The organism is Bradyrhizobium sp. BRP22 (assembly GCF_020194175.1).
Classification (GTDB): Bacteria; Pseudomonadota; Alphaproteobacteria; order Rhizobiales; family Xanthobacteraceae; genus Bradyrhizobium.
The window spans coordinates 1-55,598 of record NZ_JADYVX010000033.1; the positions used below are offsets into that span (position 1 = coordinate 1).

57 protein-coding genes (1 of these 57 running past the window's edge) are annotated in these 55,598 nt (G+C 64.1%); 27 read left to right on the forward strand and 30 right to left on the reverse strand.

Annotated elements, in window-relative coordinates; genetic code table 11:
- Positions 1–153: 153 nt before the first annotated feature.
- Positions 154–807, reverse strand: coding sequence for a DnaJ domain-containing protein (locus I6F35_RS30505; RefSeq protein WP_225121345.1), 654 nt, complete (start codon positions 805–807; stop codon positions 154–156).
- Between the two features lie 108 nt (positions 808–915).
- Here I6F35_RS30505 and I6F35_RS30510 point away from each other — a divergent pair, with 108 nt between their 5' ends.
- Together I6F35_RS30510 and I6F35_RS30515 are read left to right on the forward strand one after the other, a co-directional pair.
- The gene (locus I6F35_RS30510; RefSeq protein WP_225121346.1) at positions 916–1,191 is read left to right on the forward strand and encodes a BolA family protein; all 276 of its coding nucleotides are present in this window, start codon (positions 916–918) and stop codon (positions 1,189–1,191) included.
- A 265-nt stretch (positions 1,192–1,456) separates the two neighbouring features.
- Positions 1,457–1,816, forward strand: coding sequence for a hypothetical protein (locus I6F35_RS30515; RefSeq protein WP_225121347.1), 360 nt, complete (start codon positions 1,457–1,459; stop codon positions 1,814–1,816).
- A gap of 172 nt (positions 1,817–1,988) precedes the next feature.
- Here I6F35_RS30515 and I6F35_RS30520 read toward each other — a convergent pair whose 3' ends face one another.
- The 3 genes from I6F35_RS30520 to I6F35_RS30530 form a co-directional block, all read right to left on the reverse strand.
- Positions 1,989–3,341, reverse strand: coding sequence for a hemolysin family protein (locus I6F35_RS30520; protein ID WP_225121348.1), 1,353 nt, complete (start codon positions 3,339–3,341; stop codon positions 1,989–1,991).
- A gap of 67 nt (positions 3,342–3,408) precedes the next feature.
- Positions 3,409–4,557, reverse strand: a complete 1,149-nt coding sequence (gene aroB, locus I6F35_RS30525) for a 3-dehydroquinate synthase (RefSeq protein ID WP_225121349.1) — start codon at positions 4,555–4,557, stop codon at positions 3,409–3,411.
- Positions 4,554–5,183, reverse strand: a complete 630-nt coding sequence (locus I6F35_RS30530) for a shikimate kinase (RefSeq protein ID WP_225121350.1) — start codon at positions 5,181–5,183, stop codon at positions 4,554–4,556. The genes aroB and I6F35_RS30530 overlap by 4 nt, the downstream gene beginning before the upstream one ends.
- 140 nt (positions 5,184–5,323) lie before the next feature.
- Between I6F35_RS30530 and I6F35_RS30535 the strand changes: the two genes are divergently transcribed.
- The 5 genes from I6F35_RS30535 (at position 5,324) to I6F35_RS30555 (ending at position 10,161) form a co-directional block, all read left to right on the forward strand.
- The gene (locus I6F35_RS30535) at positions 5,324–5,470 is read left to right on the forward strand and encodes a histidine kinase (protein WP_225121351.1); all 147 of its coding nucleotides are present in this window, start codon (positions 5,324–5,326) and stop codon (positions 5,468–5,470) included.
- A gap of 16 nt (positions 5,471–5,486) precedes the next feature.
- Complete coding sequence (xerD, locus tag I6F35_RS30540) at positions 5,487–6,437, forward strand: site-specific tyrosine recombinase XerD (RefSeq protein ID WP_225121352.1); 951 nt, start codon at positions 5,487–5,489, stop codon at positions 6,435–6,437.
- A gap of 186 nt (positions 6,438–6,623) precedes the next feature.
- Entirely contained in the window at positions 6,624–7,586 is a 963-nt protein-coding gene (locus I6F35_RS30545) for an acetyl-CoA carboxylase carboxyltransferase subunit alpha (RefSeq protein ID WP_225121427.1), read from the forward strand.
- Between the two features lie 226 nt (positions 7,587–7,812).
- Positions 7,813–9,324: a murein L,D-transpeptidase family protein gene (locus I6F35_RS30550; RefSeq protein ID WP_249792782.1), complete on the forward strand. Its 1,512-nt coding sequence runs from the start codon at positions 7,813–7,815 to the stop codon at positions 9,322–9,324.
- A 651-nt stretch (positions 9,325–9,975) separates the two neighbouring features.
- On the forward strand, positions 9,976–10,161 hold the full coding sequence (locus tag I6F35_RS30555) for a hypothetical protein (RefSeq protein ID WP_225121353.1): 186 nt from the start codon (positions 9,976–9,978) through the stop codon (positions 10,159–10,161).
- Between the two features lie 71 nt (positions 10,162–10,232).
- On the opposite strand, the gene I6F35_RS30560 is transcribed toward I6F35_RS30555, so the two are convergent.
- The 5 genes from I6F35_RS30560 to I6F35_RS30580 form a co-directional block, all read right to left on the reverse strand.
- The gene (locus tag I6F35_RS30560) at positions 10,233–10,481 is read right to left on the reverse strand and encodes a hypothetical protein (RefSeq protein WP_225121354.1); all 249 of its coding nucleotides are present in this window, start codon (positions 10,479–10,481) and stop codon (positions 10,233–10,235) included.
- A gap of 262 nt (positions 10,482–10,743) precedes the next feature.
- On the reverse strand, positions 10,744–11,178 hold the full coding sequence (locus I6F35_RS30565; RefSeq protein ID WP_225121355.1) for a DUF1772 domain-containing protein: 435 nt from the start codon (positions 11,176–11,178) through the stop codon (positions 10,744–10,746).
- Between the two features lie 22 nt (positions 11,179–11,200).
- Positions 11,201–11,401 carry a hypothetical protein gene (locus I6F35_RS30570; protein ID WP_225121356.1) on the reverse strand — a complete coding sequence of 67 codons (201 nt, stop codon included), beginning with the start codon at positions 11,399–11,401 and terminating at the stop codon, positions 11,201–11,203.
- Between the two features lie 374 nt (positions 11,402–11,775).
- A complete protein-coding gene (locus I6F35_RS30575; RefSeq protein ID WP_225121357.1) occupies positions 11,776–12,081 on the reverse strand; it encodes a PIN domain-containing protein in 306 nt (101 codons plus the stop codon).
- Positions 12,078–12,338, reverse strand: a complete 261-nt coding sequence (locus tag I6F35_RS30580; RefSeq protein WP_225121358.1) for an AbrB/MazE/SpoVT family DNA-binding domain-containing protein — start codon at positions 12,336–12,338, stop codon at positions 12,078–12,080. The genes I6F35_RS30575 and I6F35_RS30580 overlap by 4 nt, the downstream gene beginning before the upstream one ends.
- A gap of 109 nt (positions 12,339–12,447) precedes the next feature.
- On the opposite strand from I6F35_RS30580, the gene I6F35_RS30585 reads away from it, so the two are divergent.
- Positions 12,448–13,320, forward strand: coding sequence for an HlyD family efflux transporter periplasmic adaptor subunit (locus I6F35_RS30585; protein ID WP_225121359.1), 873 nt, complete (start codon positions 12,448–12,450; stop codon positions 13,318–13,320).
- Positions 13,321–13,527: 207 nt separating this feature from the next.
- Here I6F35_RS30585 and I6F35_RS30590 read toward each other — a convergent pair whose 3' ends face one another.
- Positions 13,528–14,364 (reverse strand): caspase family protein, encoded by an 837-nt coding sequence (locus I6F35_RS30590; RefSeq protein ID WP_225121360.1) that lies wholly within the window; start codon positions 14,362–14,364, stop codon positions 13,528–13,530.
- A gap of 378 nt (positions 14,365–14,742) precedes the next feature.
- On the opposite strand from I6F35_RS30590, the gene I6F35_RS30595 reads away from it, so the two are divergent.
- From I6F35_RS30595 to I6F35_RS30620, 6 genes are all read left to right on the forward strand, one after another.
- A complete protein-coding gene (locus I6F35_RS30595) occupies positions 14,743–16,464 on the forward strand; it encodes a hypothetical protein (protein ID WP_225121361.1) in 1,722 nt (573 codons plus the stop codon).
- A 193-nt stretch (positions 16,465–16,657) separates the two neighbouring features.
- Positions 16,658–17,380 (forward strand): thermonuclease family protein, encoded by a 723-nt coding sequence (locus I6F35_RS30600; protein ID WP_225121362.1) that lies wholly within the window; start codon positions 16,658–16,660, stop codon positions 17,378–17,380.
- 125 nt (positions 17,381–17,505) lie between these two features.
- Positions 17,506–18,261 (forward strand): LssY C-terminal domain-containing protein, encoded by a 756-nt coding sequence (locus tag I6F35_RS30605; RefSeq protein ID WP_225121429.1) that lies wholly within the window; start codon positions 17,506–17,508, stop codon positions 18,259–18,261.
- Positions 18,262–18,452: 191 nt separating this feature from the next.
- Complete coding sequence (locus tag I6F35_RS30610; RefSeq protein ID WP_225121363.1) at positions 18,453–19,637, forward strand: aminotransferase class V-fold PLP-dependent enzyme; 1,185 nt, start codon at positions 18,453–18,455, stop codon at positions 19,635–19,637.
- 196 nt (positions 19,638–19,833) lie between these two features.
- A complete protein-coding gene (locus tag I6F35_RS30615) occupies positions 19,834–21,951 on the forward strand; it encodes a S9 family peptidase (protein WP_225121364.1) in 2,118 nt (705 codons plus the stop codon).
- Between the two features lie 183 nt (positions 21,952–22,134).
- Positions 22,135–22,695 (forward strand): flavin reductase family protein, encoded by a 561-nt coding sequence (locus I6F35_RS30620; protein ID WP_225121365.1) that lies wholly within the window; start codon positions 22,135–22,137, stop codon positions 22,693–22,695.
- A 162-nt stretch (positions 22,696–22,857) separates the two neighbouring features.
- Here I6F35_RS30620 and I6F35_RS30625 read toward each other — a convergent pair whose 3' ends face one another.
- The 3 genes from I6F35_RS30625 to araD form a co-directional block, all read right to left on the reverse strand.
- On the reverse strand, positions 22,858–24,300 hold the full coding sequence (locus I6F35_RS30625) for an aldehyde dehydrogenase family protein (RefSeq protein ID WP_225121366.1): 1,443 nt from the start codon (positions 24,298–24,300) through the stop codon (positions 22,858–22,860).
- A 52-nt stretch (positions 24,301–24,352) separates the two neighbouring features.
- Entirely contained in the window at positions 24,353–25,072 is a 720-nt protein-coding gene (locus I6F35_RS30630; RefSeq protein WP_225121367.1) for a ribonuclease activity regulator RraA, read from the reverse strand.
- Positions 25,073–25,164: 92 nt separating this feature from the next.
- Entirely contained in the window at positions 25,165–26,901 is a 1,737-nt protein-coding gene (gene araD / locus I6F35_RS30635) for an L-arabinonate dehydratase (RefSeq protein ID WP_225121368.1), read from the reverse strand.
- A gap of 161 nt (positions 26,902–27,062) precedes the next feature.
- On the opposite strand from araD, the gene I6F35_RS30640 reads away from it, so the two are divergent.
- Complete coding sequence (locus I6F35_RS30640) at positions 27,063–30,182, forward strand: PAS domain S-box protein (protein WP_225121369.1); 3,120 nt, start codon at positions 27,063–27,065, stop codon at positions 30,180–30,182.
- Between the two features lie 78 nt (positions 30,183–30,260).
- Here I6F35_RS30640 and I6F35_RS30645 read toward each other — a convergent pair whose 3' ends face one another.
- Positions 30,261–30,908: a response regulator gene (locus I6F35_RS30645; protein WP_225121370.1), complete on the reverse strand. Its 648-nt coding sequence runs from the start codon at positions 30,906–30,908 to the stop codon at positions 30,261–30,263.
- Between the two features lie 152 nt (positions 30,909–31,060).
- On the opposite strand from I6F35_RS30645, the gene I6F35_RS30650 reads away from it, so the two are divergent.
- Positions 31,061–31,372, forward strand: a complete 312-nt coding sequence (locus I6F35_RS30650; RefSeq protein WP_225121371.1) for a hypothetical protein — start codon at positions 31,061–31,063, stop codon at positions 31,370–31,372.
- 68 nt (positions 31,373–31,440) lie between these two features.
- Here I6F35_RS30650 and I6F35_RS30655 read toward each other — a convergent pair whose 3' ends face one another.
- From I6F35_RS30655 to I6F35_RS30675, 5 genes are all read right to left on the reverse strand, one after another.
- Entirely contained in the window at positions 31,441–31,758 is a 318-nt protein-coding gene (locus I6F35_RS30655; protein WP_225121372.1) for a PilZ domain-containing protein, read from the reverse strand.
- A 3-nt stretch (positions 31,759–31,761) separates the two neighbouring features.
- A complete protein-coding gene (locus I6F35_RS30660; protein ID WP_225121373.1) occupies positions 31,762–32,637 on the reverse strand; it encodes a protein-glutamate O-methyltransferase CheR in 876 nt (291 codons plus the stop codon).
- Positions 32,638–32,667: 30 nt separating this feature from the next.
- Positions 32,668–33,051, reverse strand: a complete 384-nt coding sequence (locus I6F35_RS30665) for a response regulator (protein WP_225121430.1) — start codon at positions 33,049–33,051, stop codon at positions 32,668–32,670.
- Positions 33,052–33,296: 245 nt separating this feature from the next.
- The gene (gene flbT / locus I6F35_RS30670) at positions 33,297–33,677 is read right to left on the reverse strand and encodes a flagellar biosynthesis repressor FlbT (RefSeq protein ID WP_225121374.1); all 381 of its coding nucleotides are present in this window, start codon (positions 33,675–33,677) and stop codon (positions 33,297–33,299) included.
- Between the two features lie 186 nt (positions 33,678–33,863).
- Positions 33,864–35,444, reverse strand: a complete 1,581-nt coding sequence (locus tag I6F35_RS30675; protein ID WP_225121375.1) for a flagellin — start codon at positions 35,442–35,444, stop codon at positions 33,864–33,866.
- A 642-nt stretch (positions 35,445–36,086) separates the two neighbouring features.
- On the opposite strand from I6F35_RS30675, the gene I6F35_RS30680 reads away from it, so the two are divergent.
- From I6F35_RS30680 to I6F35_RS30690, 3 genes are all read left to right on the forward strand, one after another.
- Positions 36,087–36,794: a Crp/Fnr family transcriptional regulator gene (locus I6F35_RS30680; protein WP_225121376.1), complete on the forward strand. Its 708-nt coding sequence runs from the start codon at positions 36,087–36,089 to the stop codon at positions 36,792–36,794.
- Positions 36,795–36,966: 172 nt separating this feature from the next.
- Complete coding sequence (locus I6F35_RS30685; RefSeq protein ID WP_225121431.1) at positions 36,967–37,707, forward strand: Crp/Fnr family transcriptional regulator; 741 nt, start codon at positions 36,967–36,969, stop codon at positions 37,705–37,707.
- A 116-nt stretch (positions 37,708–37,823) separates the two neighbouring features.
- Positions 37,824–38,072, forward strand: coding sequence for a hypothetical protein (locus I6F35_RS30690; protein WP_225121377.1), 249 nt, complete (start codon positions 37,824–37,826; stop codon positions 38,070–38,072).
- Positions 38,073–38,259: 187 nt separating this feature from the next.
- Here the strand turns inward: I6F35_RS30690 and I6F35_RS30695 are convergent, their stop codons facing one another.
- Together I6F35_RS30695 and I6F35_RS30700 are read right to left on the reverse strand one after the other, a co-directional pair.
- The gene (locus tag I6F35_RS30695; protein WP_225121378.1) at positions 38,260–38,880 is read right to left on the reverse strand and encodes a helix-turn-helix transcriptional regulator; all 621 of its coding nucleotides are present in this window, start codon (positions 38,878–38,880) and stop codon (positions 38,260–38,262) included.
- 164 nt (positions 38,881–39,044) lie between these two features.
- Entirely contained in the window at positions 39,045–39,530 is a 486-nt protein-coding gene (locus tag I6F35_RS30700) for a hypothetical protein (RefSeq protein ID WP_225121436.1), read from the reverse strand.
- On the opposite strand from I6F35_RS30700, the gene I6F35_RS30705 reads away from it, so the two are divergent.
- Positions 39,424–39,813: a hypothetical protein gene (locus I6F35_RS30705; protein WP_225121432.1), complete on the forward strand. Its 390-nt coding sequence runs from the start codon at positions 39,424–39,426 to the stop codon at positions 39,811–39,813. The genes I6F35_RS30700 and I6F35_RS30705 overlap by 107 nt on opposite strands.
- A 55-nt stretch (positions 39,814–39,868) precedes the next feature.
- On the opposite strand, the gene I6F35_RS30710 is transcribed toward I6F35_RS30705, so the two are convergent.
- The 4 genes from I6F35_RS30710 to I6F35_RS30725 all read right to left on the reverse strand — a co-directional run bounded on the left by I6F35_RS30710 (position 39,869) and on the right by I6F35_RS30725 (position 41,426).
- Positions 39,869–40,063, reverse strand: a complete 195-nt coding sequence (locus I6F35_RS30710; RefSeq protein WP_225121379.1) for a hypothetical protein — start codon at positions 40,061–40,063, stop codon at positions 39,869–39,871.
- A gap of 24 nt (positions 40,064–40,087) precedes the next feature.
- On the reverse strand, positions 40,088–40,405 hold the full coding sequence (locus tag I6F35_RS30715) for a hypothetical protein (RefSeq protein ID WP_225121380.1): 318 nt from the start codon (positions 40,403–40,405) through the stop codon (positions 40,088–40,090).
- 88 nt (positions 40,406–40,493) lie between these two features.
- Positions 40,494–40,949, reverse strand: a complete 456-nt coding sequence (locus tag I6F35_RS30720; RefSeq protein WP_225121381.1) for an Hsp20 family protein — start codon at positions 40,947–40,949, stop codon at positions 40,494–40,496.
- A 294-nt stretch (positions 40,950–41,243) separates the two neighbouring features.
- Positions 41,244–41,426 (reverse strand): hypothetical protein, encoded by a 183-nt coding sequence (locus I6F35_RS30725; protein ID WP_225121382.1) that lies wholly within the window; start codon positions 41,424–41,426, stop codon positions 41,244–41,246.
- A 200-nt stretch (positions 41,427–41,626) separates the two neighbouring features.
- On the opposite strand from I6F35_RS30725, the gene I6F35_RS30730 reads away from it, so the two are divergent.
- Both I6F35_RS30730 and I6F35_RS30735 read left to right on the forward strand, forming a co-directional pair.
- Complete coding sequence (locus I6F35_RS30730) at positions 41,627–43,522, forward strand: alpha amylase C-terminal domain-containing protein (RefSeq protein WP_225121383.1); 1,896 nt, start codon at positions 41,627–41,629, stop codon at positions 43,520–43,522.
- Between the two features lie 112 nt (positions 43,523–43,634).
- Entirely contained in the window at positions 43,635–45,692 is a 2,058-nt protein-coding gene (locus I6F35_RS30735; protein WP_225121384.1) for an acetoacetate--CoA ligase, read from the forward strand.
- Between the two features lie 17 nt (positions 45,693–45,709).
- Here I6F35_RS30735 and I6F35_RS30740 read toward each other — a convergent pair whose 3' ends face one another.
- Both I6F35_RS30740 and I6F35_RS30745 read right to left on the reverse strand, forming a co-directional pair.
- A complete protein-coding gene (locus I6F35_RS30740) occupies positions 45,710–46,351 on the reverse strand; it encodes an alpha/beta hydrolase (protein ID WP_225121385.1) in 642 nt (213 codons plus the stop codon).
- On the reverse strand, positions 46,348–47,283 hold the full coding sequence (locus tag I6F35_RS30745) for a ring-cleaving dioxygenase (protein ID WP_225121386.1): 936 nt from the start codon (positions 47,281–47,283) through the stop codon (positions 46,348–46,350). Before I6F35_RS30745 ends, I6F35_RS30740 begins: the two co-directional genes overlap by 4 nt.
- 123 nt (positions 47,284–47,406) lie before the next feature.
- Here I6F35_RS30745 and I6F35_RS30750 point away from each other — a divergent pair, with 123 nt between their 5' ends.
- On the forward strand, positions 47,407–48,300 hold the full coding sequence (locus I6F35_RS30750; RefSeq protein ID WP_225121387.1) for a LysR family transcriptional regulator: 894 nt from the start codon (positions 47,407–47,409) through the stop codon (positions 48,298–48,300).
- 11 nt (positions 48,301–48,311) lie between these two features.
- On the opposite strand, the gene I6F35_RS30755 is transcribed toward I6F35_RS30750, so the two are convergent.
- On the reverse strand, positions 48,312–48,860 hold the full coding sequence (locus tag I6F35_RS30755) for a cysteine hydrolase family protein (RefSeq protein WP_225121388.1): 549 nt from the start codon (positions 48,858–48,860) through the stop codon (positions 48,312–48,314).
- Positions 48,861–48,971: 111 nt separating this feature from the next.
- On the opposite strand from I6F35_RS30755, the gene I6F35_RS30760 reads away from it, so the two are divergent.
- On the forward strand, positions 48,972–49,955 hold the full coding sequence (locus I6F35_RS30760) for a GlxA family transcriptional regulator (protein WP_225121389.1): 984 nt from the start codon (positions 48,972–48,974) through the stop codon (positions 49,953–49,955).
- A gap of 147 nt (positions 49,956–50,102) precedes the next feature.
- Here the strand turns inward: I6F35_RS30760 and I6F35_RS30765 are convergent, their stop codons facing one another.
- Both I6F35_RS30765 and I6F35_RS30770 read right to left on the reverse strand, forming a co-directional pair.
- A complete protein-coding gene (locus I6F35_RS30765) occupies positions 50,103–51,077 on the reverse strand; it encodes a quinone oxidoreductase (RefSeq protein ID WP_225121390.1) in 975 nt (324 codons plus the stop codon).
- 197 nt (positions 51,078–51,274) lie between these two features.
- Positions 51,275–52,264 (reverse strand): NADPH:quinone oxidoreductase family protein, encoded by a 990-nt coding sequence (locus I6F35_RS30770; protein WP_225121391.1) that lies wholly within the window; start codon positions 52,262–52,264, stop codon positions 51,275–51,277.
- Positions 52,265–52,401: 137 nt separating this feature from the next.
- Here I6F35_RS30770 and I6F35_RS30775 point away from each other — a divergent pair, with 137 nt between their 5' ends.
- The 3 genes from I6F35_RS30775 to I6F35_RS30785 form a co-directional block, all read left to right on the forward strand.
- Entirely contained in the window at positions 52,402–53,460 is a 1,059-nt protein-coding gene (locus I6F35_RS30775; protein WP_225121392.1) for an AraC family transcriptional regulator, read from the forward strand.
- A 108-nt stretch (positions 53,461–53,568) separates the two neighbouring features.
- On the forward strand, positions 53,569–55,095 hold the full coding sequence (locus I6F35_RS30780) for an acyl-CoA synthetase (RefSeq protein WP_225121393.1): 1,527 nt from the start codon (positions 53,569–53,571) through the stop codon (positions 55,093–55,095).
- A 32-nt stretch (positions 55,096–55,127) separates the two neighbouring features.
- Positions 55,128–55,598, forward strand: partial view of an ABC transporter substrate-binding protein gene (locus tag I6F35_RS30785; protein WP_225121394.1) — the 5' end (the start) only. It continues 741 nt past the right edge of the window; 471 of the gene's 1,212 nt are visible here — the first part of the coding sequence; the start codon lies at positions 55,128–55,130; its stop codon lies off the right edge, out of view.

The window sequence follows — 55,598 nt, forward strand, 5'->3', positions numbered from 1 at the left end:
CATAATCTTCGACCCGTGCAGGTAGAAGGCTGACCTGATCCCGGCTGACGCCGGTCTTGAACCTACGATTCGTCATACCGAATCGTACACTCGTTCCTACAAAAAGCTCAGATTCTTACCCAGTCTCAACGCGCCATCCGGGCTACGGGTCGGCTACGCCTCGCGCACCACCGTCTTTAGATAATTGTAAGCCTTGATGATCTCGATCAGGCGGTCCTCGGTCGAGCGATCGCCGCCATTGGCGTCGGGATGGTGCTGCTTCACCAGCGCCTTGTACTTCGCCTTGACGTCTTCCAGCGTCGCTTCGGCTGTGAGGCCCATGACCTGCAGCGCCTTGCGCTCGGCATTCATCACCGTGCGCGTCTCGGGCTTGGCCTGCTGCGCCCCCGCGCCCGGCCGCCAGCCGGCACGGCCATTGAGCTCGGCGAACACATTGAAGGGATCGGCGGCGCCGCCGAGATCATCCTCGACATTGCCCTTGCCGCGCTTGGCGCTGGTGTTGGCGCCCATCTTCCAGGTCGGGCGATGGCCCGTCAGCGCATCCTTCTGGTAGCGCGCCACCGCCTCGGCATTCATGCCCTGGAAGAAATTGTAGGACTGGTTGTACTCGCGGACATGATCGAGGCAGAAATGCCAATACTCGCGCGAGTTCTCGCGGCCTTTCGGCGCGCGGTGCGAACCCTTGTTCTGACAGCCGGCCCACTCGCAGGTGATGGCTTCCTGGCCAGCCTGCGCCTGGCGCTTCGCACTCACCTTCGTCGGCTTGATGCGAATGGAGTCGAAGAATTTTGATGAATCGATCGGCATGACTGACTTTGACTACGCAATGCAAAATGCTTCAAGTCTTGACATTGCGAATACCTCTTCTTCGGACGTGCCATTGACGAAACGCAGCCTTCGAACTATGCCGCCGCCATGAGCACAAGGGACGCTATTATAAAGAAGTTGAGTGAAGCTTTCATGCCCGAAAGCCTCGAGGTCCAGGATGAATCACATCTGCATGAGGGCCACGCCGGGCATCGGCCGGGTGGCGAGACGCATTTCCGAGTTTATATTGTATCGCAGGCGTTCGAAGGGAAGAGCCGGATCGAGCGCCACCGCATGATTAATGTGGCGCTGGCCCAGGAACTCGCGGATAGCGTGCATGCGCTCGCGATCCACGCACAGGCCCCAGGGGAAAGGCCGCGCTGAAAAGCGCCGCCTGAAAATTTAGCTGAAGAACACGGCCGAACTGCGGTTTTGATCAACGTCGCGCAAGACGGCGCCGCGGTTTTCATTTATCAGAGATAGCTGCCTGGGCGATGGACCAGTTCCATTGGAATTGGGCAGGCTCATTGCACCATCGCCACCTGCCATAAGGGGCTGTCAGATGGTTCACTGGGCGCATCTGCGATTGGCCACGGCCGTAATGGCAACACTGGCGCCCTGGGCGCCCCTACCTGTCGCGGCACAGGCCATGCCGAGTCCGCTCGTTCAGGAAATCCTGATAAAAAGCATTCTGGTGACACTGAGCGATGCAGTCGCCGCCAATAATTTCGCAGTCCTGCACGCCAAGATCTCAAAGCCGTTCGCCGACCAGTTTCCGCCGGAGAAGCTGCAGGCCGTGTTCAAGGACCTCGTCGACAAGCATGCGGTGTTCGACGCCGTGGTGGCAAAGCCTGTGATCGCCGATGAGGAGGCGAAGATCGACGAGAATGGCGTGCTCCGCCTGAAGGGCCATTTCGAGACCGCGCCGAAGCAGGTGAAGTATCAACTCGCCTTTATTCCCGCCGACGGCACGTGGAAGCTTTCCGGGGTCACCATCGACATCGAATAGGCGTCCTGCCCGATCCTCATCCTGGGGAGCGCGGGACGCGCGTCTCGAAGGATGAGGCCCCGATGCCTGTGCGCTTCGCCAGTCGTCCCGGGACATCCGGGCCTCGCCCTTCGAGACGGCCGCTGCGCGGCCTCCTCAGGGTGAGGAGATAGAGCAGGCATGCGTGGACTGACTAAAACGCCGTTCCGGCGCGCTTCGGCCTGGGTTCCTCCGCCTCGGCTTCACGCGGCAGTGCGGTGATGCGCAGTGCCGTGATGCGGTTGCGTTCGCGGCGCAGGACGCGGAAGCGGAAGCCGTGGAAGGTGAAGCTCTGACCGCGTTCCGGAATCGAGCGCGCCTCATGGATCACGAGACCCGCCACGGTGGTGGCTTCCTCGTCCGGCAAATGCCAGTCCATCGCCCGATTGAGATCGCGGATCGGCACCGAGCCGTCGACCACCACGGAGCCATCGGGCTGGGCGCGCACGCCCGCGACGACCACGTCGTGCTCATCGGAAATGTCGCCGACAATCTCCTCCAGGATGTCTTCCAGCGTCACCATGCCTTCGACTTCGCCATATTCGTCGACGACGAGCGCGAAGTGAGTCTTGCGGCGGCGGAACGCCTTGAGCTGCTCGGACAATGGCCGCATCTCCGGCACGAACCAGGGCGGCAGCGCGATGGTCGAAACGTCGATGTTCGACGCATCGCCATCATTGGCACGAAGCGCGCGCAACAGGTCCTTGGCGTGCAGCACCCCGATGATGTTTTCCGGCTTTTCGCGCCACAACGGAATCCGGGTGTATTCGGTGGCCAGAACCTCCCGCACCAGTTCCTCGGGCGGCAGGTCGGCATTGATCGTCACCATTACGGTACGATGAACCATGACATCGGACACGGCCAAGTCGCCGAAGCGAAAGACGTTGTGGATGTATTCGGCCTCACCGCTTTCGATTGCGCCGTGCACGACCGATTCTTCCACGAGCCCTTCGATCTCCGAATCCGTAAGGATTTCATGCTGCGAGGATTCCTCCACTCCCACCAGGCGCAAAATCGCCCGCGACGCGCTGTTGAGCAGCCAGTTGAGCGGGTAGAGAACCAGATACGATACGTAGAGCGGATAGGCGATCCATTGCGAGACCGGCACCGGCTGCCGGATCGCAAGCGTCTTCGGCACCTGCTCGCCGATGACGATGTGCAGCGAGGAGAACACCAGGAAGCCGGCGAGGAACGATGTCACGTGCAGGGCGGATTCCGACAGTCCGAGCGGTTTGAGAACCGGCCCGAGCAGCGCCGAAACGGTCGGCTCGCCGACCCAGCCGAGGCCGAGCGAAGCCATGGTAATGCCGAGCTGGCAACAAGCGAGATAGGCTTCAACGTTGTCCATCATGCTTTGCAGCAAACGCGCGCCGAAACGCTTCTGTTCGACCATGGCTCTGACGCGAAAGCCACGGCTCTTCACAAGAGCAAATTCGGCCGCCACGTAGAACGCGTTGGCAGCGAGCAAGAAAAGAGCAAGTGGCAGATTGATCGCGATCGAATTCATGCCTGCCTCGCGACCGTCCCGACTTTGCCCGACGCCTCCCCGACGATGCGCCCAGACAACGTCGCTCTCATTCCGATTCCGACAACTTCTGCTGAAGAAAGGCGCGGATGATCGCGGGATCAACATCTCCCACAATCGCGGCCTTTCCAACCGCACACAGCAAGATGAACGTCAGCTTGCCGCGCTTGACCTTCTTGTCCTGCGCCATCAGCGCCATCAGTGCGTCGGCATCGGCCAATCCTTCCTGGGCGAAGCCGCCGATATCCTGCAGCCGGGTCGGCAATCCCACCGCGGCGAGGTGACGTTTTACGCGCGCCGCATCCGCTTGCGCGATCATGCCGAGCGCGGCGGAAAATTCCGCCGCCAGCACCATGCCGATTGCAACGCCTTCGCCGTGGAACAACCGATCCGAAAAACCCGTCGCCGCTTCCAGCGCATGGCCGAAGGTATGGCCGAGATTGAGCAGCGCGCGCTCGCCGGTCTCGCGTTCGTCGCGCGACACGATCGCAGCCTTGGCGCGGCACGAGGTTGCGATCGCATGCTCGCGCGCCGCGCTCCCTGAGAAGATATCGGCGTGATTGGCTTCCAGCCAGGCGAAGAAAGCCTCATCGCCGAGTACGCCATATTTGGCGACCTCCGCGTAACCGGCGCGGAACTGACGCGGTGACAGCGTGTCGAGCACGGCCGTATCGGCGACAACCAGCACCGGCTGGTGAAAGGCGCCGATCAGGTTCTTACCCTGCGGCGAGTTGATGCCGGTCTTGCCGCCGACCGACGAATCGACTTGTGCAAGCAGGGAGGTCGGCACCTGAACGAAATCGACGCCGCGGCGCAGGATGGCGGCGGCAAAGCCCGCGAGATCGCCGACCACGCCGCCGCCAAGCGCGATGACGAGATCGTTGCGCTCGATCTTGGCCGCGATCAGCGCTTCGCTCACTTGCGTCAGGCCGGCATAGCTCTTCGAGCCCTCGCCTTCCTCGACGATGATGCGCGAACTCGGGATGCCCGCGGCCGCAAGCGACGCCTCGGCCGGCTCCAGCCAATACTTGGCCACCGTGCGGTCGGTGACGATGGCGGTGCGCGCACCCGGGCGAAGTGCGGCGATGCGCGCGCCAAGCGATGGCAGCACGTCGCGCCCGATCACGATGTCATAGGCGCGATCGCCGAGCGCGACATCGACGGTGATGGGATCCGAATGCTTCAAGGGCGCGGTCATGATGGGACGCTGATTCCGTTGGTTGCCGATTGTGTCGTGCCGTCGCCACGGAGGTGGCCATGCAGCGCTTCCAGACACTCCTCGACGATCCGGTCATGCGGCACGTCGCGCGACGAAATCATCAGGTCGGCGCTCTGGTAGATCGGCTCACGCTCGCCGAGCAGGCGGTTGACCGTCCCCTCGGGATCCGCGGTCTGCAATAGCGGGCGGTCGGCCCGACGCCGCACCCGGCGCATGATGACATCGACATCGGCGCGCAACCAGATCGAGATCGCCTTGGCACGGATGCAGCTGCGGGTCTCCTCGCGCATGAAGGCGCCGCCGCCGGTGGCGAGCACGCCGGGGCCATGCGCCAGCAGGCGGGCGATCACCCGCGCCTCGCCATCCCTGAAATAGGCCTCGCCATGGGTTTCGAAAATCTCCGGGATCGACATGCCCGCCGCCGCCTCGATCTCGGTATCGGCATCGGTGAACGGCAGCCTGAGCCGCGCCGCCAGTCGCCGGCCAATGGTCGATTTGCCGACGCCCATCATGCCCACCAGCACGATCGATCGCGACCCCAGGCCGGCCAGGATCTCGGCCTCCAGGGACGGGAGCGCAGGTAGCGGTGCGGCGCTGTCTGGCATCTAAAGCTCGGTCTCTCGGCGAATTTTGTCGTTCCGGGTCACCTATACTACCCCCGCCGATACCGTTGCCAGAGCCTTGCAACGGCGGAGGGAACATGGTGGATGATCGCGATGGTTAATTCGCCTCCCGAGTCTTCGATATGCCGAGCCTGTTCCGCTTCCTGACGGTCCTCGCCGTGATCGGCGGTATCGGCTACGGGATCATCTTCGCGCTGGCCAATTTCGTGACGCCGAAACCGCGGGAAATGACGGTGACGATCCCGCCGGAGAAGTTCCTCAAGAAATAGCCGCTATGATTCGGGGATGCGTTCCAGGACCTCAGATGCCGGGCTGATCAGCCTGTTCCTCGACATGCTTGCGGCCGAACAGGGCGCAGGCGAGAACACGCTCGACGCCTACCGCCGCGACCTCTCGGATCTCGCCGAATTCCTCACCCATGCCGGCAAGAACTTTGCCGGCGCGGACACCCAGACGCTGCGCGACTACCTCAGCGATCTCGACACCCGCGGGTTCAAATCGTCCAGCGTCGCGCGCCGGCTTTCCTCAATGCGGCACCTGTTCCGCTTCCTGCTCAACGAGCGGATTCGCGGTGACGATCCCGCCGCGATCCTCTCCGGCCCAAAGCGCGGCCGCGGCCTGCCGAAGGTGCTGTCGATCGCCGATGTCGACCGCATGCTGACGCGGGCGAAGGAACTCACGCAAACCGACACCACGCCGGCGCAGCGGCTGCGCGCGCTGCGGCTGCATTGCCTGCTGGAGGTACTGTACGCCACCGGCCTGCGCGTCTCCGAGCTGGTCTCGCTGCCGCTGTCGGCGGCGCGGCGCGATGCCCGCATGATCGTGGTGCGCGGCAAGGGCAACAAGGAGCGGCTGGTGCCGCTGAACGAGGCCTCGCGCCAGGCGATGGCCAATTACCTCGCGGCGATGCAGGTCATGAAGCCGGAGAAGAAGGCCACGCCATCGAAATGGCTGTTTCCCTCCTTCGGCGAGAGCGGCCATCTGACGCGGCAGCACTTTGCCCGGGATCTCAAGGAATTGGCGGCCGCTTCGGGCCTCTCGCCACGACTGGTCTCCCCACACGTGCTGCGGCACGCCTTTGCCAGCCACCTCCTGCACAACGGCGCGGACCTGCGGATCGTCCAGACCCTGCTCGGCCACACCGACATCTCGACCACCCAGATCTATACCCATGTGGTCGAGGAGCGGCTGAAGAGCCTGGTGCGCGACCTGCATCCCCTGGCGGAGAAGGCCTAGCCAGAGGCCGGATGACGCGATCCGCCTTGACTTCGGCGGCTTCTCACAGGAAAGAGCGTCACCGCTTGCGGTCAGCCCACGCGCCTCGGCTGGAGGTTGCGTGTTAACTTGTTGAAGATACATAAGTTCTCTTCCAGACCCAAGACCCGCTTCGCCGCCCGCCAGGTTCCTTCCTATATTGCCGTAATGCCGGATCAGATGCGCAGTTATCTCGACTTCGAAAAACCCGTCGCCGAGCTTGAATCCAAGATCGACGAATTGCGCACGCTGGCTGCCTCCGGCAGCGACATCGGCGACGAGATCGCGCGGATCGAGGAGAAGGCCGGCCAGGCGTTGGCCGACCTCTATGCCAACCTGACGCCCTGGCAGAAGACCCTGGTGGCGCGGCACCCGCAGCGGCCGCATTTCACCGATTTCGTGAGCGCGCTGATCACCGAATTCACCCCATTGGCCGGCGACCGCAAATTCGCCGACGACGAAGCCCTGCTCGGCGGCTTCGGCCGCTTCCGCGGCGAGAGCATCTGCGTGATCGGCCAGGAAAAGGGCGCCTCCACCGAGGGCCGGATCAAGCACAATTTCGGCATGGCCCGCCCCGAGGGCTACCGCAAGGCGGTCCGGCTGATGGAGATGGCCGATCGTTTCGGTATCCCCGTGCTCTCGCTGGTCGATTCCGCCGGCGCCTATCCCGGCATTGGCGCCGAGGAGCGCGGACAGGCGGAGGCGATCGCGCGCTCGACCGACGCCTGCCTGTCGCTGGGCGTGCCCAATGTCGCGATCATCACCGGCGAAGGCATGTCCGGCGGCGCCATCGCGATCACCACCGCCAACCGCGTCCTGATGATGGAGCACGCGATCTACAGCGTGATCTCGCCGGAGGCGGCGTCCTCGATCCTGTGGCGGGACGGCACCAAGGCGCAGGAAGCCGCCAACAGCATGAAGATCACCGCGCAGGACATGCTGCGCTTCGGCGTGATCGACCAGATCCTGAAGGAGCCGCCGGGCGGCGCCCACCGCGATCCCGCCGCCATGATCGCGTCCACCGGCGATGCCATCGCCCAGGCCTTCGACGACCTACGAAATCTTGATGCGGACGCGATCCGCAAGCAGCGGCGCCAGAAGTTTCTCGATATCGGCCGGAAGCTTGGTTAGACGCCCCGAAATCGCGGCATTTTGCTCCAGATCGCCATTTCAGCCGCAATTCGGCCCCGAGCGGGGTCTTTAACCTTCGCTTGACCATGCCCGTCATGGTTCCGGCCCGCCTGCCGCGTTCAGGTTGCGGGTCGGGAGTCCAAAGGTTAGTATTTTAACAATCGCTTCAAGGCATACGGGTCGAATTGGGGTTGCCCGAAATGTCTGGTGGGTGTGGAGCTTGGACTTGAATCACCGCACGCTGGTTCGCGCGCTTCTGGCCTCGGCTGCCCTTGCGGCCAGTGTAATGCTCGCCGGTTGCAATAGCGACGACATCTCTCTCGCATCGAATGCCAAGGCCAACCAGCCGGTGCCGCCGAAGCTGGTCGCGGCCATGACCGAGAAGGACATGGATCTGCAATCGCCGATCCTGATCCGCCTGTTCAAGCAGGAAGCCGAGCTCGAAGTCTGGAAGCAGGACCGCTCCGGCAAGTTCGCGCTCCTGAAGACCTATCCGATCTGCCGCTGGTCAGGCGATCTGGGCCCGAAGATCCGCGAGGGCGACCGCCAGGCGCCGGAAGGCTTCTATACGATCAGCCCGGGCCAGATGAACCCGCAATCGGCCTACTATCTCTCCTTCAACACCGGCTATCCCAACGCGTTCGACAAGGCGCTCGGCCGCACCGGCTCGCAGCTCATGGTGCATGGCGACTGCTCTTCGCGCGGCTGCTACGCGATGACCGACGAGCAGATCGCGGAGATCTATTCGCTGGGCCGCGAATCCTTCTTCGGCGGCCAGAAGGCGTTCCAGCTCCAGGCCTATCCGTTCCGGATGACGCCGGTGAACATGGCCAAGCACCGCAACAACCCGAACATGCCCTTCTGGAAGATGATCAAGGAAGGCTATGACCATTTCGAGGTGACGAAGCAGGAGCCCAAGGTCGACTTCTGCGAGAGGAAATATGTCTTCGACGCCACCAAGCCGCCGGGCGCCACCCGCGATCCGGTGTTTGATGCGTCCGCAAAATGCCCGGCCTATGTGATCCCGGACGAGATCGCCAGCGCCGTCCGCGAAAAGCAGCAGCAGGAGGCGGCCGAAGTCGCCAAGCTGATCTCCAAGGGCACGCCGGTGGCGCGGATGAACACCGGCATCGACGGCGGCATGAACAAGATCTTCGCGTCCAAGCTGCCGGAGGGCAGTACCGGCCTCTCCGAGGGCGGCGACAGCCAGAGCCTGCAATCACTGTCGCTGGCGCGCGCCCCCGGCACGATCCCGTCCACCGTCAATCCGCCGAAGCCGAATCTCGCGCAGCCCGAGGAGCCGGTGGTGGCGGTGTCGACGACCTCATCGACGTCATCGACCGGGGTCGCTTCCGCCACGGCCGCGTCGAAGTCGGACCAGCAGCAGGAAGGCTTCTTCTCCAACCTCGCCCGCAAGGTCGGAATCGGCGCCACGGCCGACGCCAACGCCGCCGCCACCAGCCTGCCGCCCTCCGCACCCGCGGCGGCCGCCAAGCCCAAAGCCGCTGAAACCAGGAGTGCCGAGGCCAAGCCGGCGTCGGTCGTTCGCGTGGCGCCGAAGCCGGCCGAGACCAAGCTCGCCGCCGCCAAGCCGGCGCTCAAGCCGACCGTCACCGACACGCCGGCAAGCTCGACCACCGCCGCAGCCGCGCCGGCCGCCAGGGACACCCAGCTCTCCGGCTCGCAGCCGATCGTGCAGCCGCACTCCTTCGACAGCCGCTTCTCGGCGATGAAGTAAGGCGCTGCGCGGCTCTCTGACGCCGGTCTCTTGTTGGCGAAGGCCAGCACGACGCGGAGACGTTCGGATTCAAATTTCAAACAGCGAGGGGTGTGAAGCCGCGTTCTCGCGGCGCGTTGCGCCCGAGCTTTGCGTCTCGTTTCGCCCTCTCATCGGAGTGAGGGCGCAGGGAAGGCCGGGTGCCGATTGCACCCGTGGGCCCCGTGCAACAAAAAGCACGGGGGTAGGACCACAGGTCAACCGGAGCAACGCCGGCCTTCCCTGCGCAGTGGTTTTACGGCTTACTTCGTGCTCTTCTCGGTGACCGGGCTTTCTTGCCACCGTCGCCTCTTGCGCAAACTTGTTTGCGCAAAAAACTTAGCGCCAGCGTCGGGGCGCCAGAACCACACGACTTCGCCGTCCACGGATAGCTGCGTTCGTCGTTCACAGCACCCGCGTCCACCGCATCCCGCCGCGCGTTCGTGACGATCGCGATCCGCCCCTCTTGCCGGGCGGGACGGTGGATTTATAGAGGTGATTTGGGGTGAAAACGAAGCGGCATATTTTTCACGTGCCGACTGGACGGGGCAAATCGTATTGATTGGATTAAGAAAATTCGCCTCTTCGCGCAACATGAAGGGAACCTTTGATCGCTTCGGGCGTTGAAGCGGCATGTCGGATTCATACACGCCCCGTGAGAAGCCAACGCCGGAGCAACGCAAGGCCAGGGATGCCGAGCGACGGCGCGACGCAGAACAGGCCATGCGAGAACATCAGCTCGCGCAGGAGGCCTTTCACAGGAATCGCGAACGGCTGAAAGCCGAGCGATTGGCGCGCGAAGCAGCGGCCGGAAAGTAGCGCTGCGCGCCACATCGATCCTGCCCCAGGCGAGATGCGTTCAATCCACTCGAGGAGTGGCGGTCTGCGTGTCAGCAGACCGCCTTGTCGCAGCCGCGACGCGAAACCGAGAACGGCCGCTTGTCCGCACGTTCCACGCCGGCGACGTTGGCCTTCGCTGTGGACGAGAAAGCCGCGACTTCCACATCCGGCTTTGCGGTGAACGCGACGTAGAGGATGAAACCCGCCAGCAGCGAGCAGTAAACGCCGACCGATGCCAGCGTCCACCGCCGTGCACTCCGCCAATCTTCCGGCGAGAGATGAATGCGAAATCTCTGCATCAGAAACTCCGTCATTTGATCCGATGACGTAGGTTAGTGCGATGCGGGAGATGAGCGTATGAACCGTTTCACAACTGGAGCGGGAGGCCTTGATGCTCACGGATTCGTGTGCGCAGCGCAGCGTGAGCGGCACCAGAGCTTGATGACTTTCCTTCGAAAAGTTCACCCTGCTCCTGTGTTCCTTGTTTGAGCATGATCTCCGCGCAAACGCTTCGCGTTTGTCGCGAGGGAAAACCGGTCTCCAACTTTTCCGGATCGTGCTCTAGCTGGCGACAGTGAGCGCGAGATACATCGCCGTCGCGACGAGACCAAGTGCGGTGCGCACCGCATGCATCCCGCCCCAGGAGACGATGAGCGCCCGCGACTCGCTATTGGCCTGTTCGGCCGGCCACGCCGCGATGCGTTTGTTGGTCGGCATCATCACGATCAGCGTATAGGGCCAGTTCGCCAGCATCAGAACCGCCGGCAGCGACCACCGCCAATCCTGCAATTGCCAGCTCGCGAGAAAGCCTGATAGCGCCGAGATGACGGCAAGGCTTGCCTGCATTGCAAAGCCGCGCGCATAGCTCGGCTTCCACTGCCGCAGCAGGCTCGCATCGTCGAGCCCGAGCCGCGCCGGCTGCTCGGCGACGTTGATATAGAACGCGGCGCCGGCAAACGCCGCCGCGGCGATGAGGGCGAACAGTCCGGCTGTCATCTTTCCCTCCACCGGGGGGCTGCTATTTGCCCGCGTCGATCAACTCGATCTGTTGCTTGAGCAGCGTGTTAACCAGCGAGCTCAGCGACACCCCTCGCGCCGAGGCCCGCTCGCATAGATACTCGAGCACCTCCGGTTCCAGATAGACCGGGGGCATCAGACGCGCCCCTTTGCGAAAGAACTTGCCGCGCTCGGCGGTCGAGAAGTCGTACTCGTCCTTCATCGGATCACCCTTCCTCATATTGGCGGACCTCGCAGCGCGTCGGCCGGCGAGCCGAAATGATCCATACCGCTTGTTGGCGATAGTCATTTCGATAGTTTGGTACGTCGTGATCGAAACAGGCTTCTGAAGCTTTCTAGTCAAGGCATGGCCCAAAATCGGAGAGGCGATCAGGTCGAACAAGTTCTGGTGACCCTGCCGGTTTTGATGGGATCGACACTTATTGACGGAATCACCGGATATGCTCGTCCATCCACCGACGCCGCCCCCCCACCGTCACGCCGCCCAATCCACCACGATCAGCCCCGGCACGCGCGAGAACTCGCGTGTCTTGAGCGTCACCAGTGCGGCGCCATGCCGGCGTGCCTGGGCCGCGATCAGATAGTCGTAATGGCCGATTGCGTGCCCGCGCTTTCCAGTTCGGCGCGGATTTCGCCGGCGTGCATAGCGTCGTCGGTTTCGAACGGGAGGACATCGATGCCGAGACCAAGAAAGCGTTGGAGCAGGCGTTCATTGTGCTCGCGCCGGCCGCTCTTGGCGAAGCCGTAGCGCATTTCAAACAGGGCAACGACCGGCAACGCGATCGAGGTGCCGGCGCGTACCTGCTCGCCGAGCCGGTGGCGAAGTGACGGACTGCGTCCGTTCACGATCCCGATGACAATGTTGGTGTCGAGGCAGATCATTCGTCGAAGAAGATGCGCGGGTCCGGCTCGGCCGGCGGCTCGTCCGGGATGCCGTCCGGCAGAAAGTCCCTTGCGCCGAGCGCGTCGAGTTCGGCCCAGAACTTGTCGAGGTCTATGGGCTGCTTCTTGATCGGCTCAAGGATGACCTTGTCGCCAACCTTGCTGACGCGCACCTCGCTGCCCTCGAAGCGAAACTCCTTGGGCAGGCGTACGGCCTGGCTGCGGCCATGCATGAACAGCTTGGCAGTTGCAGTCATGGTCCGCCTCTCCGGTTTTCGATAGATACCAGTGATATATATCGCGCGGCGCTTGGCGCGTTCAAGAGCCGTCTGGTATCGATGGAGCTGAACGCGGGAACGAAATCCAATGCGCAGCCTCTCTGCCCGTCTTGTTACATCACTTCTCCTCGCCGCCGCGATCTCCCCCACCCTCGCCGCCGAGGAGCCCGAGTCCCCGAAAGGCGCGACCGTCACCGTGCTCAAGGCCTCCAAAACCTGCTTCGGCAATATCGTCGAAGTATCCGGGATCATCATGGCGCGGGAGGAGACGCAGGTTCGGCCTGAAAGGTTCGGGTTGAAGGTGGCGGAGGTGATGGCGGATGCGGGGGATAATGTTACCGCGGGGCAGATCCTGGCGCGGCTGAACCTGCCCGAGGGCGGGCAGCTCAACATCACCGCGCCGGTGGCGGGGACGATCTCGGCTTCGAGCGCGATCGTCGGCACGATCGCCGGCGGCAAGGGCGAGGCGCTGTTCTCGATCATCGCGCGCAACGAGTTCGACCTGATCGGCATGGTGCCGACGCGGGACCTCGGCAAGCTGCAGGCGAACCAGACGGCGCAGATCAAGGTCATCGGCGCCGGCGAGATGGACGGCAAGGTGCGGCGGGTGGCGCCGACGGTGGAGCCGAACAGCCAACTCGGCCAGGTGGTGGTCGGCATCAACGCGCCGCGGCGGCTCCTGGTGAACTCCGGCGGCCGGGCGGAGATCAAGACCGGGCAGAGCTGCGGCGTCGCGCTGCCGCTGACCGCGATCCTCTATGGCTCGGCCGGCACCGTGGTGCAGGTGGTCAAGCGCGACCGCGTCGAGACGCGGCGGGTGGAGACCGGACTGATGCAGGCCGGACAGGTCGAGATCCGCGAGGGCGTGCAGGAAGGCGACATCGTGGTGGCGCGCGCGGGCGCGCTGCTGCGCGAGGGCGACCCGGTGCGGCCGGTGATGGCGAGCGCGGAGGGGAAGTAGGAAGCGGTGCGCTCCCTCTCCCGCGTAGCGGGGGAGGGTCGGGGTGGGGGTGCCGCCGCATTGGGACTGCCCCCGCCTGGAGAGAGCCCCTACCCGGCGCTTCGCCATAGCCGAAGCTTCGCTTCGGCGTTTCTCTAAGAACGGCCGCCAAAGGCGGCCTACGCCTCCCCCGCAGGCGGGAGAGGTAAACCGAGCAAGCGGAAAAGGCTAGCCGCCGAGGCGGATGTCTTCCAGCAGCGACGACGAGACCGACGGCACCTGCTCGCCTTCGCTGGAGCGGGAGATCGAGACGCGGGTCTTGTTGAAGGCGGACTCGATGCCGGGCTGGGTTTTCAGATTGCTCAGGAGTTCGGAGACCAAGAGGCTGCTGGCGGCCTTGGGCTCGTCGATGACCTTGCCCGGGGTCGCCGATGATATCACCAGCGTGTTCTCGGGCGGGCTGATCGGGGCGAGGCCGTGGCTGTAGGAGCGGAAGCGGCGCTCGTAAGGGTTACGGCGGGAGGCATCGAGCACCACGAGCTTTGCCTTCGCGCCCTTCTCGTCCATCGCGCCCAGAACCTGCTCGACGCTGAGCCCATCGCGGCGGACGTCGCCTTCCTTCCAGATCGCGGCGTCGACCGGCAGCATGAAGCTCTCGCGGCCGGCCTGCACGCCGAAGCCGCCGAAGAACAGCATCACCACCGTCTCCGGCCCGACCTTCGCCTTCAGCCGCTCGATCGCGCGGTTCATGTCGTCCTTGGTCGCATCCTCGACCACGTCGACGTCGAAACCGCTGCCGCGCAGCGCCGCGCCCAGTTCACGGGCGTCGTTGATCGGCTGCTGCAGCGGGTGGTTCGCATCCGGATAATGGCCGTTGCCGATGATCAGCGCGACGCGGGAGGCCTGCGCGGGCACGCCGCCCTGCTCGGTCGCGACCATCTTGGCCGCATCGAGCGACCGCTTGTTCAGCGCAGCATGCGCACCAATCGCCAGCGACACCATCGCAACGCAAGCGGCGGCGACGGCGAACGTGCGGTGGGAAAGGGAGGGCTGCCTGAACTTCATGCGTTTCGGATCCCAATCGTTGACCAAGGCGCGACTGGGTAGTCGCGTCAAAGCCGTCTGTGGTTTTAGGGGTTGCTTCATCGAGTGCCGGCGAATTGTCCTCAATTTGCGGCACCGCAACACAGAAACCCTTAACCCGCTCAGCCTTCCGGGGCAACCTGATTCGACCCTTCGGCCTTATCCGTAATGCGCCGGGGTAAATGTTTGTGCCAAAACGCAGCAATTGTGATCGGCGTCACATTTGTGTTTCCCGCGATTTTGTGCTGCGATTCAAAGGTTTGCGGGGGCTTCTGGGCGGGCCTCCTTGGATTGCGCAGGATTTTTCGGAAAGGCCGGTTCCCCGGCCTGTCCGGATCATGCGTGCCAGAAAGGGGTGGCATGGGTTTTCGTGACATTGCGGGGGCGGTGTGCCGGGCGCTCACGGTCCGCAAGGATGGGCCGTCGCTGTACGACGTCTGCGATCCCCTGCTGCTGAAATATCGCGGCGGCGATGCGCATCTGGGGAAATTCTATCGGACCGCGCTCGGCAATCCGGCGCTGCGCGGCCTGTTGCGGCGGACCGGGCTGCCGGCCTTGCGCGACAGCGCGCGGCTCGGCGCGCTGCAGGCGGCTTTGCGGGAGGCACGCGACGCCGAGACGCCGGACTGGGCGGCGATCGGCGCGCCCGTTGCGGCGCTGATGGACGACATCGATGTGCGGCATCCGCTGCCCGCGGTGGCGACCCCGGCGCGGGCGCCGACGGCGGGCGAGATCGAGCGCGTGATCCGGGCCTGCGGCGCGCATCTGCTGCGGGCGTATGCGAAGAACGGCTTCATCCCGACCTATGCGGCGTTCAACCTGATCGGCGACCCTGATATGGGCGGGCGCGAACTGTTGATGGCGCTGACCGGGCTGAACTCGCGCGGCTACAAGAACTCGACGCTGCTGTTCAACCTCGCGCGCATCTTCATCGCGCATTCGCCGGCGCGCGCGCTGATCAACCCGCCCTGGCGCGGCATTGCCGAGCCGATGTGGGAGCCGATGCAGATCCGCCACCGCTCGGCCTATTACGATGCGTTCTTCACCGAGGCGCTGCTCAGCTTCGTCGAGACCGGGCTGGCGTCGGGTGCGGAAACCACCGCCGCGCGCGGGGCAATCGCCGACATGGTTGATTTTTGCTTAAGGATCAGCGCCGAGGAGGTGCCCTCGCATGACGGCTCGACCGTGAACGTGATCACGGCGCTCGCGCCCCTGCCGCATCCGCGCTTCTCGCGCTTCTTCGCCCAGATCAAGCAGGATCTCGGCTTCGGCATCTATGTGCCTGATTGCGACACCACCGCCTGCTCGTTCTCGGCGGCGACGCAGGCCGGCAGCCAGCACCCGATCCTGGGGCAGCCGCTGCTGGATTTCTACCGCGGCTACCAGGTGAGGAGCGGGGCGAACGAGCCGCGCGTCACCGTGCCGCTCAACGACAATATCGACTACGAAGGCGGCATCGTCACCTGGATCGACAATCTCGCCGGCGACCGGCCCTACGGCAACGACCTCGATCCGACACTGAACCTCGACATCCTCGAGGTCAGCTTCCGCAACCTGGTGCGCTGGCGCATCCTGGAGACGCCGCAACGATTGGAGACGGTGCACCGCATCATCGATTTCCAGCGGCGACTGGTGGAAAGCGGCGCGTTCAGGAATCCGCGCTCGCATATCTATTATCTGCCGGAGCTGTATTGCGCCTATTTCGGGCGCTGCTACGCCGCCTTCATCGCGCTGCCGCTCACCGCGCAACGCCTGATCGATCCGGCCGGCGTGTTCGCGATGATCCGCGCGCAGGTGCTGCTTTACGTCGAGCAGGAATTGATCGCGCATGAGATGAACGCCTTCGACGCCGCGCTGGCGCTGATGGCGCTGGCGCATCTTGGCGCCGAAGTCGCGACCTTCACACCGGCGCTGCACTGCATCGTCGCGAGCTTCGGCGAAGGCGGCAGGCGCGGACCATTCAAGGCCTATGAGTGGAACAAGATGAAGACGCCGACGCGGATCCTGGTGGGCGGGCCCGAGGTGACCTCCGCCTTCGTGCTGATGGCGCTGGCGCTGGCGCGGCGCGCAATGACGCGATGACCGTAGCCCGGATGGAGCGCAGCGTAACCCGGGGACACCGCATCCGCGGATCGTCCGTCCCGGGTTGCGCTGCGCTCCACCCGGGCCACGATTCACGCAATGACGGGAAGTTGAAGATATGGCGTGATTTTGCGCACTGGCTCGGCCAACCGAATCTCCGCACAATCGCCCGCCAATTTCAGTGAACTTGCCGATGCGATCGCTGCTCCTCATCGCCGCCCTTCTGTTATCGCCCGCGCTGGCGCAGGCCGCCGACATCACCGGCGTGCCGAAGATCCGCGAGGGCGATCACATCCAGATCGGCACCGCCCGCATCCGGCTCGGCGGCATCGACGCGCCGTCCACCGACCAGCTCTGCCTCAACATCCATGGCGAGCGCTGGACCTGCGGCGTCGCCGCGCGCGACGAGCTGATCAAGCACGCCGGCAACAAGAGCTGGACCTGCCATCCCCGCGCGACCGACCGCCGCGGCCGCACCGTGGCACGCTGCGAGGCCGAGGGCGAGGACATCCAGAAATGGCTGGTGGCAAACGGCTGGGCGCTCGCCTATACGCGGCTGTCGCACGACTACGAGGCCGACGAGAAAGCCGCGCGCGAAGCCAAGCACGGCATGTGGCAGGGCGCCTTCATCGCGCCGTGGGACTGGCGCATCCGCAACAAGAAGACGTCGATCCTGGGCGCCGTGAAGCCGCCGGAGAACGCCCGCACCATCCTGCTCGCCTCCGCCTCGGGGCCGGTCGCGCCCTCGCCGGACTGCACCATCAAGGGCAATGTGAATACCGCGGGCGAATGCATCTATCACACGCCGCAAAGCCGCTGGTACGCCAAGATCCAGATGAAGATCGCCAAGGGCACGCGCTGGTTCTGCTCGGTCGAGGAGGCGGAAGCCGCCGGCTGCCGCGAGACAAGACGGTGAGCAGGCTCTAAACTGGCTGCGCAACCTCGGTTCGAGAGCGCATCACGGTGACAGAGCTCGACGACAAGGCGCAACCTTCGGCGCGGCGGAAACGGGTCCGGCGCATCCAATTGCTGCTGGTCTTGATGCTCGCGCTCTACGGCCTCGCCGCCTATCTGGTGCTGCCGGCGCTCTGGACTCATCACGAGCACCAGAAGGGCCTCGCCAATCTGCCGATGGTGACGCGCACCGCGCAAGGGATTCCCGGCGACCCCATGAATATCGGATTGATCGGCGACAAGTATGACGTGGTCTGCGCCATGCACGCCGCGGGCTGGTACCCCGCCGATCCGATCACGCTGAAATCATCGATCGAGATCGTCGGCAGCGTGCTGCTCGACCGCCCCTATCGCGACGCGCCGGTCAGCAATCTCTTCTATCTCGGCCGGCGCGAAGACCTCGCCTTCGAGAAGCCGATCGGAAACAGCGCCGATCGGCGCAATCACGTGCGGTTCTGGAAGGTGCTCGACAAGGGCGAGGAAGGCCGCCCGGTGTGGCTCGGCGCCGCCACGGAAGATCGCAGCGTCGGCGTCAGCCACTATACCGGCGCGATCACCCACCACATCAGTCCCGACCTCGATGCCGAGCGGGCGCTGCTCATGGCCGACCTGGAAAAAGCCCGCATGGTGAGCGCCAAATATCAGGTCACAGGCATCGGCCCGACGATCGCGGGCCGCAACGGCGGCGGCGACCTCTATTACACCGACGGCGAGATCTGGATCCTGCGGCTGGTGGAAGCATGCAAGCCGCGCGACGGGCCGGCGACCACGATCGCGAGCCCGCCGGCGATCGAGATCAAGGATCAGATCTGGCATGCAGTCGCCAACGCGATTGGAAAATAATGCTTCTCCTGCCGTCATTGCGAGGAGCGAAGCGACGAAGCAATCCATGCCTCCGCAAGTGTTGAGATGGATTGCTTCGCTTGCGCTCGCAATGACGGTTCCGATCCAATATCATCAGTGGACTTGAATCTCCTGTCGCCATCCTGCATGCAAAGCCTGTCTCCGTGACGCAGCCGTAAGGAACAACAACAATGACCGTTCGCGCGGGCCGGGAATTTCTGGCCATCCCCGGACCCACCACGATGCCCGACGAGGTGCTGCAGGCGATGCATCGCCCGGCGCTCGATATCTACTCGGCAGAGATGGTCGAACTGACCGAGAGCCTGCTGCGCGATCTCTCGAAACTGTTCGCCACCAGGGGCAAATCCTACATCTACATCGCCAACGGCCATGGCGCCTGGGAGGCCGCGCTCTCGAACGTGCTGTCGCGCCGCGACAAGGTGCTGGTGCTGGAGAGCGGGCGCTTTGCGATCGGCTGGGGTCTTGCCGCATCCGCGATGGGCGCCGAGGTCGAAGTGCTGAAGGGCGACTGGCGCCGCGCGATCCGACCCGCGGAAGTGGAAGAGCGGCTGCGGCGCGACAAGGAGCACGCGATCAAGGCGATCCTCGCGGTGCAGGTCGACACCGCCTCCGGCGCCTATAACGACATCGAGGCGATCGGCAAGGCGGTCAAGGCGAGCGGCCATCCTGCCCTGTTCATGGTCGATACCGTGGCCTCACTCGGCTGCATGCCGTTCGAGATGGACGCCTGGGGTATCGACGTTGCGATGTCGGGCTCGCAAAAGGGCCTGATGACGCCGCCGGGGCTGGGCTTCGTCGCCGCGAATGCACGCGCGCAGGACGTGCACAAGCGTGCCAATCTGCGCACGCCCTATTGGGACTGGACCGAACGCGAAGGCACCGAGCACTATCGCAAATATGCCGGCACCGCGCCGGTGCATCTGTTGTTCGCCTTGCGCAAGGCGATCGACATGCTGCATGCCGAGGGACTGCAGAACGCGCATCTGCGCCATCGCCTGCTTGCGGAAGCGGTGCGGCGCGCCGTTACGGTGTGGGCAGAGGGCCAGGTGCTCGGCTTCAACATCACCGAGCCTGCCGAGCGCTCGAACACGGTGACGACAGTCACCATGAACGGCCATGACCCGGCGGCGCTGCAGCGCTATTGCAAGGAAAAATGCGGCGTCGTGCTCGGCACCGGCATCGGCGACCTGCAGGGCCAGGCCTTCCGCATCGCCCATATGGGCCACGTCAACGCGCCGATGATCCTGGGTACGCTCGGCGTGGTCGAGGTCGCGCTCAACGCACTCGGCATCCCCCACGGCAAGGGCGGAACCGAAGCCGCGATCGAATGGCTGGGCGAAAACGTGCGCGCCTGACCGCATCTGGCAATCCACCCATTCGAACCGATATATGTCTCGATGACATCTCGTTCCGACGGTGGCCGTCATTGCCGGGCTTGACCCGGCAATCCATCATCTTGCGAAAAACGCCTTTCTTGGGTGGATGCGCGGGTCAAGCCCGCGCATGACGAGCGAAGGGACCGGCGGAACGCAAAAACCAAACGAGGGTCGAGTGGATCAATCCGCTACCAAGAAACCTGCCCACCCCGCGCCCGTCGCGCCGCGGCGGCCGCATTCCTTCACGCGGCACGGCATCACCGTAACCGACGATTATGCCTGGCTGAAGGATCCGAAATGGCAGGAGGTGCTGCGCGATCCTTCGATCCTCGATCCCGACATTCGCAACTATCTCGAAGCCGAGAACGCCTATACCGAGAGCCTGCTCGGCCACACCGCACCTCTGCAGAAGAAGCTGGTCGCGGAGATGCGCGGGCGGATCAAGGAAGACGATTCCAGCGTGCCCTCGCCTGACGGGCCGTTTGCCTATTTCCGCAAATTCCGCGACGGCGGGCAGCATGAGCTGTTCGGCCGCATGCCGCGCGACGGCGGCGAGGCGCATTTCGTGCTCGACGGTGATGAGCTGGCGAAATCCTCCGACTATTTCAGGTTCGGCGGCAGCCGGCATTCGCCCGACCACAGGCTGCACGCGTGGAGCGCCGACACCAAGGGCTCTGAATATTTCTCGATCCGCGTGCGCGACTGGGCAACGGGCAATGATCTCGACGACATCGTCGAGGAGACCGACGGCGGCGTGGTGTGGAGCGCGGACGCGAAGAGCTTCTTCTACGTCAAGCTCGACGACAATCATCGCCCGATGCAGGTGTGGCGGCATCGGCTCGGCACCAGGCAAGCGGATGACGCGCTCGTCTACGAAGAGCAGGACTCCGGCTGGTTCACCCATCTGCATGAGAGCGCGAGTGGGCGCTTCTGCGTGATCGCGGGCGGCGATCACGAGACGTCGGAGCAGCGGCTGATCGATCTTGCCAATCCCGAGGCGCCGCCACGGCTGATCGCCGAGCGCGAAGAGGGCGTGCAATATTCGATTGCCGACCGCGGCGACGAGCTGTTCATCCTCACCAATGCCGATGACGCGATCGACTTCAAGGTGGTGACGGCGCCGCTCGGCTCGCCCGAGCGCAAGAACTGGCGCGACCTGATCCCGCATCGTGAAGGCATCTACATCATCGATCTCGAACTGTTCAGCGGCCACATGGTGCGGCTGGAGCGCGCCAATGCGCTACCGGCGATCGTGATCCGCGATCTCGCCAGCAGCGAGGAGCATGCGATCGCCTTCGACGAGGCCGCCTACTCGCTCGACACCATGGGCTCGTACGAATTCGAGACCACGAATTTGCGCTTCTCCTATTCGTCGATGACGACGCCTTCGGAAGTCTACGACTACGATATGACGAAGCGGACGCGGGTGTTGCGCAAGCGCCAGGAGATTCCGTCCGGCCACGACCCGGCCGATTACGTCACCACCCGCATCATGGCGATCTCGCATGATGGCGCAGAAGTCCCGGTCTCGATCCTGCACCGCAAGGATTTCGTCCGCAACGGCAAGGCGCCGCTCCTGCTCTATGGCTACGGCTCCTACGGCATGGCGATGCCGGCCTCCTTCAGCACCAACCGCCTGTCCTTGGTCGATCGCGGCTTCGTCTATGCGATCGCCCATATCCGCGGCGGCGCCGACAAGGGCTGGGGCTGGTATCTCGACGGCAAGCGCGAGAAGAAGACCAACAGCTTCGATGATTTCGCGGCGTCCGCCCGCGCGCTGTGTGAGGCAAAGTACACCAGCGCAAAACGCATCGTCGGCCACGGCGGCTCGGCCGGCGGCATGCTGATGGGAGCGGTTGCGAACCGCGCCGGCGAATTGTTCGGCGGCATCGTCGCCGAAGTGCCGTTCGTCGACGTGCTCAACACCATGCTTGACGATACGCTGCCGCTGACGCCGCCGGAATGGCCGGAATGGGGCAACCCGATCGAGAGCGAAAAGGATTTCCGCACCATCCTGTCGTACTCGCCCTACGACAACGTCGCAGCGAAGGACTATCCCGCGATCCTCGCGATGGGCGGATTGACCGATCCGCGCGTCACCTATTGGGAGCCGGCAAAATGGATCGCGCGACTGCGCGCGACCATGACCGGCGGCGGGCCGGTGCTGCTGCGCACCAACATGGGCGCCGGACACGGCGGCGCATCCGGCCGCTTCAACCGTCTCGATGAAGTCGCGATCGTCTACGCGTTCGCGCTGTGGGCGGTGGGATTGGCGGAAGCGAAGATATCGTAAGTGAGCCCTCGCTCTCTCCCCACGTCATCCCGGGCTTGACCCGGGACCCATCGCCACCGAACTTCGTTGTTGACCTGAACCGTAACTCCGAGTCTTCGTCGCCATGACTGCCTGTGGTTATGGGTCCCGGATCGGCGTTCGCTTGCGCTCACTTGTCCGGGACGACAGTTCAGAGGAAGCCCAATGCCGCGCTATACCAAGACGGATTTCCCTGTCGACAACGTCAGGCGCTTTCTCGAGCCGGGGCCGATCGTGCTGGTCTCCTCCGCGCACAGAAGTGAGACCAACATCATGACCATGGGCTGGCACATGATCATGGAGTTTCAGCCCTCGCTGATCGGCTGCTACATCTGGGACGCCAACCACTCCTTCGAACTGATCCGCCGCAGCAGGCAATGCGTGATCAACGTGCCGACCGTCGAGCTGGCGCCGACGGTCGTGAAGATCGGCAACAGCTCGGGACGCAACATCGACAAGTTCGCCGAGTTCGGTTTGACGCCCACGCCCGGCGAGCAGGTGCGCGCGCCGTTGATCGAGGAGTGCTACGCCAATTTCGAATGCCACCTGGTCGATTCAAGCCTGATCCGGAAATACAGCCTGTTCGTGCTTGAAGTGGTGAAGGCGCATGTTGCGGCCTCGCCGAAATATCCGAAGACCATTCACTATCGCGGCGACGGCGAGTTCATGATCTCGGGCGAGAACACGCGGAAGTATCGCAAGCTGTTCAAGCCGGAGATGTTGTAGCGGCGATTGAATCGGCTGCGGATTGGTTTCACCTCTCCCGCTTGCTTGCGGGAGAGCGTAGCCCTCCTTCGGGGGAGTCCCAATGCGGAGACACCCTCACCCCAGCCCTCTCCCGCAAGCGGGAGAGGGAGTGCAGCATCCCTGAATGCCATGACGCAATTCTCACGGGTTCGTATAGGCGGTCTTCACGGTCGTGTAGAACTCGGCCGCGTATTTGCCCTGCTCGCGCGGACCATAGCTGGAGCCCTTCCGGCCGCCGAACGGGACGTGGTAGTCGACGCCGGCGATCGGCAGGTTGACCATCACCATGCCGGCCTCGGCGTTTCGCTTGAAGTCACTGGCGTATTTCAAACTGGTGGTGCAGATGCCCGCGGACAGGCCGAACTCGGTATCGTTTGCGGTCGCCAGCGCCTCGGCATAGTCATTGACGCGAATGACGCCCGCGACGGGTCCGAAGATCTCCTCGCGTGCGATCCGCATCTTGTTGGTCACTTCGGTGAACAGCGCCGGCTGCAGATAGAAGCCGGGCGCATCGCGCTTCAGCCGCTCGCCGCCGAACGCCAGCTTGGCGCCCTCGTCCTTGCCGATCGAGAGATATTTCAGGTCCTGATCGAGCTGGTTCTGGTCAACGACCGGGCCGATATCGGTGCCGGCCTTCAGGGCGTCGTCGACCTTGAGGCCGCTCAGACGTTCGGTGAGCGCGGCGACGAACTTGTCATGAATGCCCTTGGTGACGATCAGGCGCGAGGCCGCCGTGCAGCGCTGGCCGGTGGAGAAGAACGCGCTGTTGGCGGCGCATTCGACGGCGACCTTCAGGTCCGCATCGTCGAGAATGACCAGCGGATTCTTGCCGCCCATCTCGAGCTGGAATTTCTTCATCGGCCGCGATGCCACACAGGCCGCGGCGACCTTTTGGCCCGTCGCCACCGATCCGGTGAAGCTGATCGCGCTGACATCGGGATGTTCGAGCAGCGCGGCGCCGACCTCGGAGCCACGGCCGATCACAAGGTTAAGCACGCCCTTGGGCAGGCCGGCACGCTGCAGGATATCGACCAGCGCCCAGGTCGAGCCCGGCACCAGGTCAGCCGGCTTGATCACGACCGTGTTGCCATAGGCGAGCGCGGGCGCGATCTTCCAGGCCGGAATCGCGATCGGGAAATTCCAGGGCGTGATCAGGCCGACCACGCCCAGCGCCTCGCGGGTGATCTCGACGTCGATGCCGGGCCGCACGGACGAAAGCTTTTCGCCGGCCATGCGCAGGCACTCGCCAGCAAAGAATGCAAAGATCTGCCCCGCACGCGCCGCCTCGCCGATGCCTTCGGGCAAGGTCTTGCCTTCCTCGCGCGACAGCAGGCGGCCCAATTCATCCTTGCGCGCGAGGATTTCATCGGATGCTTTCTTGAGGATGTCGTAGCGGACCTGCGGCGTCGCCCGCGACCACGCGGGGAATGCCGCCTTGGCGGCTGCGACCGCGGCATCAAGCTGGGCGCGGGTGCCGCGCACGGCCTCGCCGACGATGTCGTTGGTATCGGATGGATTGACGTTGGGCGAGCGTGCGCCGTCAGACATCCATTCGCCGTCGATCAGATTGTTGAACATCAGCATGGCTTCCTCCGTCCTGGCCGGTCTTGGTGCCGGCCATATGCTTGAAAGTGGATCAGCGCCCGTTCTTTTTCCGCCACGCCGCGAAATCGGTCAATGTCTGCGGATCCGTGGCGGGATAGAGGCCGAAAATGCCGCGGCCGTTGTGGACCTCCTCGGCGACAAAATCCTCGAATGCGGTCATCTCGAAGGTTTCATCGGCGATCTCGTCGGCGAGATGCGCGGGGATGACGATGACGCCGTCGCTATCGCCGAGGATCACATCGCCGGGGAACACCGGCGCGTCGCCGCAGCCGATCGGAACGTTGATCTCGATCGCCTGGTGCAGTGTCAGGTTGGTCGGCGCGCTCGGCCGGTGATGATAGGCGGGAAAGCCGAGCCTGGCGATCTCGGCGGAATCGCGAAAGCCGCCATCGGTGACGACGCCGGCAACGCCGCGCTTCATCAGGCGCGTCACCAGGATGGCGCCGGCCGAGGCGGCGCGCGCATCCTTGCGGCTGTCCATCACCAGCACCGCGCCGGGCGGGCAATCCTCGATCGCCTTGCGTTGCGGATGCGAGCGATCGCGAAACACGTCGAGCTTGTTGAGGTCTTCGCGCGCCGGCATGTAGCGCAGCGTGAAGGCCTCGCCGACCATGGTCGGCTGGTCCGGGCTCAAGGGGTGGACGTCCTGGATGCACTGGATGCGGAAGCCGCGCTTGTAGAGCGCGGTGGCGACGGTGGCGGTGGAGATGGATTTCAGCTTGTTGCGGGTGGCGCCGCTGAGTTTGGACATGGTTTGATCCTCTTGTCATTCCGGGGCGCGAAGCGAACCCGGAATCTCGAGGTTCCGGGTTCGATGCTTCGCATCGCCCCGGAACGACGGAGTTAATAAATCGACGGCTCCTCCACCGGTTTGCCGAAACCGCTTTCCAGGAAATCGAAATCGCAGCCTTCATTGGCCTGTTTGATGTGGCGTGAGAACATCCAGCCATAGCCGCGCTCGTAGCGGCGTTCCGGCGGCTTCCAGGCGGCGCGGCGACGTTCGAGCTCTTGCGCTGGAACATCCAGCGTGATGCTGCGGGCGGCGACGTCGAGGGTGATGCGGTCGCCGTTCTGCACCAGCGCGAGCGGGCCGCCGACGTAAGCTTCGGGCGCCACATGCAGGATGCAGGCGCCGTAGCTGGTGCCGCTCATGCGCGCATCCGAAATCCGCACCATGTCGCGCACGCCTTGCCGCACGAGTTTTGTGGGAATCGGCAGCATGCCCCATTCCGGCATGCCCGGCCCGCCTTGCGGCCCTGCGTTGCGCAGGATCAGGACATGATCAGCCGTCACATCCAGATCGGGATCGTCGACAGCTTTTTTCATCGAAGGGTAATCGTCGAACACCAGCGCCGGGCCTGAATGCTTCAAAAAGCGCGGATCGCAGGCACTCGGCTTGATCACGCAGCCATCGGGGGCGAGGTTGCCCTTGAGCACCGCGAGCGCGCCCTCCTTGTAGATCGGGTTCGCGACCGTGCGGATGACATCGTCGTTATAGACTTCGGCGCGGGCGATGTTTTCCCCCAGCGTCCCGCCGGTCACGGTCAGGCAGTCGAGGTGCAGATGATCCCTGATCCGGTTCATCAGCGCCGGCAGACCGCCAGCATAGAAGAAATCCTCCATCAGATAGAGATCGCCGCTCGGGCGGACATTGGCGATCACAGGCACCTTGCGGCTCGCCTTCTCGAAATCGTCAAGCCCGATCTCCTGCCCGGCACGGCGCGCCTGCGCGATCAGATGGATGATCGCATTGGTCGAGCAGCCCATCGCCATCGCGACCGTGATGGCATTTTCGAAGGCCTCTCGCGTCTGGATCTGTTGCGGGGTCAGATCCTCCCATACCATTTGGACGATGCGGCGGCCGCATTCGGACGCCATCCGGATGTGCCCGGCATCCGCCGCTGGAATCGACGAAGCGCCCGGCAGCGTCATGCCGATGGCTTCGGCGATCGCCGTCATGGTGGACGCGGTGCCCATGGTCATGCAGGTGCCGTAGCTGCGGGCGATGCCGGCTTCCATGTCGACCCAGTCGCGGTCCGAAATCTTCCCGGCGCGCCGCTCGTCCCAGTATTTCCAGGCGTCCGACCCCGAGCCGAGCGTGCGGCCCTTCCAATTGCCGCGCAGCATCGGGCCGGCCGGCAGATAGATCGTCGGCAGGTTCATGGAGGTGGCGCCGAGCAGCAGCGCCGGCGTGGTCTTGTCGCAGCCGCCCATCAGCACGACGCCGTCGACCGGATGGCCGCGCAACAGTTCTTCCGCATCCATCGCCAGCATGTTGCGATAGAGCATAGTGGTCGGCTTCAAAAACGATTCCGACAGCGACAGCGCCGGCAGTTCCAGCGGGAAGCCGCCTGCCTGGAACACGCCGCGCTTGACGTCGTCGACGCGGCTCTTGAAATGCATGTGGCAGGGCTGGGCGTCCGACCAGGTGTTGATGATCGCGATCACCGGCCGGTCCTTCCACTCCTCCGGCGCGTAGCCCATCTGCATGGCGCGCGAACGGTGGCCGAAGGCCCTGAGATCATCGGGCGCGAACCAGCGCGCGCTGCGGAGCGTCTCCGGGCTTTTCTTTCTTGTCATTTTGCACCTGTCCAGGAACCCTTTCGAAGTCATGTCACAGAGATCGTGGGGCCGGCAAGTGCGTATTGCTTCCACGTGATGATACGCTCTAGCATTGGGTTGCCCCGGGCGGCGACCACACCCACCGCCTGGTTCGGACAGAGAAGGCCGCAGCCGCACAGATGACGCTCACAACCAGACTCGCCATCGCCATGATTGCGCTGGTTGCGATCGCAGTGGGCGCGGTCGCGTGGCTGAGCTATCGCAACCTGGAACAAGCGTTCGTGCCGCGCGTGCTCGACCGGATCGAGACGCATTCGCGCTTCGTCGCCGGCGACCTCGTCTCCTATACCGACAGCGCGCGCACCGACATCGTGATCTTTCGCGATCTTGCCTCAGTCGTCGGCATGATGCGGGCCCGTCTCAATGACGGTACGGATCCGGTCGATCATGTCGGCGAGGCGCTGTGGCGCGAGCGGCTGGAAAGCCGCCTTGCCGCGCAGCTTGCGATCAAGCCGGCCTATGCGCGGGTGCGCTACATCGGCGTTGCCGATGGCGGCCGTGAAATCGTCCGCGTCGACCGTTCGGGAGCGGACGGCGCCGTTCGCGCCGTGCCGGAAGCGGAGTTGCCGCGCGCCGGCGATGCGCCCTATGTCCGCGATGCGCTCGCGCTTGGTATCGGCGGGATCTATGTCTCGCCGGTGGAACTGGACAAGGATGCAGGCGCAGCGCAGCCCGCGGCGATCCTGCGGGTGGCGACACCGGTGCCGGCGGCCGACGGCAAGCCGTTCGGGATCATCCTGATCGAGATCGACATGCGCGGCGAGCTGGACCGCGTGCGCGGCTCGGTGCGGCCGGGCGAAACGGCCTATGTGGTCGACAGCAGAGGCAACTACCTGATCCATCCCGACCGCGCGCGTGAATTCGGCGGAACGGGAGCCGACTGGCGGCGCGACTTTCCCTATCTGGCGTCGTCGGCGGATACGACGCAGGGCTTCTCGCGCATGGTCGAAGGTGCGGGCGGACGGCCGAACGGCGTGGCGCTGGCGCCCGCGCTGCTCGCCGGCAATGAATGGATCGCGGTGATCGAGATGGCGCCGAACGCGGTGTTCATGGCGCCGGCGGCGACGATCCGCAACAGCTCGATCGTGGTTGGCCTGCTCGCCGTGCTGGCCGCGGCGGGCCTTGCGATCCTGATCGCAAGATCGCTGATGCGGCCGATCAGGCAATTGACGGCGGCGATCGAGAGCGTCGCCGAAAAGGGCACGGACGCGATCCCCGTCGATGCGCCGGGCGAGACCGGCGTGCTGGCGCGCGCCTTCGTGCGCGTGATCAACGAGGCGAATGCCAAGACGGTTGCGCTCGAGCGCGAAGTGGTCGAGCATCTGCGCACCGAAGCCGCGCGCGACCGCCTTGCGGGGCGCGAGCGCCTGTTCAGCGCCGCGGTCGAATCCGCCAACGACGCCGTCATCACGACGTCGCTGGATGGCACCGTCACCGGCTGGAATCCGGCCGCCGAGCGCCTGTTCGGCTATGCCGCAACCGAGGCGGTGGGCCGGCACATCTCGCTGATCGTGCCGCCCGACCATGCCTTCGAGACAGATGACGTGTTGCGCCGGATCGGCTGGGGCGAAACCATCGCCAACAACGAGACCGTGCGGCTGCGCAAGGATGGCACGCCGGTCGAGGTCTCGCTCTCGATCTCGCCGATCAAGTCGGCATCCGGCGCCATCATCGGCATCTGCAAGACCGCGCGCGACATGACTGAAAGCCGCAAGGCGCAGCAGAATCTGCTGGAGAGCGAACAACTGGCGCGCGGCATCATCAACAGCGCGCTCGACGCCTTCGTGCAGATCGATCAGAACGGCATCATCCGCTACTGGAATCCACAAGCGGCAAGCATCTTCGGATGGACCAGCGAGGAGGCGCTCGGCAAGAACGTGTTCGAACTGCTGGGGCGGCCGGACGGCCCGCTCAGGGCGGCGCTGGCGGCCTTCCTGAAAACGGGCGGCGTCCAGGTGCAACAGCCGCGCCGCGAGGTGCTGATACGGCGGCGCGACGGTACGGAGTTCACCGCGGAACTCAGCATCGCCGCGCTGAAGACCCGCGACGGTTTCGTATTCAATGGCTTCGTCCGCGACCTCACTGACAAGATCGCCGCCGAGGAGCGGATGCGGCAGGCCGAGAAGATGGAGGCCGTCGGCCAGCTCACCGGCGGCATCGCGCATGATTTCAACAATATCCTCACCGTCATCACCGGCACGATCGAGATCCTGGCCGATGCGGTGAAGCACGAACCGCAACTGGCCGCGATCACCAAGATGATCGACGAGGCGGCGGCGCGCGGCGCCGAGCTCACGCAGCATCTGCTGGCATTCGCCCGCAAGCAGCCGCTGGATCCGCGCGAGGTCGATGTCAACCTGCTGATCGTCGAGACCACCAAGCTGCTGCAGCGGACGCTCGGCGAGCATGTCGAGATCGAATCGATCTTCGAGGACGAGACCTGCCTTGCGATCGTCGACCCCAACCAGCTCGTCACCGCGATCCTCAACCTCGCGCTCAATGCTCGCGATGCGATGCCTGATGGCGGCAAGCTCGTGCTCGAGACAGGCACCGTCTTCCTCGACGAAACCTACGCCAAACTGCAGGGCGACGTCCGTCCGGGGCGCTATGCGATGATCGCGGTGAGCGACACCGGCACCGGAATCCCGGCCGACATCATCGACAAGGTGTTCAATCCGTTCTTCACGTCGAAGGGACCCGGCAAGGGCACCGGGCTTGGCCTGAGCATGGTCTACGGCTTCATCAAGCAGTCGGCCGGACACATCAAGATCTACAGCGAGGAAGGCCACGGCACCACGGTCAGGATGTACCTGCCGCCCGCGACCAGCGCGACGGCGACGATCGAGACGGCGCCCGCAGCAAAACTCGAGGGCGGCAACGAGACCATCCTCGTCGTCGAGGACGACAAGCTGGTGCGCGACTATGTGCTGACGCAACTGCACTCGCTCGGCTATGTCACGCTGGATGCGGCGAACGCCGCGGCGGCGCTGGCGATCGCCCGCGCGGACCGGCCCTTCGACCTCCTGTTCACCGACGTGATCATGCCCGGCATGAACGGGCGCCAGCTTGCCGAGGAGATCCGCAGACTGAAGCCCGACGTGAAGGTGCTGTTCACCTCGGGCTATACCGAGAACGCCATCATCCATCACGGCCGGCTCGACGAAGGCGTGCTGCTGCTGGCAAAGCCCTATCGCAAATCGGACATGGCGATCATGATCCGCAAGGCGCTGGGCGCGTAGGTGCGACGGATTGCAACAACTCGCGCAACAATCACGCTGTCGTCCCGGCCTCGAGCCGGGACGACATGCTACAACACATTAAGCAGAGCGCTGCTGTTGCTGCTGCGCGGTCATCACGATGCGCACGAGGTCAGCGGCATTCCTGGCACCGAGCTTCTTCATGATGTTGGCGCGATGGTCCTCGATCGTGCGCGGGCTGATGCCGAGGGAACGCCCCGCTTCCTTGTTGGAAGCGCCCGCCGTGAATTGTTCCAGCACCTCGCGCTCGCGCCGCGTGAGCGGCTCGCGCCCCGGAAAATGCAGCGTCGCAATTCGCGACGCGGAACTGTCGGCCTGCCGCCGCGTATAGGCGCCGATTGCCTCATCGAGGCGAGCGACGATTTCGCTGCCGCGGAACGGCTTTTCGATGAAGTCGAGCGCGCCGTTCTTGATGGCACTGACGGCCATCGCGATGTCGCCCTGCCCCGAGATCATGAAGATCGGCGCCGGATAATCCTCGCCGTGCAGTTCCCTTAGGATATCGAGGCCGGATTTGCCGGGGATGTGGACGTCGAGCAGGATGCAGGCTGGCGTCCTGGTTCGCGCCACCGACAACAGCGCGGCGCCGTCGGCAAAGCAGATCACCTGATAGCCGGCTGCGGACAGAACCATCGAAAGCGTGTCGCGGACGGCGGGATCGTCATCGACTACGAAGATCTCCCCACGGGAGGAAACACTCTCAGCCATAGGTCATTCGTCCCTGAGTGGTGAAACCTGGCAAACCGAAACCATGACTCCGCTCGACATCGCATCGAATTGGCCCGTATTTGTACGGGACGATGGCTTAACGCACAAGTAGCACCGCGGTCCCTAAAGGTAGGGTACAGTGGAGAATGCGCATGCAGAAAGCCGCAGAAAACAACATTGCCACCGAGACCGTCGAGGGAAACGACGCCTATCGATCGATCGTCTCGGACCTGAAGTGCCTGATCGGGCAGGTGCAGGCGAGCCTGTCGCGGGTCGAGAGCGCGATCGCCTGCGAAGCCTCGCTGGCGTCCGCGGAGGCCATCGACGATGACATTATCGTGCTGGACGACATCACACCGCGCTATGCCAGAGCGGGCGAGGTGTTGAAGGCGTGCGACGCCGATCTCGGCGCCGCCCTTGAGTTCCTGCTCGAAGTGAAGGCAATGGAGCACCGCCTGAACTAGCTTGCGGTTTTCGGTTCCCTCGCATGGCAGTGGTGGTGGCGTCGCAGCTCCGCCGGCGATGCGGCGCCTCAGGAATCGATAAGTTCGGCCGTCGTGGTGGGGCGCTTTTTCATGGGCTTGCCGCGGATGAACTGGATGTCCATCTCGGTGCCGTTGACGCGGACCAGTTCGCAGCGGCGATAGGCGAGCCCGGTCGAAGACAGCAGCAGGAAGAACTCCTTAAGGTTAAGGCCCTGGATGGAGCCTTCGACGGTCAGGACCGCGTCATTCTCGGAGATGGCGTTGAGCACGCAATTGCGCCGCCAGGTTCCATCGATGGCCATGATGCATACGTCATAACCGCGGCTGAATGTCACCCGATCCGTTCCGCTGCCTGCTTCCTTCATCTGTCAGCGTCCTCCGATCACGGCCATCCTGGGCGTGGCGGCGGGCGCCATCGGAGCGGCCGCTGGCCGCGCGCCGGTCGGCCGATAGAGGCCGCGCTTCTCAGGACAGGGTTTGAAGACGTCGGTCAGGCCGACGACGGTTTCTGCGGCGCCGAGCACCAGGAAGCCATCGGTCTCGAGCGACCTGGCGAGGCGGCTGAAGATGTTAATCTTGGTGTCCTGGTCGAAATAGATCAGCACGTTGCGGCAGAAGATGACGTCGAAAGTGCCGAGCTGCGCGAAGTCATGCAGCAGGTTGAGCTGTCGATGCTGCACCATGGCGCGGATGTCGGCATTGATCTGCCAGAGCTCGCCGTTCTGCTTGAAGTACTTGACCAGCAACTGGATCGGCAGGCCGCGCTGCACTTCGAACTGGCTGTAGATGCCGGCCTTGGATTTCTCCAGCACCTCCTGCGACAGATCGGTCGCGAGAATCTCGGTGCGCCAGCCCGCAAGCTGCGCACCCATCTCCTTCAGGCACATCGCCAGCGAATACGGCTCCTGCCCGGTCGAACCGGCAGCGCACCAGATCCGGATCGTCCTGCGGCTCGACCGCGCCTTCAACAGTTCCGGGATGATCGCATTGCGGAAATGATCGAACGGCGCCTTGTCGCGGAAGAAGAAGGTCTCGTTGGTGGTCATGGCTTCGACCGCCTGCGCGATATGGCTGGCCGAGCCGGCCTTCATCTTCTGCACGAGATCGTCGATGCCGGAGAGGCCGCATTTGCGCGACAGCGGCAGCAGCCGGCTTTCGATCAGATATTGCTTGTCCGCGGACAGGTCGAGACCGGAATGGTCCTTGAACAGTTTACGCAGATACTCGTAGTCGGGAGAATTCACGACAGCCTCTTCAGGAAAGGGATGACACGATCAGGCGGGTATCGAGGCTGCGATGAGACCGACCTCGTGGAATTTGGCGGTGATGATGTCCTTGTCGAACGGCTTCATGATGTATTCGTCGGCGCCGGCCTCGAGCGCACGGGAGATGTGATCGATGTTGTTCTCGGTCGTGCAGAACACGACCTTGGGCAGGTCGCCGCCCGGCAGCCGGCGCAACTGGAGCAGGAATCCGTGGCCGTCCATCACCGGCATGTTCCAGTCGAGCAGCACCGCCGTCGGCATGGCGCGCTTGCAGGCATCCAGCGCCCGCTCGCCGTTCTCGGCCTCGATGATCTGGAAATCGAGCTCTTCCAGGATGCGCCGCGCGATTTTCCGCACCACCCTGGAATCATCGACGACCAGGCAGGTCCGCAATTGCTCGCTGGTCCGGGGATCGTCCATCTGAATTCGCCTCTCGACTGTTCTTGTAGATCCTGGTCAATCGATAGACGCCAGCGGGCTCACAACCGCTTAATTTTACCGTCCGTGCGAATACGGATGGCATATTGATACCGCGCGAGGGCGCGGTGCCCGATGACGCGATCGATGGCTGCCGCCCGTCCGGGCTCGAAGGCAATGGATTCGTTGGAGTTTTGGTATGCGAGGGCGTGCCGGCCCGCTCAGGCCGCGGCGCGCTGCTGCTCGCGCTGCATCAGCTTGCGGATTTCCTTGAGCGCCTTGTAAAGCGCGCCGCTCGCCACGTGCTGGTTAACCAGGTCGAGCGCCTCGCGCGCACCGGCATCGGCCTCCCGCAACTCCTTGGCGAAGCCGAGATAGGCGGTCCGATAACGCTGGACGTCGTTCTTCAGATACATGGTCTGGACGCAGTGGTAGAGCCGCCGCGCCGGGGTATTGGCGGTCTCCGCGGTCACGGTGTCCCGTTCGCGCAGGATCGGCGCTTCGCCGTCGATCAGGAAGGAAGTGCGGGTGCCGGAGTTGATCAGCACGGTCTCGCCGATGACGATCCGTTCAAACGGCTTCAGCTCGACGCGTAACGGCATGATCGTCTCCTTTTCTAGGCAACGGCTTTTCTAGGCAACGGCGGGGGGCGTCTAGCCGCCCTCGATCTTTGAAGTCCTGGTCGCGCGAACCGGCGATGGACGGGCCGCCGTCCCGTGTCGCGATCGTTCAGTCCGAAAGCGGCGGAGTTGCCTCCGCCGCTTCCGTGTTCGGTTTCGTCGCAGAGCTCAACGGAGCAGCTGGAGCACGCTCTGCTGGCTCTGGTTGGCGAGCGCCAGCGCGGACACCGCGATCGACTGGCGGGTCGACAGCGCCTGGCTGTTGGCCGCTTCCTCGTTGGTGTCGGCCAGCGTCAGGTTCGACGAGCCGGTCTGCAGCACGTTGATCAGGTTCTTGGAGAAGTCCTGACGGATCTGCACGACCGACAGGTTCGAACCGAAGGCCGACGCCTGCGAACGCAGCGTGCTCGACGCGTTGTTCAGCGCGGTGAGAACCTTCTGGGTGGTGTCGTTGTCGATGAAGTCGGTCCCGGCAGTCAGCGCCGCCAGGCCGAGGCCGGCCGGATCGTCGGTCACCCCGTTGATCGTCAGCTGCGACTTGCCGGTTTCGTTGAACACCAGCTTGAGCTGATCGCCGTTCAGCAGGTTGATGCCGTTGAAGGAGGCATCCTGCGCCGTCGTCTTGATCTGGTCGATCACGATATTGTACTGGCGGACCAGATCGGCGCGGGTGTTCTGCGCGTTGACATCCTTGACCGGAGCGGCCGTGGTGAGCGTCCCGAGCAGACCGGAGGCACCCGTGGCGCTGCCGGTGATCTTGCCGGTCAGATCAACCGACGCATCGTCGTTCGCGGTCGTGATGCTCAGCTTGCCATCGCTGGAGAGCGAGGCCACCAGGTTGCTGTCGGCGAGCTTCTTGTTCAGATCGTCCAGGGTGTTTACCGCACCGGTGCCGGTTCCGATGGTGATGTTCTGAGCCGCCTTGCTGCCGATCGCAGCGATGCTGAGGACCTGGTTATCCTTGGTGTTGGTCGGCTTGGTCTCACCTGCGGTAAGACCCAGCTTGGCGAGGACCGTGCTGGACCCACCAAGGGTGATGCTGTTCGTCTTGTCAGCGGCGGCGTTGCTGATGGTCAGGACGTTTCCGGCGCTGACCGACGATGTACCACCGGTGATGCCATTGATCGCGGAGAGAACATCCGCCACCGTCGAGTCCGTGGCGCCCGCGGTGTACGTCAGGTTGATCGTGACGTTGCCTGCAGCGTCCGTGGTCGAGGCCGCGGTCGCGGCCGCGCCGCCCGTCGCGAAGGTGATCGTCTTGCCATTGACCGTGAACGAGTCACCGTTGGCAAATCCAGCCGCAGTGGTGGTCTCGGTGCCGAGAAGGTTGGTCACCGCGGTGCCGCTCACGGTCGCAGCCGTATCGGCAGTGCCGATCAGGTTGGTGGCGGTCGCGCCAGTGATAACCGCCGACGTGGCGGTCGACTTCGACGAATAGCCCGAGGTCGCCTGCAGCGCCTGGTTGGCGATCGACTTGGCGCTGTCGACCAGCTTCTGCAGCGAGGTGATGCCGGTGTTGGCTGCCTGCAGCACCTGCACGCCATTGCCGATGCCATCGAGCAGGTTGTTGATGTCGCTGGCGCGGTTGTCGAGCGAAGCGGCGGTGAAATAGTTGGTGGGATTGTCGAGGGCCGAGTTGACCTTCTTGCCGGTGGAGAGGTGGCTCTGCGTGGTGGCGAGCAGATCAGCGGTCGACTGCAGCGAGAGCAGGTTCTGGCGAACCGAAGCCGAAAGAATAATGCCGGACATAGTTTGATACCCTTCTGGATGAACACACGATTGACGCAGTCGTCCGGAAATTTCACTCCGGCGACCGTGCCACACTGTTCCGGCGGCGCTACCCGTTCGTTAAATCGCTCCTCAGTACAAATACCCAGAAAATGCGTATGCAGACCTGTTTCTCAGTAGTTCTACTGAGATGATCGCGTGTGTGATGCGCAGATCGGAACAGCAGCACGCGCGATGGATTGCGTTCGCCGATCGCGGATCGCGGACAATTTGTCGTCGTCGATAGATAGCGAGTGATAGCGATGAGTTTTATTCAAATCGCGGCCGCGCGTCTCTCTGTTCGAGCATCGTCTGTGCGCGAACGCTTCGCGTTTGTCTCTTCGGATTAAAGGCAGCCGCGCGGCGCCGATAAGTTCCCCTCAATCATGCCGAGCAGTATTGCAGCTACGCACGCGCGCAAATCCTTCACCGCTTGCGCGCGAGAATCAACATGCTGTTCCGGTTCGGTCGCAAACAACGCGGTTTGTCTGCCCGGTAAGGTGTGTATAGCCACAAACGCGTAACCCTTGTGCAATCGTCTGAGCAAGCTATTCTTCCTTCAATCGACACGCCAAGAGTAGGTGACGCGAGACGGTGAGCTCCCGCCTTTCGGCAGGAGAGGGAATGTCAGGATCATCGCGTCCTTCCAATCATCTGTTGCAGACTCTCCCGGCCGCGGAATTCGAGTTGCTGCGTCCACATCTCGCAACCGTCGACCTGGCCAAGCACGCCGTGCTGTTTGAGGCGGGCGCGCCGATCGGCGATGTCTATCTGCCGCACGGCGGCATGGTCTCGATGATCGTCAGCTTCGCCGAGGGAGAGACGGTGGAAGTCGCCAAGATCGGCCGCGACAGCATCGTCGGCGGCGCTGCCGCGCTCCATGACGGGCCATCGCTTGCCGACGCCGTTGTGATTGTACCCGGGGTCGCCTCCGTTATCGCCGCCGATCGCCTGCGTGCCTTGATCGAGGGAAGCGGCGTCCTGCGGGATCTCCTGGTCAGGCATCAGCAGGCGCTGTCCGTGCAGGCCCAGCAAGCCGCCACATGCCACGCATCGCACACGGTCGAATCCCGCCTCTCGCGCTGGTTGCTGCACGCCCGAGAGTTGTGTGACGGCGAACCGTTGCCGCTGACGCAGGAATCCTTGGCGCAATTGCTCGGCGTCCGGCGCAATGCCGTTTCGATCGTGGCACACGCATTCCAGGAGGCGGGCCTGATCCGCTACAGTCGCGGGAATATCGAAATCATCGATCTCGAGGGCCTGCAGAAAGTCGCCTGCGAATGCTATACCGCCGTGAGGACGCAATGCGGTCGACTGCTCAAGACGGGATGAGAACACGTGCAGGTGGCGGAACCCGCGTCGCAGGGGCCACAGTCGCCCGCAAGCATCAAATGGCACTCGTCAAATCGACAGGTTTTCCTTGCCCGCGCTGCGCGGCAAGGTCATCCTGCAACTCGGGCAGCGTGTGCGGGCTGCCAGGCCGGGACGCTCGGTTTATGAATTTATGAGGCAGGAGACTGCTTTGGATTCGGTTCCTCGTCCGCCGAACGGATTCTTATCCGCATTGTCGGCATCCGATTTCGAATTGATCCGCCCGCATCTTCGCACTGTCGAACTCACCCCGGACATGGTCCTGGTCGAGGTCGACGAAGTGCTGAGGCGCGCCTGGCTTCCGCACAAGGGCGCGATTTCCCTGATCGTGAAGCTAGCGCGCGGCGAGCAGGTGCAGGTCGCCATGGTCGGTCGCGACAGCATCTTCGGCGCGCTCGCCGCGCTTGGCGATCCGACCGCATTGAACAGCGCGGTGGTCGTGGTGCCCGGCATCGCTTCAACGATCGAGCTCGACCAGCTCCGTCTCGCCGCCGATCAGAGCGCGACGCTGTGTCGCGCGCTGGCGCGGCATGGGCTCGCCGTCCATGCGCAGATCCAGCAGACCGCCGGCTGCAATGCTTCCCATACCGTGGAGTCGCGACTCGCGCGCTGCCTCCTGCATACCCGCGACCTGTCCGGCAGCGACAAGATCGTGCTTACGCAGGAAGCGATGGCCCAGATGATCGGCGCACGCCGCAACAGCGTCTCGCTGGTCGCGCACACGCTTCAGCAGGCGGACTTCATCCACTACAGCCGGGGCCATATCGAGATCACCAATTTCGACGGCCTGATGAAAACCTCGTGCGAATGCTATGCGACGGTCAAGGCGCAATACACCCGCCTCGTCAGGCACGGCGAGTCCTGCACGGCTTAAGCGCAACGGCGCGCTTGTCTCCCGCGTGAAAATCCGGCCGTACTTCTACGGCTCGAAATTTTCACGGACAGCTAAGCTTAACCGACGATAATCGCCGTGAACACGGGAGAGCTGACATGTTCACGTTCGAAACGACGGACCAGAAGGAAGCCAGGCGTTTTCGTATCGCACAGTTCAACGGCAGGACCGTAACCACGCGGTCGGCCGGCTCGACGGTGACGGGTCACGTTCGATCCATCGTGGAAAACAAGTCGAGCGTTCCGGCCGCCTGGACCATCACCATCATCCCGGAAGTCTCGAAGCCCGCGACCGTAAACCTGCGGCCCGCCCCGCGCATCCGCGCCTTCGCCGAAGATTATCTCTGAACGACCTCCAGCTCGGGCGAAGCGAACGCGTCATCCGGGAGATCTGCGTCGGGCGGTCCGGATTACGCCGGCGCTTCATCCGGGCTACGGCATGCGCTCCAAGATCGTGAGCGATCAATTTGAATCGAATAGTGGCGCGTATTCTTCACGCGCACCATACCCACTTCGCTTCAAAACGCTCCAGTGATCAGGCGGACTGCATCAGCGCCTTGCGGACGAGGTCGGCGGTGTTGCGCGCGCCAAGCTTGCGCATCGCTTCAGCGCGATGGCTTTCGAAGGTCCGCGGGCTGATGTTCATGCGCAACGCGCCCTGCTTGTTGGAATAGCCTTCGCTGATGAGCCTGAGCACCTCGCGCTCGCGCCGGGTGAGCGGCTTCTGGCCGGCCTTGGATGCAACCGTCGTCTTTGGCGGCCGGCTTTCGTCCTTGATGCGCGCGGGCGGATTGTCCCATCCCGTCTTCTGATCGATGACGGGAGCGGATCCAGGCTGAATGTCGGAAATCTGCTTCAGCATCGCGCAGACACGCTCGGTCTGATGCAGCGCGTTCTCGACCACCTGCTGCAGGTAGACCCGGGCCGCCGGCGAATGCGCGAACTGATGGCTGTGCTGCTTGATCTCGTTCATGTAGAGCAGCAGCGCCGTCATCGGACCATTGAACTGGCGCGCGATCGCAGCGCCGGCCTCTTCCGTGGCACGCGCGCGCTCTGCGGCGAGTTCCACAATCTCACGATTGCTTTCGAATGGGGCGCCCTCTTCCATCCACTTTGACAGATGCGACCCGTCGGTTCGATGCTCGTGCTGTGTCATGCGACCGATCTAGCGACCCTAAGGCTGTTCCCGCGTTAATCCGGCACTCAGTAGGAATACTGAGAACGCGACCATGTGTTGCCAGCTCACAAGGAAATAGAGGCAGACAGGCCTAGACTTTGCAACAATTCTCGCAAGATTGTGGCAGTTCTCAGTATTTCTACTCATCGGGAAAATACTGAAATTGCGGCAGAACAACGTAGTTCCACGAACAAAGCTGTGAGTTCCACATCACGAATTTTGGCGATTCTCGGGCAAGTAGCGAATCGCCAAAGACTCGCGTGAGGAACCGCCGCATTGCTGCGCAAGCTCGGGAACCTTTTGGGGAACATCTCGCGAAACATTCTGAAACACGACGTCGCGATGAAGACACGGCGCGTTTGCTGATGCTGCCAGGGCTGCACGATTGTGTGATCGAAGCAGGGCGCCTCGCGCTGGTCTTTGCGATTTACAGCCTTCACCGGCGTCGCGATGATCGCGATCTCAATCTTCACAGCGATGATGGAGACCGCGATGGCGCGAGTAAGCGGATCATGGCTTGCGATGGCGACACTTGCTTGCGCCTTGGCGTTCGCATCGGGTGCCAAAGCACAGACCACATCCGCGGAAAGCGCGGCGCCGCCGACCGCCGACAATGCGGTGATGATCACGGTGTTCCTGAAGCACGATCAATCGCGCCCGCTCAGCGAGCTCAACGCGCAGCTCGACAAGCAGGGCTACTACAAGGCCTTCCCGCCGGCGGGTGTCGAGGTCGTGAGCTGGTATGTGATGATGGGCGTCGGCCAGGTGGTGACGCTGCGGCTGCCGGCATCACGGCTCCGCGAAGTCAATCGCATACTCGAGGACAAGGCCTGGGGCGCCTATCGCACCGAATTCTATCCGACCTATGATTACAAGGCGGTCGGCATGGCGGCGCACGAGAAGGCGCAGTAGCACCGTGAACCTTTGCTTCCGCGCGGCGCGGATGAAAGCCCACCGCGCCTCATGGTCACGCGCCTTTGCTCTCGGCTTGCGCAATGACGATCAGCTCGGTTTCGTTGATCGTGGCCCCGGATGCGTCGAGCACCGAGACCGTGCGAAACCCGTCGTCGCGAAACTCCTCTGCCTTTCGTAGCGCCGCGGCCGCGGTCGCGAGGATGACGGAGACGCCGCCGGCGCCGTTCCTCGCAAATACCCGGAACATGATCTCCCCAGCCCCTGATGTGCGCTATGCCGCCAGCGCGACACGCGAGGTCGATTTCCGCCGGTACGGCTTGCCGCCCGGCGATCCCGACGGATCGGGGTCGAGGGCCGACAGCGCTTCAAGCACCTCATCAATGCTGACCGCGGTCTTGGTACCCGGAAGTTCACGCAGCGCCGGATTCGACGACACCGCGGCCGCGTCGGACGCCCACGAGGCGAGCACGGCGCGCTTTTCCGCCGTCGACAGCTGCGCATCCGCCAGCACATCGCGCGGATGGTCGTAAGCCGAGGCGGGGTGCAGGATGACATTCAAATCGACGACATTGTCAGTGTGATCGATCATCGGTTGCTCCCAATGCTTGTCAGACAACTTTCGACCGTCCCGCCCGGCACGTGATCCGGGCGGGGCATGCATCGCCGTGCCGAGGACGTTACGCCGCTTTTGCTTCGAGTTGCTGCACGCTGCTCGCGGGAGCGCCATTGATGGCGATCCGCCGCGGCTTCATCGCCTCGGGCACCTCGCGGACCAGCTCGATCTTCAGAAGTCCGTTATCGAACGCGGCGCTCTTCACCTGCACGTAGTCGGCGAGATTGAAGTGGCGCTTGAAAGGCCGCGCCGAGATACCGCGATAGAGGTATTCGCGTTCGGCCTTGTCGGACTTGCTGCCTTCGATCGTGACCACGTTGCTCTCGGCCGTCACCGAGATCTCGTCAGGCGAGAAGCCCGCCAGCGCAAGCGAGATCTGGTAGCGATCTTCGCCGAGCCGTTCGATGTTGTAGGGTGGATAGTTGTCCTCGCCGGTGCGAGCCGCGGCATCGACGAGATCGAACAGGCGGTCGAAGCCGATGGTCGAACGCCACAGGGGAGCAAAGTCGTAGCTGCGCATAGCCAAATCCTCCAATGAGCAAGTTGGATACGAGCGGCACCGGACACGACCGGTGCCCGTTCTGGTCCGGGCCCGTCAGGCGCCCGGACGCCATCTACCGGATGGCGAAAAAAATCTTGGAGAAGCCCGATCCAGTTTCAAGGGGAGGCTGCGAAAAAATTTTGGCCTTCAACGCGAGGGGATTGGGCCGAAATACGTCGCTCTCACCGCGTCATTGCAATGACGGCAAGCAACAGGCCCGCCGCACCCCCTTTGGCGGGACGCGCAAGCCAGGCGAGACGACGGACCAAAGCCTCAGGCGTGCGCCTTCGGCTGCTGGCTCAACTTCTTCGCCAGCGTCTTCAAATCTTCGACCCGCCGGCTGCACAGCAGCCGGGCGAATTCGTCGGCATCGATGGAGGGTTGAGGAAAGCCGGGCGTTTGGCGCAACTCCCGGCTCCGCCAGAACAGCCGGGAGAGACGCTGCAGCAATTTCATTTGCTTGAGCCTCGATGAAAGCCTGCGCGAATAAGTCGCTGGGCCGGTCCTTGGTTCCGCGAGTTATCGCTTCTCCCGTTTTTTTCTCCCCAGACGCGCTCTCCGTTTTCGCATTCGCGTAATAGTGGTGGGCAACAATCTTGCCCGGTTTCACCGCCGGGCCCATTCTTTCCGGCGGAAGGCGTTCAGGGGGAAGACAGATGCTTGAGCCGGACCTTACCCGTGCCCCGATGGGCGGCACGCTCGTGCCCGGCGGGGCGACGTTCCGGGTCTGGGCGCCGCGGGCCAGCGCCGTCCATGTCTCCGGCGATTTCAACGGCTGGAGGCAGGATGCCAGTTCGCTGATGTCAGAGATCGGAGGCGGCCACTGGGCGTGCTTCGTGCCTGACCTGAAGGACGGCGATGCCTACCTGTTCTATGTCGAGGGCGTCGGCTCGTCCGGCTTCAAGCGCGATCCCCGGGCGCGGCTGTTGAGCTTCCAGCCGTCCTTTCCGGCCTGCAATTCGCTGCTGCGCGATGCGGCGCGCTTTCCGTGGCACGTCGAGCGCTTCGTGCCGCCGGCCTTCAACGATCTCATCGTCTACCAGCTTCACGTCGGGACGTTCGCGCCTCATCCGGAAAACGCCGATGGCAAGTTCTTCGACGTGATCGAGCGCGTGCCGCACCTCGCCGCGCTCGGCGTCAATGCCATCGAGCTGTTGCCGATCCAGGAATTCCCGACCACCTTCAGCATGGGCTATAACGGCGTCGATCTCTATAGCCCCGAGAACCAATATGCCGAAGCCAATGAGGCAAAGCTCAGCCGCTATCTGGATCGTACCAACGCGATCCTGCAGGCGGCCGGCCATGCGCCCTATGCCGGCATCGACATCGTCAGGCACAGCGATGACCAGCTCCGTGCGCTGATCGACATCTGCCATGTCCATGGCATCGCTGTGATCTTCGATGTCGTCTACAACCACGCCGGCGGCGGGTTTGACGACAAGAGCCTGTGGTTTCTCGATCGCCACTTCCCCGGCGACAACAACAACAGCCTCTATTTCACCGACCAGGGCTGGGCGGGCGGCCTGGTGTTCGCGTTCTGGAACGACGACGTCAAACAGTTCCTGATCGACAACGCCGCCTTCTTCTATGAGGAGTACCGGATCGACGGCTTCCGCTTCGACGAAGTCAGCGTGATCGACCGGTTCGGCGGCTGGGCCACCTGCCAGGACCTCACCTCGACATTGCGCGCGCAAAAACCCGAGGCGATCCAGATCGCCGAATATTGGCCGGTCAATACGTGGATCGTGAAGGATCGCAGCGAAGGCGGCGCAGGCTTCGACGCCACCTGGAGCGACGGCATCCGCAACAGCGTGCGGGCGGCGATTGCGAGTGCTTCGCTCGGCGCCACCGCGCATGTGCCGATGTCTCCGATCGCAGACGCGATCGCTGCGATGAGCCTGCGCGACCGCTGGCGTGCGGTGCATGCGATCGAGAACCACGACATCGTCTATGCTGGCCGCGACGAACGGATCGCGGCGCTCGCCGACGGCAGCAATCCGCGATCCTGGTATGCGCGCAGCCGCAGCCGTGTCGCGCTTGGGCTGCTGCTGACCGCGCCGGGCATTCCGATGCTGTTCATGGGCCAGGAGTTGCTGACTTCGAAGCCATGGAGCGACACGCCCAGCACGGCTACCGAAATCGACTGGACGGCGTTCGACCGTGGCGATGAGGTGATGGCCGGCTTCCTGCGCTTTGCCTCGGACTTGATCGGCCTGCGCCTGGCGATGCCGGGGCTGCGCGGCGAAGGCTGCGCTGTCATCCATGTCCATGACGACAACCGCGTGCTGGCATTCCAGCGCTGGGTCGAGGGCGACGGCGGCGATGTCGTGGTGGTCTGCAGTCTCAACGAAAGCCCGCACCGCGACTACGCGATCGGCTTCCCCAGCGAAGGCCGCTGGCGCGAGGTGTTCAACAGCGACATCTACGACCGCGAGGTGACCGTCACCGCCGATGGCGGCGTGCATGCCGATGGCCCGCCGCTGCACGGCCTGCCTGCCTCTGCCACATTGACGATTCCGGCGAACGGGCTTCTGGTCTTCGCAAGAGCCTGACATCGCCAGCGGCCTCCTCGCGGCGCTGAGTGATGACATTCCCGCGCGGACTCCATTATGCTAGGGCTTTCGTTCGAGTGGCATTCCCCGCCGCGATATAAGCCTGAGAGCAATGACCGCCCCTTACGTTCCGCAAATCGCCCTCTATCGCCGCTGGCTCGAGCAGCAGCGCGGCCTGAGCTTTTCCAGCTTCGAGGAGATGCGCCAGTGGTCGGTGCGCGACCTCGACGGCTACTGGCAGAGCATCTGGGACTATTTTGACCTGCGCTCGCCGACGCCGCACCGTGCGGTGCTGGCGGAGCGGAAGATGCCGGGCGCGGTATGGTTTCCCGGCGCCTCCGTCAACTACGCCCAGCAGGTGTTCCGGCATGTCGAAGCCGCCGATGCCGCAGGCCTGCCGGCGATCGTGAGCAGCGGCGAGGATGGCGTGCTGAAGGAGACGAGCTGGCCCGAATTGCGGCGGCAGGCGGTCGCACTGGCCCTTCACCTGCGCGAGAAAGGCGTCAAGCCCGGCGACCGTGTCGCGGCCTATCTGCCCAACATCCCCGAGACCATCATCGCCTTTCTCGCCACCGCGAGCCTCGGCGCAATCTGGAGCGTGTGCGCGCCCGATATGGCGGCACCGGCGGTGATCGATCGCTTCAAGCAGATCGAACCGAAAGTGCTGATCGCCTGCGATGCCGTCACCTATGCCGGCCGGCGGCATGACCGCCGCGCCGTGGTCGACGAACTCCGGCGTTCGCTGCCGAGCGTCGAGCATGTCATCCTGCACAGCGATGCGGCCGCAAGTGCGGCGTCGCCGGACCAACGGCTTTCGGAGATCCTCGCTGCCAAGCGGCCTGCGATCGATGCGTTCGAGCCGGTGTGGCTGCCGTTCGACCATCCGCTTTGGATCGTCTATTCCAGCGGCACCACCGGCTTGCCGAAGCCGATCGTGCACAGCCATGGCGGCATCATCATTGTGGTGCTGGCGCTGAACACCCTGCACAACGACATCGGCTGCAGCTATCAGCCGAATTCGTTCGGCGAACGCTTCCATTGGTACAGCTCGACCGGCTGGATCATGTGGAACTGCCAGGTCAACGGACTGCTGGGCGGCACCACCTGCTGCATCTTCGACGGCAGCCCCGGCGGATCAAAGGACAAGCCGGACTGGACCACGCTGTGGCGTTTCGTGGCCGACGCCAAGGTGACGATCTTCGGCGCGGGCGCGGCGTTCTTTGCCAGTTGCACGAAAGCCGAAATCGATCTCGCCGCCGTCGGAGACCTCTCGCACCTGCGTGCGCTCGGCTCGACCGGATCGCCGCTGAGCGCCGACACGCAAGCCTGGTTCAACGAGCGCTTCGCCGCGCTTTCGAAGATCAACGGCAACGCCGCGCAGGCGGAGATGTGGTGGGCGAACATTTCCGGCGGCACCGACTTTGCCGGCGCCTTCATCGGCGGCAACAGGGAATTGCCGCAGACGCCGGGCACCATGCAATGCCGGATATTGGGCTGCGCCGTGGAGGCCTTCAACGAGCAGGGCCGCGCCGTGATCGACGAGGTCGGCGAGCTCGTCTGCACCGAGCCGCTGCCGTCGATGCCGCTGCGCTTCTGGAACGATCCTGATGATGCGCGCTACCGCGCCAGCTACTTCGAGACCTATCCGGATAATTTCGACGGCAGCGGACGCGGCCCGGTGTGGCGGCATGGCGACTGGCTCAAGGTCGCCGCCGACGGTTCCTGCGTGATCTATGGCCGGAGCGACGCCACCATCAACCGGCACGGCCTGCGCATGGGGACGAGCGAACTTTATTCGGCTATCGAGGCGCTGCCTGAAATTCTGGATTCGATGGTCGTCGACCTCGAATATCTCGGGCGCGAAAGCTACATGCCGCTGTTCGTGGTGCTGCGCGACGGCATTGCGCTCGACGAGGCGATGAAGGCGAGGATCAACAAGGCGATCGAAGCCGGCCTGTCCCGCCGCTTCCTGCCCAATGAGATCTTCGCGGTGCCCGAAATCCCGCGCACGCTATCGGGCAAGAAGCAGGAGCTGCCGATCAAGAAGCTCCTGCTCGGCCACCCGATCGAGAAGGTCATCAACAAGGACGCGATGGCCAATCCGGGATGTCTAGAATGGTATCTCGCGTTTGCGGACGATTATCTGCAAAAGCACGCGGGCGCTGCATAAGGCAGCGCCCGCATTTCTTACGCAGACTGGAGCGTCTGTTTCCCGACTCGCTCCAGCCAATCTTTCCCGAGAACGAGGTCCGCTCGCGAGAGCTGATGGCCTACCGGCAGAGTCCGGCGCGTGACATCGGCGCCCGCGTCGCGCAGCATCTCGGCCAGTCTCGCCGAGTTGGAAGTCGGCACGATCGGGTCCATCTGCCCCGAGGCGATCAGCACCGGCGCGCCCGCAAGATTGGCGCGCGGCGGATCGGACAACGGCACCATCGCGCGCAGCAGCGCCGCGCCGGCGAGCGTGCCGGGGCGAAGCAGCATCATGGCCGCGGCGATATTGGCGCCGTTGGAATAACCCACCGCAACAGGCGCAGCGATGCCGAGGCGCTGGCGCGTGCTGTCGACGAAATCGGCCAGTTCTGCTGCACGCCGCCGAACGTCGTCCTCATCGAAGACGCCTTGGGCGAGACGGCGGAAGAACCTGGGCATGCCGTTCTCGAGCACGCGGCCGCGCGGCGACAACAACGCTGAATCCGGCGACAGCATCCGTCCGAGTTCCAACAGATCGTTTTCGTCGCCGCCAGTGCCGTGGAGCAGCAGAAGGGGCGGAGCGCCCGCCCCTTCTGCCGGCACGAACCGATAGACGAATGGCGTTTCGTTGCTCGTCATGCGACTTCTCCCAAATCAGGCAGCACGCTTTCGATCTCCTGGCGATGCCGCTCGAGGAACAGCGGCAGCTTCAATGCGTGGCCGAGGCTCTCGACAGGTTCGTCGACGGCAAAGCCGGGAATGTCGGTGGCGATCTCGAACAGCACGCCGCCGGGCTCGCGGAAGTAGATCGAGCGGAAGTAGTTGCGATCCTTCTGCTCGGTCGGATGCAGGCCGTGGGCGGAGACCAGCTTCTGCGCCATCTGGCCCTGCTCCACATCGTCGGCCGCCCGGAACGCGATGTGGTGCACCGAGCCGCGACCCTGGCGGCCGCGCAGGAAGCCCCTGGCCTCGTAGATATCGACGATGCTGCCCTTGACGTCACCGGGAGCGGCGAAGCGGGTCACCAAGCCCTCACGCGCGACCTCGCGGAAGCCGAACACATCGGTGAGGATGGCCGCCGTCTTCGCTGCACTCTCGAGCAGCAAGGTCACACCCTGGAAGCCGCGGATCGCGTGCTCGGCCGGGACATCGCCATTGCTCCAGGCCGGCTCGTCCTCGGCGCCGGGAATGCCGACCAGCGCCAGCGCCATGCCGTCGGGATCAGTGAACGGCAGGACGGTCTCGCCAAAGCGCTTTTCCAGCGGCTGGTGCGGAATGCCCTTCTCGACGAAGCGCTGCACCCAGTAGCCGAGCGAGCGCGCCGGCACACGGAACGCGGTCTGATGGGTCTCGCCGACCCCGCGGCGGCCGGCCGGCGCGCCCTCCCAGGGGAAGAACGTCAGGATCGTGCCGGGATGGCCGACCTCGTCGCCGTAATAGAAGTGATAGGTCGTAGGATCGTCGAAATTGACGGTCTTCTTCACGAACCGCAGGCCGAGGTCGCGGATGTAAAAGTCGAAGTTCTTCAGTGGGTTGCCGGCTATGGCGGTGACATGATGGATACCTGACATGGTCTTGCCTCCTGAAAGTCCTGAGCCCGACCGGGCTCGTTGGGGCAAATATCGGCTCGCTATGTTCTGAGAACAATCCATGCTTTTGTGACGCCTCTCTCTACGATTTGAGGACAATCACCCATGGACAAGATCGCGAGCTTGCGGGCCTTCGTGAAGGTCGTGGAGACCAGCAGTTTCGCCGAGGCTGGCCGGCAGCTTCGGCTCTCCCGCTCCGCCGTCAGCAAGTACGTGGCGGAGCTCGAAGAGAGCCTGGGCGTCCAGCTTCTCAACCGCACCACGCGCCATGTCTCCACCAATGAGAGCGGCCAGATGTATTTCGAGCGCGCGCTCTCGATCCTGTCCGAACTCGACGCGGCGGATCAGGCGGTGTCGCAAGCGCAATCGGCGCCGCACGGACTGCTTCGCGTCAATGCGCCGATGTCGTTCGGCACGCTGCGGCTCGGCCCGGCGGTCGCGGACTTCATGGGCAAATATCCGAAGATCCAACTCCAGCTCGTCCTCAGCGACGATTTGCTCGACCCCGTGCAGGACGGCTTCGACGTCACCTTGCGGATCGCGGAGCTGGAGTCCTCGAGCCTGATCGCGCGCAGGATCGTGCCGATCGACCGCGTCGTGTGCGCCTCGCCGGACTATCTGGCGAAGCACGGCACGCCCATCCATCCGCGCGATCTCCGCGAGCACGCGGCGCTGACTTACGGCTTCCTGCTCACCGGCAACCAATGGAAGCTGACGGGCGCGGATGGCGATCACTGGATCCAGCCGTCGTGGTCGCTGTGTGCGAACAACGCAGAGGTGCTGCGCGACGTGGCCGTGAGGGGACACGGCATCGCGCTGATCCCGACCTTCATCGCCGGCAACGCGCTCCGCACCGGCGCGCTGAAGACCATCCTCGCCGACTATCAAGCACCACCGCTGACGCTCTATGCGATCTACCCGCCGACCCGACACCTCTCGGTGAAGGTGCGGCTGTTCATCGACTTCCTGGTCGAGCATTTCGGCGCGGTTGCGGATTAGTGCGTAACCCGTCAGCGCGGCAGATAATCCGCCGTGCTCAGCAGCGTGCCGTAGGATGATCCCAGCGCAGCCATGTAGGCGGCGTGGACCTGCGCGGCGGGAACGCTGACGCCGCCGAACGCGAGGTCGCGCGTCGCGCAGGCATCGTGCACGACGGTGGCCTTGTAGCCGAAGTCGGCGGCCGCCCGCGCTGTCGCATCGATGCACATGTGACTCATCGCGCCGACGATCACGACGTCCTCGATTGCTCTTGCATCAAGGGCTTGCTTCAACGCCGTGTCGCGGAACGAGTTGGGAAAATTCTTCACGATCACGGTCTCGCCTTCGGCCGGCTGGACGGAGGCATGGATCTGCGCGCCCGGCGATCCCGCGACGAAGAACGGCGCATCGGGGCGGGGAAATTCATGCCTGATGTGAATGACCGGCTCGCCGCTGGCACGCGCGGCAGCGATGACACGCGCTGCATTGGCTGCGGCCGCATCGATCCCTACCAGCGGCAATTTGCCGGACGCGAAATAGTCGTTCTGAAGATCGACAACGATGATCGCGCGCTTGCTCATGGCCTGACCGTCCTTTCCGCGGATTGGTTTGCATCTTGCTGGACGAGCCTAGGCCCGCTATCGCATGGTGCAAATTGGCGATACCGACATAAAACGGGTTGATACCGACACATGACCGCCTCCCGCAGCTCAACCGAGATCGGACTGGTGCTCTATCCCGGCGCGCAGCTCGCCGCGATCCATGGCCTCACCGATCTGTTCGGCGTCGCCGACCGGATTGCGTCCGGGCATCGCAAGCGCAAGTCTGCGCTGTTGCGGGTCAGCCATTGGCAGCAGGCGGCGTCCGACAAGCCGCCGGTGCGGGTGTTCGACACCGCTCCGGATGGCAATGCGAAGGCAGCACCTGCGGCGCTGATCCTGCCGCCGAGCCTGGGCGAGCCGCCGACGGCGGAGAAGGCGGCGCCTTTCGTGCGCTGGCTGCATCGCCATCACGAGGCCGGCGTCACGCTCGGCTCGGTCTGCGCCGGCGCCTTCCTGCTCGGCGAGACCGGGCTGCTGGCGGGACGGTCGGTGACGACGCACTGGGCCTATGCCGAGCAATTCCAGAACCGTTTCCCGAACGCGCGCGTCGACATCGACCGGCTCATCATCGACGACGGCGACATCATCACCGCCGGCGGCGTGATGGCCTGGACCGATCTCGGCCTGAAGCTGGTCGACCGCCTTCTCGGGCCGACGGTGATGATCGAAACGGCGCGCCTGCTGCTGGTCGATCCGCCCGGACGCGAGCAGCGCTATTACAGCGCGTTTGCGCCGAGACTGACCCATGGCGACAAGGCCGTGCTCAAGGTGCAGCACTGGCTGCAGGCGACCGGCGCCAGGGACATCGCGCTCGCAACGCTGGTCGCACGATCCGGGTTGGAAGAGCGCACCTTCCTGCGCCGCTTCCAGAAGGCGACGGGCCTGACGACGACTGAATATTGCCAGCGGCTGCGCGTTGGCAAGGCGCGCGAACTGCTGCAATTCGGCAAGCTGCCCGTCGACCGCGTCGCGTGGGACGTCGGCTATGGCGACGCGGGCGCGTTCAGGAAGGTATTCACCCGCATCACCGGCCTGACCCCGGGCGACTACCGCCGCCGCTTCAACGCGGAGTGATGTTTGGCCCCCTCTCCCGCTTGCGGGAGAGGGCCGGGGTGAGGGTGCTTCCGCGATTCACGCTGTTCGAACAGGTGGAGAGAGCCCTCGCCCGGCGCTGCGCGCCGACCTCTCCCGCAAGCGGGAGAGGTGAAGAATGGTGTCGCATCACACCAGAAACACCGTCGATCCCGTGGTCTTGCGGGCGGCGAGATCGGCATGCGCCTTGGCGGCGTCCTTGAGCGGATAGGTCTGGTTGATCTCGATCTTGACCGCGCCTGATTTCACCACGTCGAACAGTTCGTTCGCCATCGCCACCAGGTTCTCGCGCTTGGCGCCATAGGTGTTCAGCGTCGGCCGGGTCACGTACAGCGAGCCCTTCTGTGCCAGGAGGCCGAGATTGAGCGGCTCGACGCTGCCGGAGGACTGGCCGAACAGCACCGCGACCCCGAGCGGCGCGAGGCAATCCAGCGACTTAAGAAAGGTGTCCTTGCCGACGGAATCGTAGACGACAGGCACCAGATTGCCGCCAGTTAACTCCTTGACGCGGGCGACGAAGTCTTCGCGCGTGTAGACGATCGCGTGCGCGGTGCCGTGTTCTTTGGCGAGCTTCGCCTTCTCGTCGGTGGAGACCGTGCCGATCACGGTGGCGCCGAGATGCTTCGCCCATTGGCCGAGGATCAAGCCGACGCCGCCGGCCGCGGCATGCAGCAGGATGGTGTCGCCGCTCTTCACGCGATAGGTCTGGCGGATGAGGTACTGCACCGTCAGGCCCTTGAGCATCATCGCCGCGGCGGTCCTGTCGTCGATGCCATCGGGCAATTTGAGCAGACGGTCGGCGGGGATCAGCCGCTCCTCGGCATAGGCGCCGAGCGGCGAGCTGCCATAGGCGACGCGATCACCCGGCTTGACGTCGGTGACATCGGGCCCGACCTCCTCGATGATTCCCGCGCCCTCGCTGCCGAGGCCGCTCGGCAGCGGAACGTTGTAGACGCCCGCGCGGTTATAGATATCGACAAAGTTCAGGCCCACTGCCGTGTGACGAATCCGCGCTTCGCCAGGACCAGGCTTTCCGAGCTTGACCTCCTCCCATTTCAGAACCTCGGGACCACCGGCCTGATGAAAACGAAAGGCGTATGTCATGAGAAACTCCTGCAGCGCGGGACGGTTGTGAAAGTTGGGACGGGCGCGTTTTCGTGGCCGCAGACCATATCAGCGCGCCATACGGCGGCAAGCGGCGCCCGCGGTCATCTTGCCGTGAGCCCGCTGATGCAGCGCAAAATTTTTCCAATCAGATCAGACTCGACAGAGATAATCCAATCCTGCAGCGAATCACCGAGTCAGATCACCACGACGACCTTGCCGAGGGCACGCCGGTCGGCGAGGTGCTGGATCGCCTTGCCGCCGTCCTGCAACGGAAATTCGGCGCTGATGCCGGGCGAGAGCATGCCTTGCGCGTACCAGGCCTGGAGCGCGCGACGATTCTCGGCGACGCGTGAATCGTGCGACAGCGTGAACGTGCGCCAGTTGATCCCGAGCACATCGCAATTCTTCAAGAGCGGCAAGTTGAGCGGCAAGGATGGAATGCCGGCGGTGAAGCCGAGCACCAGATAGCGCCCGCCCTCAGCGATGCAGCGAATAGCGGCCTCCGAGAGCCATCCGCCGACGGGATCGATGATCACATCGGCGCCGCGCGAACCGACCGCCTGCTTCAGCCGCGCAGCGAGCTCGCGACCATCTCCTGTAGTGTCGGCCGAATAGATCACCCCCTCGGCGGCGCCGTGCTGGCGAGCGAAGCCAAGCTTCTCCTCCGATGAAGCGGCGGCGACGACACGGGCACCGAGATTGCGCGCGACCTGCACGGCGGCAATGCCGACGCCTCCCGCAGCGCCCAGCACCAGCACGGTTTCGCCGGTTCGCACGCCGGCGCGGGTATGCAGCGCATAATAGGCCGTCTCGAATGTGAACTGCATGACCGCGGCATCGACGAACGACATGCCGTCGGGAATCGGGCTGCAGCGCGTGGCGTCGACGGCGACGAACTCCGCCATGCCACCGGTTCCGGTCCGCGCGGCGACCCGGTCGCCGATACGCAGCGCAGTGACCTCCTGCCCCACAGCAGACACGACGCCGGCCACCTCGGCTCCGGGCGCGAAGGGCCGCGGCGTCTTGACCTGATAACGGTCCTGGATGGTGAGAAGGTCCGGATAGTTCACCCCGCACGCCTGCACCGCCACAAGCACCTGTCCGGGTGCGGGGACGGGCTCCGGCACATCGAGCAGCCGCAGGGTTTCGGGCCCGCCCGGCTCGCAACTCATCAATGCCCGCATCAAATGTCCTCCGGCCTTTTCGGCGAGAATGAAAAGAAGTCCCGCACCCGCAATGACGAAAACGATCAGTTGCGTTGACCTTGCCTGCCACAGGAATGGTGGCGACGGAACCATCCCGGCGCTAACATGGCAATGCCATGCCGGGAGCCTCTGCCGCAGTTCGATCACCGCACGCCGCGCCGTCGCGTTCGGCGATCGATTCCGGCTATGTCGGACTCGTGCTGAGCGGTGTCCGCGAGGCCGGCTTCGATATCGACCGGCTGCTGGCACGCGCCGGCATCGCGCCCGAGCAGTTCGAGAAGCCGGGCGCCCGGCTGCCGCAGGACCGGTTCGCCCGTCTGATCGCGATCCTGACCCGGGAGACGCGCGACGAGCTCTGGCTGTTGTGCAGCCGCCCGATCAAACCCGGCACCTTCCGCATGATGTGCCGGCTGTTGATCCGCTGCACCAATCTGCGCGAAGCGATCCGGATCGGCTGCCAGTTCTACCATCTGGTCGCCGACGATTTCGTGGTGCGGCTGGCGGAGGGCCCGGACGACGCTTCGCTCTATGTCACCGATACCATCGCCCAGCCGAACCGGCGGCGCATGGTCAATGGCGCGATCCTGCTGTTCGCCTACGGATTGATGTGCTGGCTGGTGGGCCGCAGGCTGCCGCTGATCACAGTTCATTACGTCTTCCCGGAAGAGCCGTTCAGCTCGGAGCTCGAGCCGTTCTACCGGGCGCCGATGCTGTTCGATCAGCCGCGCACGGAAATCCGCTTCGACGCCGAGTTGCTGGACCTGCCGATCATGCCCGACGAGGAGCGCCTGCGACGCTTTCTCGCCTCCATGCCCAATGCGCTGCTGGTGCGCTACCGCGACGACAGCAGCATGGCGGAACGCGTGCGCGGCATTCTCCGCCGCAACCTCAAGCGTCCGCTGTCGTTCGAGGACATTGCCGGGATGCTGGCGGTCTCGCCGCAGACGCTGCGCCGCCGCCTGCTCGAAGAGGAGGATTGCGGCTTTCAGGAAATCAAGGACCGGCTGCGGCGCGACCTCGCCACGCACCTGCTGCAGAAGTCCCGATTGCCGCTGGAAGAAATTGCGGTCTCGCTGGGCTTCTCCGAGCTCAGCACCTTCCATCGGGCGTTCAGGCGCTGGACCGGCGTGACGCCGGGCGAGTTCCGCGAGCGCCGCGGCTCGCTCGCAAAATAGAGCCGTCGGATTCCGCCAATCGGATTGGCACGCCCGGTCATTCAATGATGCAGCCTTGATGCGGATAATCCCCGCAAGGCCGACGTCTTCGGCCATCACGGGGAAGAAATGCCAATCCTGCGCCAATGGGCCGAACGTCATCCCGACAAGACCGCCGCGCTCGTCGCCTTTTCCGACCAGGCAATTACCTATGGCGAGCTCGACCGCCGCGCCAATGCGGTCACGCAGCTCCTGATCTGGATGGGGCTCGCAGCCGGCGACGGCATCGCGATCATGCTCGACAATGACCCCACCTATTTCGAGCTGATCTGGGGCGCGCGCCGCCACGGCGTCTACTACACGCCCGTCAGCACGCATCTGAAGCCCGAAGAGGCGGCGTATATCGTGCGCGACAGCGGCGCAAAACTGTTCTTCGTCGCCTCGCGTTTTGCCGAAGCAGTCCAGGCGCTGCTCGCCGACAATCCGCACCGGTGCACGGTTTATGCAGTCGGCGGCGCATTGGACGGCAGTTTTGACTATGCCGCGGAGCTTGCCCGCTTCGATCGCCTGATCGAGATACCCGACGGGCCGGTCGGCAAGGATTTCTTCTATTCCTCGGGCACAACTGGCAAGCCGAAGGGCATCAAGCAACCGCTGTTCGCCAACCTCCGCCAGGCCCAGGCCTCCGGCGACTGGGTGCGCGACAATTTCGGCTTCGCGGAGGATACGGTCTATCTCTCCCCGGCGCCGCTCTACCATGGCGCGCCGCTGCGCTTCACCATGCGCACGCTGGAGAGCGGCGGCACGGCCGTGATCATGAAAAAGTTCGTGGCCGAGCAGGCGCTGGCGGCGATCGAGCAATATCGCATCACTCACAGCCAGTGGGTGCCGACGATGTTCTTCCGCCTGCTCGCGTTGCCGGACGAGATACGCGGTCGCTACGATCTATCGTCGCATTGCTGCGCAATCCACGCCGCCGCGCCTTGCCCACCCGAACTCAAGGAGCAGATGATCGACTGGTGGGGGCCGATTGTCTGGGAATATTACGCCGGCTCGGAGCGCAACGGCGCTACCTGCATCTCGACCGCGGAATGGTTGACGCATCGCGGCTCGGTCGGGCGCGCCTGCGTCGGCAGCATCCATATCCTCGACGACGCGCAGAACGAACTCGGCCCTGGCGAGATCGGCGACGTCTATTTCGACGGCCCGCAATTCGTCTACCACAACGATCCCGAGAAGACCGCGCGCTCGCGAAACGCCAAGGGCTGGTCGACGATCGGCGACGTCGGCTATCTCGACAAGGACGGTTACCTTTATCTGACCGACCGTCGCTCGCACATGATCATCTCCGGCGGCGTCAATATCTATCCCGCCGAGATCGAGAATCGCCTGGCGCTGCATCCTGACGTTGCCGATGTCGCCGTGTTCGGAATCCCCAATCCGGAATATGGCGAGGAGGTCAAGGCCGTGGTGCAGCTCAAAGAGCCGTCGAAGGCGTCACAGGCGCTTGTGGCTGAACTGATGGCGTTCTGCCGGGACGGCCTGTCGCACGTCAAGTGCCCACGCTCGATCGATTTCGAGGCCGAGCTGCCGCGGCAGGAGAACGGCAAGTTGTTCAAGCACGTGCTGAAGCAGCGCTATCTGCAGCCGGCCTGATCGGCGATCATCAACGACAGAAGGGGAAGAGCATGAAGAAGCTCATGGCGGCGACCTGTGCAATCGCATGGGCGGGTTTTGCGTTTTCCGCGTACGGCCAGGACAAGAACTACGGGCCCGGCGTGACCGATACCGAAGTCAAGATCGGCCAGACCATGCCCTATAGCGGCCCTGCGTCGAGCTTCGCGGCGATCGGGCGCGCGATGACCGCCTATTTCCAGAAGGTGAATGCGGAAGGCGGCGTCAACGGCCGCAAGATCAACCTGATCTCGCTCGACGACGGCTACAGCCCGCCCAAGGCGGTCGAGCAGACGCGTCGGCTGGTCGAAAGCGAGGAGGTGCTGGCGATCGTCGGCACCTTCGGCTCGCCGACCAACTTCGCCACGCAAAAATATCTGAACGCCAAGAAGGTGCCGGGCCTGTTCCTCGGCACCGGCGCCAACCGCGTCTCCGAGCCGACGACCTATCCATGGTCGATGGGCTGGCAGCCGAACAACCATGCC

Excerpts from the sequence above, each read along its gene's own strand:
- I6F35_RS30595 (WP_225121361.1), top strand. The coding sequence starts at position 14,743 with ATGGGTTTTCGTGACATTGCGGGGGCGGTGTGCCGGGCGCTCACGGTC.
- I6F35_RS30605 (WP_225121429.1), top strand. The coding sequence starts at position 17,506 with ATGCTCGCGCTCTACGGCCTCGCCGCCTATCTGGTGCTGCCGGCGCTC.
- I6F35_RS30515 (WP_225121347.1), top strand. The coding sequence starts at position 1,457 with ATGCCGAGTCCGCTCGTTCAGGAAATCCTGATAAAAAGCATTCTGGTG.
- I6F35_RS30645 (WP_225121370.1), bottom strand. The coding sequence starts at position 30,908 with ATGGCTGAGAGTGTTTCCTCCCGTGGGGAGATCTTCGTAGTCGATGAC.
- I6F35_RS30600 (WP_225121362.1), top strand. The coding sequence starts at position 16,658 with ATGCGATCGCTGCTCCTCATCGCCGCCCTTCTGTTATCGCCCGCGCTG.
- I6F35_RS30570 (WP_225121356.1), bottom strand. The coding sequence starts at position 11,401 with ATGAAGGACGAGTACGACTTCTCGACCGCCGAGCGCGGCAAGTTCTTT.
- I6F35_RS30580 (WP_225121358.1), bottom strand. The coding sequence starts at position 12,338 with ATGACTGCAACTGCCAAGCTGTTCATGCATGGCCGCAGCCAGGCCGTA.
- I6F35_RS30620 (WP_225121365.1), top strand. The coding sequence starts at position 22,135 with ATGCCGCGCTATACCAAGACGGATTTCCCTGTCGACAACGTCAGGCGC.
- I6F35_RS30740 (WP_225121385.1), bottom strand. The coding sequence starts at position 46,351 with ATGACGAGCAACGAAACGCCATTCGTCTATCGGTTCGTGCCGGCAGAA.
- I6F35_RS30560 (WP_225121354.1), bottom strand. The coding sequence starts at position 10,481 with ATGCAGAGATTTCGCATTCATCTCTCGCCGGAAGATTGGCGGAGTGCA.
- aroB (WP_225121349.1), bottom strand. The coding sequence starts at position 4,557 with ATGACCGCGCCCTTGAAGCATTCGGATCCCATCACCGTCGATGTCGCG.
- I6F35_RS30705 (WP_225121432.1), top strand. The coding sequence starts at position 39,424 with ATGGCGACACTTGCTTGCGCCTTGGCGTTCGCATCGGGTGCCAAAGCA.
- I6F35_RS30650 (WP_225121371.1), top strand. The coding sequence starts at position 31,061 with ATGCAGAAAGCCGCAGAAAACAACATTGCCACCGAGACCGTCGAGGGA.
- I6F35_RS30655 (WP_225121372.1), bottom strand. The coding sequence starts at position 31,758 with ATGAAGGAAGCAGGCAGCGGAACGGATCGGGTGACATTCAGCCGCGGT.
- I6F35_RS30530 (WP_225121350.1), bottom strand. The coding sequence starts at position 5,183 with ATGCCAGACAGCGCCGCACCGCTACCTGCGCTCCCGTCCCTGGAGGCC.
- I6F35_RS30535 (WP_225121351.1), top strand. The coding sequence starts at position 5,324 with ATGCCGAGCCTGTTCCGCTTCCTGACGGTCCTCGCCGTGATCGGCGGT.
- I6F35_RS30760 (WP_225121389.1), top strand. The coding sequence starts at position 48,972 with ATGACCGCCTCCCGCAGCTCAACCGAGATCGGACTGGTGCTCTATCCC.
- I6F35_RS30755 (WP_225121388.1), bottom strand. The coding sequence starts at position 48,860 with ATGAGCAAGCGCGCGATCATCGTTGTCGATCTTCAGAACGACTATTTC.
- I6F35_RS30555 (WP_225121353.1), top strand. The coding sequence starts at position 9,976 with ATGTCGGATTCATACACGCCCCGTGAGAAGCCAACGCCGGAGCAACGC.
- I6F35_RS30735 (WP_225121384.1), top strand. The coding sequence starts at position 43,635 with ATGACCGCCCCTTACGTTCCGCAAATCGCCCTCTATCGCCGCTGGCTC.
- I6F35_RS30750 (WP_225121387.1), top strand. The coding sequence starts at position 47,407 with ATGGACAAGATCGCGAGCTTGCGGGCCTTCGTGAAGGTCGTGGAGACC.
- I6F35_RS30690 (WP_225121377.1), top strand. The coding sequence starts at position 37,824 with ATGTTCACGTTCGAAACGACGGACCAGAAGGAAGCCAGGCGTTTTCGT.
- I6F35_RS30590 (WP_225121360.1), bottom strand. The coding sequence starts at position 14,364 with ATGAAGTTCAGGCAGCCCTCCCTTTCCCACCGCACGTTCGCCGTCGCC.
- I6F35_RS30715 (WP_225121380.1), bottom strand. The coding sequence starts at position 40,405 with ATGATCGATCACACTGACAATGTCGTCGATTTGAATGTCATCCTGCAC.
- I6F35_RS30545 (WP_225121427.1), top strand. The coding sequence starts at position 6,624 with ATGCCGGATCAGATGCGCAGTTATCTCGACTTCGAAAAACCCGTCGCC.
- I6F35_RS30720 (WP_225121381.1), bottom strand. The coding sequence starts at position 40,949 with ATGCGCAGCTACGACTTTGCTCCCCTGTGGCGTTCGACCATCGGCTTC.
- xerD (WP_225121352.1), top strand. The coding sequence starts at position 5,487 with ATGCGTTCCAGGACCTCAGATGCCGGGCTGATCAGCCTGTTCCTCGAC.
- I6F35_RS30725 (WP_225121382.1), bottom strand. The coding sequence starts at position 41,426 with ATGAAATTGCTGCAGCGTCTCTCCCGGCTGTTCTGGCGGAGCCGGGAG.
- I6F35_RS30745 (WP_225121386.1), bottom strand. The coding sequence starts at position 47,283 with ATGTCAGGTATCCATCATGTCACCGCCATAGCCGGCAACCCACTGAAG.
- flbT (WP_225121374.1), bottom strand. The coding sequence starts at position 33,677 with ATGCCGTTACGCGTCGAGCTGAAGCCGTTTGAACGGATCGTCATCGGC.
- I6F35_RS30625 (WP_225121366.1), bottom strand. The coding sequence starts at position 24,300 with ATGCTGATGTTCAACAATCTGATCGACGGCGAATGGATGTCTGACGGC.
- I6F35_RS30505 (WP_225121345.1), bottom strand. The coding sequence starts at position 807 with ATGCCGATCGATTCATCAAAATTCTTCGACTCCATTCGCATCAAGCCG.
- I6F35_RS30640 (WP_225121369.1), top strand. The coding sequence starts at position 27,063 with ATGACGCTCACAACCAGACTCGCCATCGCCATGATTGCGCTGGTTGCG.
- I6F35_RS30730 (WP_225121383.1), top strand. The coding sequence starts at position 41,627 with ATGCTTGAGCCGGACCTTACCCGTGCCCCGATGGGCGGCACGCTCGTG.
- I6F35_RS30680 (WP_225121376.1), top strand. The coding sequence starts at position 36,087 with ATGTCAGGATCATCGCGTCCTTCCAATCATCTGTTGCAGACTCTCCCG.
- araD (WP_225121368.1), bottom strand. The coding sequence starts at position 26,901 with ATGACAAGAAAGAAAAGCCCGGAGACGCTCCGCAGCGCGCGCTGGTTC.
- I6F35_RS30695 (WP_225121378.1), bottom strand. The coding sequence starts at position 38,880 with ATGACACAGCACGAGCATCGAACCGACGGGTCGCATCTGTCAAAGTGG.
- I6F35_RS30510 (WP_225121346.1), top strand. The coding sequence starts at position 916 with ATGAGCACAAGGGACGCTATTATAAAGAAGTTGAGTGAAGCTTTCATG.
- I6F35_RS30780 (WP_225121393.1), top strand. The coding sequence starts at position 53,569 with ATGCCAATCCTGCGCCAATGGGCCGAACGTCATCCCGACAAGACCGCC.
- I6F35_RS30585 (WP_225121359.1), top strand. The coding sequence starts at position 12,448 with ATGCGCAGCCTCTCTGCCCGTCTTGTTACATCACTTCTCCTCGCCGCC.
- I6F35_RS30770 (WP_225121391.1), bottom strand. The coding sequence starts at position 52,264 with ATGCGGGCATTGATGAGTTGCGAGCCGGGCGGGCCCGAAACCCTGCGG.
- I6F35_RS30710 (WP_225121379.1), bottom strand. The coding sequence starts at position 40,063 with ATGTTCCGGGTATTTGCGAGGAACGGCGCCGGCGGCGTCTCCGTCATC.
- I6F35_RS30630 (WP_225121367.1), bottom strand. The coding sequence starts at position 25,072 with ATGTCCAAACTCAGCGGCGCCACCCGCAACAAGCTGAAATCCATCTCC.
- I6F35_RS30685 (WP_225121431.1), top strand. The coding sequence starts at position 36,967 with ATGAGGCAGGAGACTGCTTTGGATTCGGTTCCTCGTCCGCCGAACGGA.
- I6F35_RS30675 (WP_225121375.1), bottom strand. The coding sequence starts at position 35,444 with ATGTCCGGCATTATTCTTTCGGCTTCGGTTCGCCAGAACCTGCTCTCG.
- I6F35_RS30520 (WP_225121348.1), bottom strand. The coding sequence starts at position 3,341 with ATGAATTCGATCGCGATCAATCTGCCACTTGCTCTTTTCTTGCTCGCT.
- I6F35_RS30610 (WP_225121363.1), top strand. The coding sequence starts at position 18,453 with ATGACCGTTCGCGCGGGCCGGGAATTTCTGGCCATCCCCGGACCCACC.
- I6F35_RS30565 (WP_225121355.1), bottom strand. The coding sequence starts at position 11,178 with ATGACAGCCGGACTGTTCGCCCTCATCGCCGCGGCGGCGTTTGCCGGC.
- I6F35_RS30775 (WP_225121392.1), top strand. The coding sequence starts at position 52,402 with ATGCCGGGAGCCTCTGCCGCAGTTCGATCACCGCACGCCGCGCCGTCG.
- I6F35_RS30765 (WP_225121390.1), bottom strand. The coding sequence starts at position 51,077 with ATGACATACGCCTTTCGTTTTCATCAGGCCGGTGGTCCCGAGGTTCTG.
- I6F35_RS30575 (WP_225121357.1), bottom strand. The coding sequence starts at position 12,081 with ATGATCTGCCTCGACACCAACATTGTCATCGGGATCGTGAACGGACGC.